This window comes from Actinomycetes bacterium (assembly GCA_036000965.1).
Taxonomy (GTDB): Bacteria; Actinomycetota; CALGFH01; order CALGFH01; family CALGFH01; genus DASYUT01.
Map to the genome: position 1 here is coordinate 1 of DASYUT010000164.1, position 54,744 is coordinate 54,744.

The window sequence follows — 54,744 nt, forward strand, 5'->3', positions numbered from 1 at the left end:
CCACCGCTGCCGGTGGACCAGCGCCATGGCCACGTCCGCGACCGCCTCGGCGGGCGCCGACCGCAGGCGCCTGGACCAGGCGCGCCGGACCGCGCGGACAGGCTGGACCCCCTGGTCGGGCAGCGCGCGGGTCTCGCGGTCGATCTCGGCGGCGAGCGCGATCGGGTCGAGTGGATCGCCCGGCGGGGTCACGGCGCCTTGGGCGGCAGGGACGCGGCGTAGGCGAGGCCGCCGAACATCCGCTTCTCGGCCAGCCCCGGCCGGTCGCCGATCGCGTCCCGGATCCTGGTGGCGAGGCCCTCGTCATACGCCATCGCGCGATCCGCTCAGTTGCCGACCCCACAGGATGGGCAGGCTACCGTGGTCCGGGCAGCTCGAGGAGGTCACCATGCGCCGTGTGCAGGTGTTCGACGTCAACGAGACGCTGCTGGACCTGGCCGGCCTGGACCCCCACTTCGAGCGGGTCTTCGGCGACGCGGGGATGCGGCGGGTGTGGTTCGCGCAGATGATCCAGTCGGCGCTGGTGGCGACCGTCACCGGCGTCTACAGCCAGTTCGGCGCCGTGGCGCTGGCCGCGTTCGCGATGGTCGCCGAGCAGGGGTGCAACTGCGCGAGGAGGACCGCGACGCGATCGCCGCGCAGCTGCGCCGGCTACCGGCGCACCCGGAGGTGCCGGCAGCGCTGGAGCGGCTGCGCGCCAGCGGGTTCCGGCTGGCTGCGCTGACCAACTCGACCGAGCAGGTCGCCCGGGCGCAGCTGCAGCACGCCGGCATCATCGGCTCCTTCGAGCAGGTGCTCTCGGCCGACATGGTGCGCCGCCTCAAGCCCGCGCCGGAGCCGTACCTGCTGGCCGCCGAGCGGCTGGGCGTGCCCGTCGGCGAGGTGCGGCTGATCGCGGCGCACGCGTGGGACGTGGCCGGCGCGGCACGGGCGGGCTGCGCGACCGCGTTCGTGGCCCGCCCGGGCAAGGTGCTCGACCCGCTGGTTCCGGCCCCAGACGTGACCGGCGCCGATCTCGCCGAGGTCGCCGACCGCATCCTCACCGTGGACCGGTGACCCTGCCGCGGACGCGCCGATTGTGTTGCGGTGGCCGGTGTTGTAGCCGGGGCAGAGATACCATGAGGCCAAGCGCGATGGGAAGCCGGGCCATGTGGTCGTGGTCGCCCGGCTCCGGCCGGTTAGGGCACCAGACACTCAAGAGGTGGTCGAGGCACTCTCGGCGGACGGTCCCGACCCACCGTTCGGCGACGACGTTGGCGTTGGGCGCCCGAATCGGCGTGCAGATGATCTCGGCACCAGTCGAGCGCCAGACATCGTCGAACGCCCTGGTGAACTTGGCGTCCCGGTCGCGGATCAGGACTTGAACGCGGCGGCACGGTCACCCAGCTCAACCAGGAGATTGCGGGCCTGCTGGGCCACTACCAAGCCGGCATTGGGGCCTGGAGCGGCCCGCCCAACCCGCCACCGGCCAGGCAGCTCGGCGACCTGCACTGGCGCGGCTCGGGCCGGGGCGCGTTGGGCGGCCTGCCGGTGGTGGCGCACACCCACCAGGACCCATCCGGCCATCGCGTCGTGCTGCTCCAAGCCGACCGGTCCTTCCCCACCGCAGTCGGCGCCCACCACCCAGCCGGCAGCGACACCTGGGTCGCCGAGGTCGACGGGGTGGTGCTGTTCTGCGCCGACCAGCCCGCGCCGTCGCTGGTGGTCGGCCAGGACCGCGCCGAGGTGCTGCTGGCCGCCGCCCGGCTCGGCCTGGACACCAGCGCAAGCCGGCACGGAGGCGCGCGGTGAGCGGCGGCGATGCGCGCCTCCTCCAACGCGCTGTTGAAGGCAACGATCCCGGGCCGCCAGCTCCCCCACCAGCCGGGGCGCCTCCGACAGGCAAGGGTTCCGGGTGCACGCGGAATCGCGACCAGCGAATCCGAACCTTCAATCTCTGTTGTGGTAGGAGAGTTCGGCGTACCAGTCGCCGCGGCCCTGCGGGGTGAGGTCGAGGGTGTTCCAGACCGGGCTGAGCAGGTCGATGCCGCGCTGGTCGATGTCGTCGGCCATGCGTGGGTGGGTGGTGTAGAAGTGCCGCAGGGTGTCGTGGCCGTCGCGGGTGAAGACCGAGATGGTCGAGTCCTGGTTGCCCTGGTCGTCCTCGCTGCCGAGGTCGTACTTGAAGGTGCTGTCCCCGCAGCTGAGCAGCCGCAGGTTGCGCCAGCCTCGGCGGCGGGCGTGCGCGCGCAGGGCCGGCGGGTCGGCGGCGGCGGCGATGGCGAAGTCGACGTTCTGCGCCAGGTGGGGGGCGACGCCGTTGAACCCGTCGATCCACATGGTGCACATCGGGCAGGGGCTGGTCTGCCGCTTGCCGTACATCAGGTGGTAGACGACCAGCGACCGGCGAGGACCGCTGAACAGCTCGCTCAGCCGCACCGGACGGGCCGGCGTGTCGCCGGCATCCAGGTCGGCCGGTCCCTCCTGGAACACGTAGTCGTCGACCGTGGCGCCGTCGGGGAGCCGGCGGCGCAGTTCGGCGACCCGTTCGCGCTGGCGCATCAGCTCGATCTCGGCGAGCCGGAGCTCGTCGCGGCGGGCGAGGTAGTCGGCCGGTTCGTTGGCCAGGTTGGTCTGTCGCATCATGCCTCTCCGGTGGTTGGGCCGCCCGGCGAGCGCGGCGGCGAGTTGGTCGAGCTTGGTGGCCAGCCCCTGGCGAGGCGGGGTGGATGGCGTCTGGCTCCGGCGCTGCCGTCGATTGGCGCCTGCCCTCCTTCCCTTCACTGCGGTGGATATGGGACCCGGCGCGGGCGAGCACGGCAAGCCTTCCCGGTTGAACGGTCAGGCCTTGCGGAACAGGGGGGCGGCCTGGCCGGTCTCGGCGTAGGTCCTGAGCATCAACAGCAGGTGGGCCCAGGTGAACGCCGCCATCGGGAACGGGCCACTGTCGTCGGCCCAGCCCTCGTGCGCGAAATGGAGCTTGGTGCCGCTGTCAGGGTTGGCCGACAGCGTCCACACGATCTGGGTGCCGACCCAGTGCGGCGGGAAGTCGCCGATCGACTCCCAGCGGACCCGCTCCGGGCCCACCTCGGCGACCCGCAGCGCGAACGGCTTCGGTGCGGTCGGGAAGCCGAGCGTCATGGTCGAGCCGACCCCGCCGGCGAAGGCGACGTCGTCGGTCCACCACGACGCGATGCCCTGCTCGGTGCCGAGGGCGGCCACGATCGGGCTGGCGTCGGCTGCGATGTCGACCTCGAAGACGATCCGTGCCATGGAGACTCCTCCCAGTCGTTCAAGTGGTGACTGAAGCGTATCGCGCGTCGTGCCTTACGTTCAAGTCATCGCTAGAATGTCCGCGTGGACATGCTGCAGGTCGTCGTCGAGCCGCGCCGCCGGGAGATCCTGCGGCTGCTGTGGGACCGGGAGCTGAGCGTGGGCGAGGTGGCCTCGCGGTTCCCGGTCAGCTTCGCCGCTGTGTCGCTGCATCTCGGCGTGCTGCGCGAGGCCGGGCTGGTCACCGTCAGACCGGACGGCAAACGCCGGATGTACCGGGCGAACCGGGATGCACTGGCGCGGCTGGCGCCGATGCTCGAGGCGATGTGGCGTCAGGACCTCGACCGGCTGGCCGAGGTGGCCGAGGCCGACCAGACGGGACGCCAGGCGGGCCGGCGGTGAGCCCACCAGTGGTCGTGGAGCGGTGGGTCAAGGCCACCCCACAGACGGTGTTCGGGTTCCTTACCGAGCCTGACAAGTGGGTGCGCTGGCAGGGTACCCAGGCCGAGCTCGACCCCCCGCCCCGGCGGTATCTACCGGGTCCACATCCGAGCGGGGGTCACCGCCAGCGGCCAGTTCGTGGAGGTCGAGCCGTACCGCCGGGTCGTCTTCACCTGGGGCTTTGAGATCCCAGACCACCCGATCCCGCCGGGCTCCACCCTCGTCCAGACTGACCTCATCCCCGACGGCGACGACACGCTGGTCCGGCTCACCCAAGACCACGTGCCGCCGCCCGGCGTCGTCCCCGTCCGCCGCGGCTGGGACGACTACCTCGACCGACTGCAGGTCGCCGCCGCCGGGGGCGACCCCGGCCCCGACCCCGGCGGCGTGCCTCAACCCACCCAGGGCGCATAGTCCCGAACTCACCGCGGCGGGCCGCGGCGTGCATTGACCGCCGACATGCGCCGAGGCTCGACGCCATGTTGCCGATGGAATCCTTCCGTTCGCGCACGCGCGACCCACCCCCATCCCGGTGCAATCAGCAGGGGTCCGCCTGCGTCCGACCGGGCGTGGGAGGCCGACGGCCAGCCGAGCGACAACGGTCAGGGACAAGCGTGCTGCATAACGTGCCGATCCGGTCGAGATTCGCCTTCACGCTGATCGTGCCGCTGCTGGGCTTGGCGGTCTTTGCCGTGACCGGCTGCGCCAGGTCGAACAGCGGGTCAGCGCCTACATCATCGCCACCAGTTCGACCCTGGAGGCCAACGCCAAGCGGCGTGCGCTGTTGTACGGCGTGCTGCTGGCCACCACGGTCGGGCTCGCGATCGGCTTGTCGCTGGTCACGGCCCGCTCGCTCATCGTGCCGCTCGCGGTCTCAAAGACGCCATCGGCGAGGTGGCCCGGCACGAGCTCCTCGGTGTCGTCCGCCGCCTGGCAGCTCGCCCATGCCAACGAGCACATGGTCAATTCTCCGGTCGTGGAGTTGACGAGCGCGAGAATGCTCGGCTTCTTCGTGGTCGGGCAGCTTGCCGCACGGCACGGCATCAAGGTGCGCCACTCCCAGTACGCCGACGTACCGCGCTGGTGCTCCTGCCGGTGGACCTTGTGGTCCGGTCCGACCCGTTGGCCGCCGCCGACGGGCGTCCAAGCCAGGCCGTCCAAGGCCCCGGCCGACCGCGAGGTCCCCGATCGCCAACGTGGAGATGCTCACCGGAACGGCACCGGTCGAGGCCTCACCGGAGGGTGCGACTGCCAGACTCCTCCCGCGTCCACAGCCGCCACGCCACCAGGACCACACTGACCCACAGACCCGGGACGTAGAAGGTCAGGATCAGCCACGAAACATCGGCTGCCTTGTCGAACAGGTCCTCGCGTATGCCCATGAGCGCGGCGTTGCTGAGGTCGATCACCGTTGCCACCACGAACACCCATGCCAGAGGAATCGCAAAGCGCCACCGATAGCGCAGGGCATACAGCGTTGCGAGGGCCAGCACCATTCCGACCAGGTCCCCGTAGACGATCTCGTCGCGGGTGAGGTCCGGGATGGCAAAGCCGAACTCCTGCGCCGAGAACAGCTGCAGGGCGACGTGGCGGAAGGCGTGGATCCACAGCAGGGGGGTGATGGCAGCGCCGAGAGCCACAGCCCGCATCCTGGGCGCCGCATACCAGGCGGCCGCGGTGGCGAAGACGACGAAGCTGAGGACCATCGCGACCAGCGCGGCGGCGGTGAGCGCCATCATTCGTCTCTCAGCCAGTCGAGCGCGTGCTGGCGATGGGTGAACCACGCGGTGGGGAACGTGGCGGGACCATCGCTGACGGGTTGGCCTGGCGGCAGGCGTCTCGGTGGACGGGCTGGCCGCCCACGCCAGCGTCAGCATCCGCACGCTCAACCGTCGCTTCAAGACGGCCACCGGCCAGACGCCCCGCGGCTACCTTCAGAGGATCCGCATCGAGGCGGCCAAGCGACTGCTCGAAACGACCACCGACCCCGTCGACCACCTCAGAGCCCAAGTCGGCTACGGCGACCCGACAGCATTCCGACGCGCGTTCACCCAGGCCACCGGTCTGGGTCCTCGAGCGTACCGACAGAAGTACGGCCCGCGACGACACCATCCGTAGCGGCGGTCCCGGGCAAGGGAGGGGATACCGCCGGCGACCTCCCCGATGGCAAGACCGCGAGGCTCCTCCCCACGTTTTGGGGACGTAGAGCCCTACCAGCGCCTCGGCCCCGAGCAGCCGGCCCGAAGCCTACCCGGTATCGCCAAGGCCGGCGGTCCCCTGGTCACCACTGCGCTCGGCCGGCCGGGGACAGACGCACGGCCGGCGCGATGGTGGGACGATGCGGGGACGATGTTGGAACGCGACCGTGATCCTGGTACCAGCGCACTGGGAGCCGAGCGCCCGCGATGAGCCGCGCGATCCTCCCGCCCGCGACGACCGATCACGATCGTGGCGTGCTCGCGGCCGCCCGCGCCGGAGACCAGCGCGCGTTCGAACGCCTGACGGCTCCGCTCCAGCGGGAGCTGCACGTGCACTGCTACCGGATGCTGGGGACCGTGCAGGACGCCGATGACGCACTCCAGGACACCCTGCTGCGTGCGTGGCGCCACCTCGGACGATTCCAGCCCCGCCAGCCGCTGCGGGCGTGGCTGTATCGCATCGCCACCAACGTCTGTCTCTCGGCACTGGCGCGCAGAACACGGCGCGCCGAGGTTTCCCTCCAAGGGTTCGAAGCGGCCCGTGCGCCCAAGCGCGTCGAGGGTGACGCCGTCCACCTCGACCCGTATCCCGACCGACTGCTCGACCTGAACCACGCCCCGCAGCAGGGACCCGAGGCCGTCGTGGAGCGGCGCGAGACAGTCGAACTGGCGTTCGTCGTCGCCGTCCAGCTGCTGCCGGCCCGGCAGCGCGCCGTGCTGCTGCTGCGCGACGTGTTCGGCTTCCCAGCTGCCGAGGTTGCCGACCTGCTCGGCACCAGCGTCGCCGCCGTCAACAGTGCGCTGCAGCGAGCGCGCTCAACGTGTGAGCGGGAACGCCGAGCCGGGCGGATCACGCGGGTCCACGCCCCCGCCACAGCGACCGTCGAACGCTCGCTTGTGCGGCGCTTCAGCGCGGCCTGGCAGGCCGCGGACGTGTCGGCGCTGGTCCGGCTGCTTGCTGAGGACGCGCTCTTGACGATGCCGCCGACGCCGGTGCGTCTGGTGGGCCGTGAAGCGATCGCGTCGTTCTTGCGCACCGGCCCGGGCGACGGCCACCTGGACCGATTCCGAGCCGTGGAGACCCGCGCGAACCGTCAGCCGGCGATCGCCCTGTACCTCGAAGACCCTGCGACCGGCGTCCACCAGGCGCACGCCGTTCTGGTGCTCTCGATCCGCGGTGCAACGGTCGCTTCGGTGACACGGTTCGGGATTTCCGAGCTATTCTACCGGTTCGGGCTGCCGCAGACCCTCCAGCCTTGACGTCCAGGCCGCAGAACCACCGGCGGGTTCGGCGATGAGTTCCGCTCGTGCGGGCGGTTGTATCGGCGAGGCATGATGGGTCCGGCCGACCCGGCCGGCAGAGCGGAAGGAGCACCCGGTGGCGAGGTACGCGATCGTCGTGATGTCGGAGCACAGCGAGGGAAACCCGGGCGGCCAGGGCCGCATGGTCCACGCGCTCTCCGCGGCCAAGGAGTTCAAGAAGGCGGGCGAGGACGTGACGATCTGGTTCCACGGCATCGGCGTCACGTGGCTGGCGGCCTTCGACTCGCGGTACGACCAGTTCTCGCGGAACTACGGCGGCCTGTTCGACGAGGTCCGCGACACGATCCGCGGCGCGTGCGACTTCTGCACGACGACACGGTTCGGGTCGGCGGAGGCCGCCAAACGTCTAGGCGTACCGGTCGTGGGCGGCGACGGGCAGCACCACACGGTCGCCACGCTGGTTGCCGAGGGCTACCAGGTGTTCACGTTCTGACGCGATCGCCTACGCACAGACGATCAGCCGGCCCCCGGTCGGTCACTGGCAACACACCACAGCAAACACCATAGCCCGGAGCTTCACATCCACGAGCAACGGTCACCTCAGAAGGCAGGACTGTCAGAAGGCCCCTTCAAGGTGCTCCAGGACGGGTGCAGCGCCCCGCGGCCAGGTGATGGTCACCACGTCGAAGCGGACCCGGCTGGGCGGGTGCTCGGTGGCGGCCAGCCAGGCGGCGGCCAGGGCGCGCAGGCGGGCCTGCTTGCGGGGGGTGACGGCGGCGGCCGGGGTGCCGTAGGCGCTGCCTCGGCGGGTCTTGACCTCGCAGAACACGAGCAGGCCGGGGCCGGCGGCGACGACGTCGATCTCGCCGGCCCGGCAGCGCCAGTTGCGGGCGAGGACGGTGAGGCCGGTGCCGGCGAGGTGGTCGCAGGCGAGGGCCTCGCCGCGGCGGCCGAGGTCGGCGCGGGGATCGGGCGGGGGCGGCTGGCTGGGCACGGCCGGACCGTACCGCCGGAGCGGGCCCGCCGGATGGCCGGCGGCCAGGTTGTGGACGGCCGCCAGGTTGTGGACGGCTCGCGGCCAGGTTGCGGATGGCCGGCGGCAGGTTGTGGACGGTCGGCGGTCAGTTGCCGCCGGCGGCCAGGACCCAGGCGACCAGGCCGCCGATGATGACGATGGCGGCGACCAGGATGGCGATGTCGACTGGCTTCTTGTCGCGGTAGCGGCGGGTGGCGTTGAACCCCATGGGCGTCAGGCCTCCGCGGTGGTCACAGTTCTTCCTTGCGGATGAGCTCTTCGATGTTGACGTCCTTGAAGGTGACGACGCGGACCTTGGTGACGAAGCGGGCAGACCGGTACATGTCCCAGACCCAGGCGTCGTGCAGGATGAGGTCGAAGTACACGTCGGTGTCCTCGTTGCGGATCTTCAGGTCGACCTTGTTGGCGAGGTAGAAGCGCCGCTCGGTCTCGACGACGTACTGGAACATGCTGAGCACGTCGCGGTACTCGTGGTAGAGCTGCAGCTCGATATCCGCCTCGTACTTCTCGAGGTCCTCGGCGCTCATCGCCCCTCCTGTGCGGGCTGGTGGTTCGTTTCCTCCGGCGGGTGGGCGACCCAGGGCGCGGCCACGCCCGCGAAGGAGTAGCGATGGTAGGCCGTCGGGCCGAGTGCGCGCAGCGCCGCCCAGTGCTCATCCGTCCCATATCCCTTGTGCCGCTCGAACCCGTAGCCGGGGTAGCGGCGGGCGGCCCGGGTCATGATGCGGTCCCGGGTGACCTTGGCGATGATGGAGGCGGCGGCGACGCAGGCCACGACCTGGTCGCCTTTGCGGACGCCGAGGACGGGGGCTGGCATGCGCGGGATGGGGAAGCCGTCGGCCAAGGCGTAGTCGTAGCCGCCGGGGAGGGTGCGCAGCACCCGGGCGAGCAGCGCGAGGTTGCAGCGGTGGAGGCCGTGGGCGTCGATCCGCTCTGGGCTGACGCGGGCGACGGAGATGGCCAGGGCGGCCTGCTCGATCTGGGCGGCGAGCTCGGTGCGGCGGGCCGGGGTGAGAAGCTTGGAGTCGGCGAGCCCGTGGATGGCGTGGCCGGCGGGCAGGACGACGGCGGCGGCCACGAGCGGCCCGGCGAGGGCGCCCCTGCCCGCCTCGTCCGCCCCGGCGACGCGGCCGAAGCCGGCGTCGCGGAGGCGGTCTTCGAACACTGCGGAGGCAAGCACGTTGAGTAGCCTACTGCGCGAAGGGTGCGATCCGCGCGAGGTCGGCTGATCGGTTGGGATGGGTTGGGGGCATGGGTCCGGCTTTCAGCGGTCGCGGCGAAGCCAGCCGCCACGGTTGAACGGCCAGATGCGCACGAAGGCGCGCCCGACGACGCTGGAACGGTCGATGGGGCCGAAGACGCGGGAGTCCTGGGAGTTGTTGCGGTTGTCGCCCATGACGAACAGCTTGCCCTCGGGGACGGTGCTGGGCGAGCAGTCGGTGGTGGCGTCGCCGAGCAGGTAGGGCTCGTCCGTGGGGGAGCCGTTGCGGTAGAGCCTGCCGCCCGAGCAGGAGAGCTTGTCACCGGGGACGCCCACGACCCGCTTGATGAAGTCGCGGTCGGAGGGTGGGGTGACGCCGACGGCCTGGCCCAGGCCGATGAAGAACCTGGCGACTGGGTTGGGCTGAGGGGTGTCGAGGCTGGGGTCGTTGTGGACGAAGACGACGACGTCGCCGCGCTCGACCTCGCCGAACCGGTAGGTGACCTTCTCGACGAGGACGCGGTCGGAGATGTCGAGGGTGGGTTCCATCGAGCCGGAGGGGATGTAGAAAGCCTGGATGAGGAAGGTCTTGAAGATGACGGCGAGCAGCACGGCGAGGACGATGAGGACGGCGGTCTCACGGACGACCGCGAGCGGGCCGGCCGGCTTGTCACGTGCAGGCGTGCGGGCCTCGGCGGCGTCTGCGCCGCCGGGGCCGTCGGCCTGGTCGCCGGTGTCGCTGGTGACGGGTCGCCTCATGCTCGCGCGGAGCGCTTTTCCTTGATCTTGGCGGCCTTGCCCGTCCGGTCGCGCAGGTAGTAGAGCTTGGCCCGGCGGACGTCGCCCCGGGTGACGAGCTCGACCCTGGCGATGCTGGGCGAGTGGACGGGGAAGGTGCGCTCGACGCCGACCCCGAAGGAGACCTTGCGGACCGTGAACGTCTCGCGCAGGCCACCTCCCTGGCGGCGGAGCACGAAGCCCTGGAAGACCTGGATGCGCTCCCGGGCGCCTTCGACGACCCTGACGTGGACCTTGACGGTGTCGCCGGGACGGAAGTCGGGCAGGTCGCCGCGCAGTTGTGCGCGTTCGACCGCGTCGGTGATCTGCATTGGGTGAAGCTCCCTTTGGGAAAGGCTCGAGACGCGAGGCGTGCCGGCCCAGCGGGTCGGGGTGTGCCCATGGGTGGGCACCACAAGTCGGCTGGCGGCACCTGCGAGGGTAACACGCCCGCGTCGAACCGCTCCACCTGCTCGGCGGGTGTGCTCGGGTCGGCCGGGTTCAGAGGTCGGCCAGGCGGCGGTGCTCCTCGTCGGTGAGGTCGGCGCCGGCCAGGAGGTCGGGGCGGACGAGGCGGGTGCGCTCCACGGCCTGGGCGCGGCGCCAGCGGGCGACGGCGCCGTGGTCGCCGGAGCGGAGGACCTCGGGGACCTCGAGGCCGCGGTAGGAGGCGGGGCGGGTGTACTGGGGGTACTCGAGCAGGCCGAGCCGGTCGCCCGCCGCGTCGGGGGTGTCGCGGGTGCCAGCGGCGCCGGGGGTGGCGGGGGTGGCGGGGACGTCGGGGGTGGCGAACGACTCGTCGCCGGCGGAGGCGGCGTTGCCCATGACACCGGGGACGAGGCGGGCGACGGCGTCAACGACCACCAGAGCGGCGGTCTCGCCGCCGGCGAGGACGTAGTCGCCGATGGAGAGGACCTCGTCGACGCGGGTGCGGACCCGCTCGTCAACCCCCTCGTAGCGGCCGCAGCAGAGGATCACCCGGGGCATGCGGGCCAGGCGGGCGGCGGTGGGCTGGTCGAAGCGGCGTCCGTCGGGAGCGAGCAGGACGACGTGGGCGGGTCCGGGGGCGTCCGGCTCGGTGGTGAGGTCGTCGAGGGCGTCGAACCAGGGGGCTGGGAGCATGACCATGCCGGCGCCGCCACCGAAGGGGGCGTCGTCGACGGTGCGGTGGCGGTCGTGGGTCCAGGCGCGCAGGTCGTGGCAGCGGACGGTGACCAGGCCGCGCTCTCCGGCCTTGCCGAGCAGGCCGGTGGCCAGCGGCGAGTCGAAGAAGCCCGGGAAGATGCTGACGACGTCGAACAGCACGGGGCCGCCTTCAGGAGGGGTCGAGCAGGCCGGGAAGGGCGTCGACGACGACCCGGCCGGCGTCGAGGTCGACGGTGACGAGGGCGGCGACGGCGGGCACGAGCGCGGTCCGGTCGTCGGGGAGCCGGACCGAGAGCAGGTCGTGGGCGGTGCCGGGCAGGACGTCGGCAACGGTCCCGCAGGGCTCGCCGTCGCGGTCGAGCACGGGCAGGCCGATGAGCTGGTGGGCCCAGAACTCGCCGGGCTCGAGGGGGCGGGCCTCCTCCACGGGGATGGAGAGCAGGCCGCCGCGCAGGCTGTCGGCGGCGTCGCGGTCGTCGACCCCGTCGAGGGTGAGCAGCAGGCGGCCGTGGTGGCGGCGGGCGGCGGCCACGACCAGGGGGCGCAGGCCGGTGCCGGTGGCGTGCCCGGTGCCGGTGGCGTGCCCGGTGCCGGGGTCGCCGAGGGCGAGCTCGCTGCCGGGCGCGAACCGCCCGGGCGCGTCGGAGAGGACCTCGACGGTGACCTCCCCGTGCACACCGTGGGGGCGGAGCACCCGGCCGACCACGAGCCGGGCCGGGACCTCGGTCATTCGCCCTCGGCCAGGACCTCGACCTCGACGCGGCTCGCCTGGACCCCGGCACCCAGGGCGCCGGGCAGCGGGGCGACGGCTCTGACCAGGCGTCGCAGGGCCTTGATGGTGCGCCCGCCCCGCCCGATCAGCTTGCCGACGTCGGCGGGGGCGGCGCGCACCTCGTAGGTGACCCCGCGGCTGCCCCGCAACTCCTCGACGGTGACCCGCTCGGGGTCGTCGACGAGGGCGCGGGCGAGATAGGCGACGACGTCGCGCATCGGGCTAGTGGCCCCCCTCCGGACGCCTGCCCGGCCGGCGCCTCGCCGGACCGGTCGACGCCTCGCCGGACCCGGCCGGCGCCTCGCCGGCATGGACGTCGCCGCAGCCTGGACGCCACGGGAGCGCGGCAGCCTGGACGCCACGGGAGCCCGGCGCCGGCCGGGCAGCCCTCGCCTGGGTCGCCCCTGGACGTTCCAGGGTCGGCACGCCCAGGGGCGGCCGGGCAGCCCTCGCCGGGGTCGCCATCAGGAGCGCTTCTTGGGCCCGGCCGTGGCCGCGTACCGCTTGGCCCGCAGCGCCTTGGCGGCTGCCTTCTTCTCGGCGATGCCCTCGACCCCGGCGACGGCGAGGAGGTTGGCGACCGCCTCGGTGGGCTGGGCGCCCTTGGCGATCCAGGCGCGCGCCTTGTCGGTGTCGATCTGGATGCTGGACGGCTCGGTGGCGGGGTTGTAGGTGCCGATGTTCTCGATGAAGCGGCCGTCGCGGGGGCTGCGCGAGTCGGCGACGACGACGCGGTAGGTCGGCGCCTTCTTCATGCCCATGCGCATGAGGCGGATCTTCACGGCCATGCTGGGATGTGCTCCTTCTCGGGGTGGCCCGCCCGTCCCGGTGGGTCTGCCGTTCCCCGTTCGTCTGCCTGGTGGCGTCCGGGACCATCCCACATCCGGCACACGGCGGTCGACGTGGGACGACAGCCGCAGAGTGTAGTGCCAACCGCGCCCGTCGTGCAGGAGCGCGGACATCTCAGCGGCCGAGGCCCATCTTGCGCAGCCGCTTGGGGCTCATGGCGGCGAGCTGCTTCATCATCTTGCGGGCCTCGTCGAACTGCTTGACCAGCGCGTTGACCTGCTGGGTGGTGGTGCCCGAGCCGCGCGCGATGCGGGCCCGCCTGGACCCGTTGAGGATCTTGGGGTTGGCGCGCTCGCGCGGGGTCATGGAGCGGATGATCGCCTCCACCCTGGCCAGGTCGCGGTCGTCGACCTCGACCCCCTTGAGCTGCTGGCTCATGCCGGGCAGCATGCCGAGGACCTGGTTGAGAGGGCCCATGCGCTTGACCTGCTGGAGCTGGTCGAGGAAGTCCTCGAGGGTGAAGCTGGCCTGGCGGAGCTTGCGCTCCATGTCCTCGGCCTGCTGGCGGTCGACCAGCTCCTCGGCCCGCTCGATGAGGGTGAGCACGTCGCCCATGCCGAGGATGCGGCCGGCGAGCCGGTCGGGGTGGAAGGCGTCGAAGTCGCCGAGCTTCTCCCCGGTGGTGGCGAACTTGATGGGACGGCCGGTGACCGTGCGGATGGAGAGCGCGGCGCCGCCACGGGCGTCGCCGTCGAGCTTGGAGAGGACGACGCCGGTGACGTCGACGCCCTCCTGGAACGCGACGGCCGTCTGCACCGCGTCCTGGCCGGTCATCGCGTCGACGACGAGCAGGACCTCGGTGGGCGCGACGGCGTCCTTGATGGCGGCGGCCTGGGCCATCATCTCGGTGTCGATGGAGAGCCGGCCGGCGGTGTCGACGATGACGACGTCGCGGCCGGCCCTTTCGGCCTCGGCGCGGGCGCCCAGGGCGACCGCGACCGGGTCGGCCGATCCTCCGACCCCACCCGCCACCCCGCCGGGCCCGGAGCCGTCCTCGGGCGCGTACACGGGCACCTTGGCCTGCTCGCCGAGCACCCGGAGCTGCTTGACCGCGGCGGGGCGCTGCAGGTCGCAGGCGACCAGCAGTGGCTTGCGGCCCTTGCCCGCGAGCCAGCGGGCGAGCTTGGCCGCCGTTGTGGTCTTGCCCGAGCCCTGGAGCCCGGCGAGCAGCACCACCGTGGGGGGCCTGGGGGCGAAGGTGAGCGGCTCGTTGCGCCCGCCGAGGGTGGTGACGAGCTCCTCGTGGACGATCTTTATGACCTGCTGGGCCGGGGTGAGGCTGCGCGTGACCTCCTCGCCGACGGCCCGGGCGCGCACGCGGCCGATGAAGTCCTTGACGACCTTGAAGTTGACGTCTGCCTCGAGCAGGGCGAGGCGCACCTCACGCAGGGCGGCGTCGACCTGCGCCTCCGAGAGCCGCCCGTGGCCCCGGAGCTTGGAGAAGACGTCCTGCAGGCGGTCGGAGAGGGTGTCGAACACGGGTGTGCATCCTTTTCCATGGAAGGGCTGATCGACGACGTCGACAAGCATAGTGGGCCTTGCGCCGATCATGGTTGCACCATCCCCAAGCGGGGCTGCGGGGGAGGGCGGGCGGCGGGGATGGTGGTAGCGTTTCGCGGGCGCATCCCAGCGGTGGCCGGGACGGGCGGGACCGCAAGGCCTGCCAGGAGACGGGCGGGACCGCAAGGCCCGCCAGGATCGGTCGGGGGACGCGAGTCGGTGGAGGGGCGGATGGCGGACACGCCAGGAAGGGTCTCGGCGTCGGCCAAGCGGGCTGCGGCGCTGGTGGTCGGCCGCTGGGTCGGGATCGGGGTCGTCTCGGCGCTCCTCCTCGTCCAACTCGCCCGCGAGCGGAGCCCGCTGCTGCTGCTGGCGATGCTCAGTGCCGTGCCGGTGCTCGGCGCCAACCTGGTCCAGCAGCGGGCGCTGGCCGCCGGGCGGACCGGGACTGTGCGCCGCCTGGGCTGGGTCCTGCTCGCGCTGGACGGGCTGTTCGTGCTGCTGGCCGTCCTGGGAATGAGCCGGCAGCCGGTCGGCGGCTACTTCATGCTCGGCTGGCTGCCGATCGAGGGGGCGCTTGCCGCGGGCGGGCCCGCGGCGGTGGCGGGTGGCGCGTTCGCGGTAGCTGCGGTGCTGGCCGAGACCGCCATGCGGCGGAGCGGACTGCCCGTGCCGTCGGCCTACGACGGCTCGCTGGTGCGCGTCCTCAACCTGGTCGCGATCACCGCGGTCATGATCGCGGTGGAGCGGGCGCTCGGCCGCGGTGAGCAGGCGATGACCCAGCAAACCACCCAGCTGGCGGCCGCCGTGGAGCGGGAACGGGAGGCGCGCCTGGAGCAGCAGGCGTTTTCCACGATCGTCCTGGCCGGGGTGGCCGACAAGGGCAGCCTCGACGAGGTGCTGCGCTCGATGACCGACGCGATCGCCAGGACCATGGACTACGAGGCGATGGCGGTCTTCCTGCTCGACCGGCCCGGGCTGCTGCGCTGCAGCTCGTCGCTCGGGGACTGGCCGGGGCAGGTTGGCGCGGCGATCGTGGTGACCGGCCCGGGCACCATCGTCGGCCAGGTCGCCCAACTGGGTCGGCCGATCCTGCTCGGCGACCCGGCCGAGCACCCCGACTACTTCGCGGTGGTCCCCGGTCCGCGGTCAGAGATCTGCGTGCCGCTACGCATCGGCGAGCGGGTCATCGGGGTGGTCAACGTCGAGTCGTCCACCCCCCACCGGTACGACCATGCCGACCTCGACCGGCTCCAGCGGCTCGCCGACCAGCTCGCAGTGGTCCTGGAGCGCGCGCGGCTGGCCGACCGGGAGGCGGCCACCCTCGCCCGCCTCCACGAGCTGGACCGGCTGAAGGACGACTTCGTCGCCATGACCTCGCACGAGCTGCGCACGCCGCTGACGGTGATCCACGGCTTCGCCCGCACGCTGCTCCGGCCCGACCTGGAGCTCGACGCGCGTGAGCGGCGCAGGTTCACCGAGGTGATCGACCGGCAGACCGCACGCCTGAGCCGGCTGGTCGAGGACCTGCTGGCCGCGTCCCGGATGGAGGCGGGCAAGCTCGACATCGTCATGGGCGAGCACGACCCGGCCAAGCTCCTGACCGAGTACGCCGAGGAGTGGCCGACCGAGCCCTCCCGGGTGGAGCTGGACCTGACCGACGACCTGCCGATCGTGGTCACCGACCCCGACCGGCTGGCCCAGGTGGTGCGCAACCTGGTCGACAACGGGCTCCGCTACGGCGGCGGCAGCCCGGTCTGGGTGACCGCGCGGCGGGACGGCTCCGACCTGGTGATCGAGGTGTGCGACCAGGGCCCGGGGATCCCGGGGGCGGAGCTGGCCCACGTGTTCGAACGCTTCCGGCAGGTCGGTGCCTCGCCCGGCCACCGCGCCGGCATGGGGCTCGGCCTGTGGATCACCCGCCAGCTCGTGACCGCCCTGGGCGGCTCGATCCAGGTCGAGTCGGCGCCCGACCGAGGCGCCACCTTCGTGGTGCGCCTGCCGGGCCGGCAGCCGGAGCCGGCCCGGTCGCGGCCCAGGCCCGCGCCGGCCCGCCCGGCCCAGCCCGCGCCGCCGGCATCCCGGGCCGGCTGAGGCCCCGAGCTCAGGGCCGGGTGCCGGCCAGGCCGCCGGCGGGGGTGCCAGGCGGGGCGAGCCGGCGCGGGCGGACGGCTTCCAGCCTGAGCGTGAAGCAGGAGCCGGCCGGCACGTTGGGCTCGTACCGGAGGGTGGCGCCGTTGGCCTCGGCCAGGCGCTCGGCGATGAACAGGCCCAGGCCGGTCCCCTTCACGGTGGCCGCCGGACCGGTGGCGACGCGCGCGAAGCGGTCGAACAGCCTCGGGACGAACTCGGGGGGCACCCCCTCGCCGTGGTCGCGCACCCGCAGCTCGACCCAGCCGTCGCCGGTCTCCCTGGCGTCGGCCTGGACCGGGGGCCGCCCGTGCTCGGCCGCGTTGGCGAGGAGGTTGACAAGGATCTGCTGCAGGTGGGCAGGGTCGGCCAGGGCGGCGACCCGGGTGGTGGGACGGGCTGTGGCCCCGGCGAGCTGCGGCACCGCGCGGAGGGCCTGGTCGACCGCCAGGTCGAGCAGGACGGGCACTCGACGGGCCTGCACGGCGCCGGCGTCCAGGCGGTACATGGCCAGGATGTCATCGACCAGCTCGCCGAGGCGGCGCGCCTGCACGTGGATCCGGTCGACCCAGTCGAGCTTGAGCTCGTCGGGGATCGCCTCCCACTCGTCGATCGCCATCTCGGCGTACCCGACGATCGACGTCAGGGGCTGCCCGACGTCACGGGAGAGCACCGCCATGAGGTCGGCGTCGCGCTGGCTGCGCGCGCCCAGCTCCTGGTTGGCGCGCTCGAGCTCGTCGGCGCAGACGGCCGGCGCGGCATCACGGCGCGGGTCGACGGGGCGCGCGGGGGTGCCGGGCACGGCATCACGGTGCGGGTCGACGGGGCGCGCGCTCGCGCGCCGGTGCTTGGACACATCTGTCGTATCGGCGGGACCGGGGTGGGGTTGACCCGGTGGCGCCGCCCACGGCCTGGCCCCCCTCGACCGCGGCCAGGCCGTCGATGGCCCGAGCCTGGGTCAGGGCTCCTCGGCCAGGAGAGCGTCGACGAAGGCCTCGGGGTCGAAGGGTGCCAGGTCGTGGGCGCCCTCACCCAGGCCGACGAGCTTGACCGGGATGCCGAGCTCGCGCTGGACCGCGACGACGATCCCGCCCTTGGCGGTGCCGTCCAGCTTGGTGAGCACGACCCCGGTCACCCCGACGGCCTCGGCGAACTGCCTCGCCTGGGCGAGGCCGTTCTGGCCGGTGGTGGCGTCGAGCACGAGCAGGACCTCGCGGACGTTGCCGCCGTCGCGGTCCAGGACCCGGCGCATCTTCTTGAGCTCCTCCATCAGGTTGGTCTTGGTGTGGAGGCGCCCGGCGGTGTCGACCAGGAGCACGTCGGCCTTCCTGGCCCGGGCCGAGGCCAGGCCGTCGAAGGCGACCGCGGTCGGGTCGGCGCCCTGCTGGTGGCCGACGACCGGGGCGCCGACGCGGTCGCCCCAGAGGGCGAGCTGCTCGGTGGCTGCCGCGCGGAAGGTGTCGGCCGCGGCCAGGACCGGCTGCTTGCCCTCCTCGGACAGGGCCAGGGCGAGCTTGCCGCAGGTGGTGGTCTTGCCGGTGCCGTTCACGCCGACGACCAGCACGATCCCTGGCCGCTCGCTCTCCTCGAGCAGGTCGAGGGCGAGGGTGCGGTCGGCGGTGCCGACCGCGTCGAGCAGCTCGGTCCGGAGCAGGGCACGCAGCTCCGGGCCGGCGGCCCTGGCCGCCTTGGCCCGCGCCCGCAGCCGCTGGACGAGCTCGGCGGTGGTGGCCACGCCTACGTCGGCGCCGATCAGCGCCTCCTCGAGCTCCTCCCAGGCCTCCTCGTCGTCGGCCCCCCGGGCGATCAGGCCCGACAGGCCCCGGGAGAACGCGGTGCGGGACCGGCCCAGCCGCTCGCGGAACCGCCGCCTGGGGGCGATCTCCTCCAGCTCGGGGGCTTCTGGCCGGGTCGCCTGGTCGACCGCAGTAACGGCGGGCCGGTCCTCGGGCAGGATGACGTCGGTGACCGAGCGTGTCGGGGGTGGGGGTGACCCGGCGTCGTCGCCGACGCCCGGCTCGCGGTCGAGTACCCGGGTGCCACCACCGGGATCGTGCCGGCGACGACGCCCTGCGACCAGCGGCACCACGGCGACCAGGGCCACCACGAGGATCACCGCGGCAGCGACGAGCACAGCCTCCACTACCTCACCTCCACCGGGGCGACGGCGTCCCCGGTTCCCACCGTCGGGGTTCCCCCGCCGCCCAGGTTGCCACCATTTCGCCCAGGCTGGGAGGCACCGGTCGGGTCCGGCTCGTCGTCGAGCACGATGGCGTCCGCCTCCGGCTCGGCCACCCGTGGCCCGGCGGGGGGCGGGCGCTGACCGGCCGGGCGGGCAGGGGCCGGTCGGCGGGCCGGGCGGGCAGGGGCCGGACGCGCGCCGGCCGGCCAGCGCGCGTCCTCGCGCGACCCGGCCGGCCAGCGCGTGTCCTCCCGCAGCCGCTGGCTGACCACCTTGCTGACCCCGCCGTCCTGCATCGACACCCCGTAGAGGGCGTCGGCCGCCTCCATCGTGCGTCGCTGGTGCGAGACGACCAGGAGCTGGGCGTGCTCGCGTGTGTCGTCGAGCAGGTCGAGGAAGCGCTGCAGGTTCACGTCGTCGAGCGCCGCCTCGACCTCGTCGAGGACGTAGAAGGGGCTCGGGCGGGCCCGGAAGATCGCGAAGCAGAAGGCGAGCGCGACCAGGCTGCGCTCGCCGCCGGAGAGCAGCGACAGCCGGCGCACCCGCTTGCCCGGCGGCCGCGCCTCGACCTCGACGCCGGAGTTCAGCAGGTCCTCAGGGTCGGTGAGCACGAGCCGACCCTCGCCACCGGGGAACAGCAGGGCGAAGGTGCGCTCGAACTCGCGGGCGACGTCGGCGAACGCCTCGGCGAAGACCTCGCGGACCCGCTCGTCGACTGCCTTGACGACCTTGAGCAGGTCGCGCCGGCTCTCCTTGAGGTCCTGGAGCTGGCCGGACAGGAACGCGTAGCGCTCCTCCATGGCGTTGAACTCCTCGAGGGCGAGCGGGTTGACCCGGCCGAGCAGGGTGAGGCGCCGCTCCAGGGCGGTGGCGACGCGGCGCAGCTCGGCGTCGGGCAGCCGGCGCGGGTCGCCCTCGGGCAGGCTGTCCGAGGCCAGCCCGTGCTCGTCGGGCAGGTACTCCCGCAGGGCGTCCTCTGGGTCGACGGCGTACTCCTCGACCAGCCGCCTGGCCAGATCCTCGGCGCGCAGCCGGGCCTCCACCCGGGCCGAGTCGCCTGCCCGGGTGGCGGCCTGGTGGTCGTCGAGGGCGGCGCGGGCGGAGCGCAGCCGGGCCTGGGCCTCGCCGAGCTCGGCGCGGGCGCGGCGGACCACCTCGACCAGGCGGTCCCGCTCGGCGGTGGCGGCGGCCAGCGACCCCTCGAGCCGGCCCAGCACGGTCCCGGCCAGCCGGGCCGCCTCGGCGGCGCGGCCGGCGCCGGCCAGGCGCTGGGCCTGGGCGCGGGCGCGGCGCTCGGCCGCCTCGGCCTCGGCCGCCGCCTGGGCGCGCAGGGCCCGCTCGCGGTCGGCCAGCAGGCGGCGGCGCTCGCCCACCGCGGCGGCGGCCACCCGGGCAGTGGTGGCGGCCTGCTGGGCCTGCTCGATCGCGTCGGCCAGGGGCTCGCGGGCGGCCGGGTCGGGCGCTGGGGCGCCCTGGCGCTCGGCCTTCAGGGCGGCGAGCCGGGCCTCGGCGCCAGCCAGCCGGCCGGCGGCGCCGCCCGCTCCCGCGGCCAGCTCGCCGAGCCGGGCGGCGACCGCGGCCGCCTCGCGCTCGAGCCGGTGGAGCTCCTTGTCCACCAGGGCGAGGCGCTCGGTGACGCCGGAGACGCGTGCGTCGGAGTCCCGGATGGCCGCGGCCGCCGCGTCGACGTCGGCCTCGAGCGGCTCGAGGGCGCGCTCTGCCGCGCGCAGCCCGGTGGTGAGCGCGGCCAGCGCCGTCTCCGCTTGTCGTTCACGCAAGGCGGCCTCGTCGGCGGCACGGCGGGCGGCCAGGCCGCTCGCCTCCGGGACCTGGCCGCCCTCGACCCGCCCGGGCGCCACCAGCTCCCCCGCCCGGGTGACCACACGGCAGCCGGGGTGGCGCTCGGCCAGCGCCATCGCCTCGCCGAGGTCGGCGGCCACGAGCACGCCGGCGAGCAGCCGCCTGGCCACCTCGCCGGCGGCGCCGCTGGCCCGGACCCGGCCCGACAGCAGCGGGCCGTCGCCCTCGCCGCCGGGCTCGGCACCGGGGTGGAGGAGGATGGCCCGGCCGCTGCCGGAGTCCCGCAGCACGGCGGCGGCCGTGGCCGCCGTGCCGGGCGCCTGGACCAGGATGGCGTCGGCGTCGGGGCCGAGCGCGGCGGCCACCGCCGCCTCGTAGCCGGCGTCCACCGACAGGGACGGTGCGAGAGGGCCGAGGACCCCGGCCGTCCCCGCCCGCTGGAGGGCGCTGAGCGCGTCCCCACCGGCGGCGCGGGCGGTCGCCTCGAACGCCTGGCGGCGGGCGTGCACGGCGCTGCGCTCGCGCTCGAGCCGGCGCTCCTCCGCGGCGAGCCGGGCACGCTCGGCGGCCTGACGGTCGCGCGCCTCCTGGACCTTTGCGAGCACCTCGTCCAGGGCGGTCTCGCCCGCTTCCAGCTCGGCGATCTCGCCCTGCATGGCGGCGAGCTGGCCGGCCACCTCGGCTCGGCGGGCCTCGACGGTCGTGGCCTGGGCACGCAGCCGGGCCGTCTCGGCCTCCATCTGCTCGATCGCGCGCCTGGTGCCCGCGATGTCGCCCGCGAGCTCCACCTCGCGCTGGTGGGCGCGGGCCCGGTCCCGCTCGGCGCCGGTGGCTGCCTCGTCGAAGGCGGCCAGCTCGGCCCGGGCCCGGGCCCGGGCCGACTCGGTCTGCTCGCTGGCGGCCGTGGCCTCGGCGAGCGCCCGCTCGACCCCGGCCAGCTCGACGGCCAACTCGTCCGCCTCGCGCTCGAGGTCGGTGGGCGAGCGGCCCTCGGCGTCCTCGGCCAGGGCCTGGGCGAGGTGCCGGGAGCGCTCCTCGGCCAGGGCCATGGTGCCGCGCAGGCGCTCGCGGACGGTGGCCAGGCGGTGGGCGGTGTCGCGGGCCCGGCCGGCGGCCGGCTCCTCCGCGGCCAGCACGGCCTGGATGCGCTGCTCGTCCCCTTGGGCCGCGCCGTGGGCCGCTTCCAGCGCGGCCAGGCGGGCCGAGAACGCCCGCTCCTCGGCCTCGAGCGCGGCCGAGCGCTCCCGGGCCGCAGCCAGCTCGCGGGTACGCAGGGTCACCCGGACCTCGCGCAGCTCGGCGGCCACCTCGCCGGCCTTGCGGGCGGTCTCGGCCTGCTGCTGCAGCGGCTTGAGCTGGCGTCGCAGCTCGCCGACCAGGTCGGAGAGCCGCAGGAGGTGCTGCTCCATGCCGGCCAGCTTGCGAAGCGCCTTCTCCTTGCGCCGCCGGTGCTTGTAGATGCCGGCGGCCTCCTCGACGGCGGCCCTGCGGTCCTCGGGGCGGCCCTGCAGGACGTCGTCGAGGTGGCCCTGGCCGAGGATGGTGTGCAGCTCGCGGCCGACCCCGGTGTCGGAGAGCAGCTCCTGGAGGTCGAGCAGCCGGCAGGCGGTGCCGTTCAGGGAGTACTCGCTCTCGCCCGACCGGTACAGGTGCCTGGCCATCGTGACCTCGGTGTACTCGATCGGCAGCACGCCGGCGGAGTTGTCGATGGTCAGGGCCACCTCGGCCCGGCCCAGGGCGGGCCGGCGGCCGGTGCCGGCGAAGATCACGTCCTCCATCTTGCCGCCCCGCAGCGACTTGGCCCCCTGCTCGCCGAGGACCCAGGCGATGGCGTCGACGACGTTCGACTTGCCAGAGCCGTTGGGCCCGACGATGACCGTGACTCCAGGCTCGAAGTCCAGCACGGTCTTGTCCGCGAACGACTTGAACCCACGCAGGGTCAGCGACTTCAAGAACACGCGGCTGGCCCGGGACCTTTCGTCGAGATGGTCCTGATCATCCTGCACCCGCCCGGGGACCGGGTGTGGGATGCCGCGGGGCCTCCGAACCGGTACCCCGGTGCGCTTCCTGGACCCGCCGGAAGCGGGCGGGGGAAGTGAGGCGGCAGTCTAGCACGAGCCTCTGACAGCCTTCCGGGCAGGGCACACGAGAAGGGGCCCTCCTGCGAGGGCCCCGAAAAGGGAAAAACCCCGGCTATGCCAGGGCTGCTTCTTTCTGGACCGAGGGACGGAAGTCCTCGCCGTCGCGAAGGGAGATCTCCCGCTCCGCCACGGCGAGAGCCCGCTCAAGCTCGGCTACACGCGCCTTAAGGGCGTTCAACTCCCGCAGGATCATGTATGCGGGCGGCTGACCCACATAGCCCATGAGCGCCTTCGACATCCGGAAAGCTCCTCCCCTCAGCAACGGCCCGCACGGCGGCCGTTGCGCTCATCCGCTCGGTGGCACGACCCAGGGGCCGCCCGTGTGCCGACGCGGAATACTCCGACGGCTGGCTCCTACTGTCTTTTCTCTGGGCGAGGAAGTCCCACGGCTTGTGCGACATCCATCCCGGTGGCGGGAGAACCATCGGGCCCGTCGCACACCGCCTCAGGGCGGCCCCAGAGAGCTGATTTCACAAGGGGACGATAGCACGTTTTGACTGGACCGCCAAGTAGCGCTTGTGAAAAACTAGACGCTGATAGCGGTCGTCTCGCTACGTAAAGTGCGCTATCTTGCCTCGAACCCGTCGAATTCCCCGGTCGCTGCTGCCCGCTCGGCGTGCACGTAGCTGACCGTCGCGAACCGCGGCCCGGTGTGCAGGTAGGCTTCGAGTTGATCGAGACCCTCGGGCGAGCCTTCAGCCTCGACGTGAACCGAACCGTCCGAGGTGTTCCTGGCGAACCCGGTGAGGCCGAGCTGCCACGCCAGGCGCCAGACGCCGTAGCGGAAGCCCACCCCCTGGACGTCGCCCCGGACCACCGCCCGGAGCCGGATGCTGGCTGCCATGCGCCCGAGCATATGCTCCCCGGCAGCTGCTGAGGGGGAGTCGCCGGCGGACTTTGCTACCGGCGGTCCTCGGTCGAGGTGGGGGAGCTCGCTCTGGCGTGGCGTGCCCTGAGCGTCGTCCTGGTTCGATGTGGGGGGAACTCGCTCTGGCGGCGACTGTCGCCCTTGGTCTGCGCGCAGCGGCGTGTCCTGGCCGGCCGTCCTGGTTCGATGTGGGGGGAGCTCGCTCCCCCCACGGCCCCCCAGGAGCGCCTGTGCCATCGTGCTGGGGGAGCCGCGGTCCGGCAAGGTCTACGCTCCCCCCACGGCCCCCCAACAGCGCCTGTGCCATGGTCAGGCGGATCCCGACGCCGACATGGCCCCCAACAGCGCCTGGGGCATGGCCAGGGGGATCCCGCCGGGGTGGCTAGCGCCGGATGGTCACAGGGGTGCCCAAGGGCAGCAGGCGGGCCAGGGTGCTGATCGACCCGTTGTCCAGGCGGACGCAGCCGTTGGAGACGGCCCGGCCCAGGTCCGACGCCCGGGAGGTGCCGTGCAGGGCGATCTGGCCGTTGCCGGTGCCGAACTGGTCGAGCACGTTGGAGTAGCCCGACAGGCCGAGCGCCCAGGCCCCGTAGACCCGGGCGATCTCGGGCGGGCGGAGCTTGATGGTGACGTAGAAGCGCCCGGTCGGGGTGGGCGTGTTCGGCCTGCCGACGCCCACCTGGATGCGGCGCACCAGCATTCCGCCCTGGAACAGGCTGAGCCGGCGCTCCGACAGGTCGATCTCGACGCGGTGGCTGAGCGGCACCAGGCGCACCTGGTCGTCGCGGACCCAGCCGGTCGACTCGTTCGGGCGGCGGGGCATGAAGACCTTGAACCAACGGCGGCCCGCCTCGTCGCGGCGCTGGTGGACCAGGAACGCGGTCGGGACCCCGGCCCGCTGCTTGGCTGGGAACAGCGCGACCACGTCCTGGTTGGCCGGGGCCGACCAGACCGTCACGTCGGTGGTGGCCAGGGCGGCGAAGCCCACCTTGCCGGCCGGCAGGGTCCAGCCGGCGGTGCCAGGTGCATGCGAGCCGCCGGTCCTGGGGCCGACGCCCGACGGCGGGGTGGCCTGGGAGCCGGCGTCCTGCGCAGGGTCCGCCGCCTGCGTGGCCGGCGGGTCCGGGTCGCGTGGGGACGACCCCCCGCAGCCGGCGACCAGGATGGCGACGGCGACGGTGAGCGCGGCGGTGAGCCGGAGCGCGGACCGGCGCGGCACCATGGTGGGGACTCCTCTCAGCTCTGGCACTTCGGGCAGTAGAACGTGCTCACCTGCTCGAGCTGCTCGCACACCAGCGGCGTGCGGCAGCGCTGGCACGGCTGCCCGTCGCGCTGGTATGCGCTCAGCTGGGACTGATATTCCCCCTTGTTGCCATAGAGATCGACGTGAAGGTCGTCGCCGACCGACGTCCCCCGCAGGCGCACCGCCTCCTGGACGACCTCCCGGATCGCCCGGTACAGGCGCCGGACCTCCTGGGCGGTCAGCGTGTCCGAACGCCTGTCCCAGCGGAGCGCGCTCACCCAGAGGATCTCGTCGGCGTAGATGCGCCCGATCCCGGCTACGAACGACTCGTCGGTGAGCAGGGGCCGGAGCCTGGCCCGCCGGGAGAGCAGCCTGGCGTTGAACGCCTGCCAAGTGAAGGCGTCGGTGAGCGGGTCGATGGCTGCCGAGCGGGCCCGCGGGTCGGCGTCCGCGTCGCCGGGCGCGGCCACGAACAGCTCGCCGTCGTCGCCCAGGTGGAGGACGCGCAGGTCGCCACCGGTGGAGAAGGTGATCACGGCGTCGGTGCGCTGCTCGACCGGGGCCGCGGTGCGCTCCTTCAGCAGCTGCCCGCTTGCGCCCAGGCGGATGGCGAGCACGCCGCCGCCGTCGAGGCCGAGCAGCAGGGTGGAGCCGCGCCGGCCGACCTCGGCCACCCTGCGGCCGAGCAGCCGGTCGGCGAACTCGGCGCGGTCCGGGTGGCGGCGGACGGCCCCGGCCACCTTGACGTCGACTCCCTTGACCTTCCTGCCGACGATCACGCGCTCGAGATCGCGGCGAAGGGTCTCAACCTCGGGCAGCTCGGGCAAAGGGCTCCTCCGGTAGTCGCCACGGCCCGAGTAGTCTCCCCCGGGGATGGCAGAAAAGTGTAACCGGTCACCTCACGCGGGACGGTCATCTGGGGAGGTCCGGGGACTCGGGCAGCGGGGCGGGAACCCCGGGTGATCTGCGGGTCAGGGGCTCAGGCAGTGGGGCGGGAGCCCTCGGGTCATCTGCGGAGGTCGGGGGTCTGGCAGCGGGGCGGGAGTGCCAGGGTCATCTGAGGAAGCGGGAGCGGCGGCGGTCGGCGAGGAAGCGGCCGCTGGTCTGGCAGGTCGGGCAGTAGGAGGTCTCCCGCTCCCCCATCCACACCGAGCGGATCGTGTCGCCGCACACGAAGCACGCCGCCCCGGCCCGGCCGTGGACCGCGAACTGGCGGGCCGACGCCTTGGGGATGACCACCTGGCCGCGGACCTGCTCGGCCAGGGCGCCCCTGGCCTCACCGAGCACGCCCACAAGGCTCGCGTGCAAGCGCGAGACCTCGTCGGGGGCGAGCCGGTCGGGCCGGGCGAAGGGCGACAGGCGGGCCCGGTGCAGCACGTCGTCGCTCCAGGCGTTGCCAACCCCGGACATGCCCTTCTGGTCGGTGAGCATCCCCTTGAGGGTGTGGCCGCCGGCGGCCAGGATCGCGCCGAGGACCGCCACGGTGAACCCGGGGTCGAGCGGTTCGGGACCCAGACCAGCCACCCCGGGGACCTTCTCCGGGTCGTCCACCAGCCAGACCGCGGCCCGCCGCTGCGTGCCCCCCTCGGTCACGGCAGCAACCCGGCCGTCGGCGAGCTCGAGGGCCAGCACCCCGCCCCGGCGGGGAGGCGGCTTGGTCCCCAGCGAGATGCGACCGCCGAGGGACAGGTGGACGACCAAATACCAGCCGGACAGCTCGAGCCAGACGTACTTGGCCCTCCTGCCCGCGCCCGTGACCACCCGGCCGACCAGCGCGTCCAGCGGCGGGTCGACGGTCTTCAGGGCGGCGACCGAGTACGGGCGCACCGCAGCCACCGTGGCCCCGGCCAGGTGCGCGGCCAGGTTCTCGGCGAGCACGTCGAGCTCTGGGAGCTCGGGCATCGCGCCCCGCTACCCGTCGGCGGACAGCATGCCCGGGTCGCCCCCGGCCCGGCTGGCCGCCTTGCCACCCTGGCCGTTGGCCGTGGCGTCGGGCTCGGCCCGTGTCTCGGCCGAGGCCCGTGTCTCCTCCTCGGCCTCGGCGGCCGGGACGACCTCTGCCTCGCCGCTGTCGCCGGTGCCGGTGACCATGCGCGAGGAGACCAGCGACTCGAACGCCTCCTGGGCGGCGTGCTGCTCGGCCTCCTTCTTGGAACGGCCCTGGCCGGTGCCGTAGGCGGTGCCGGCGACCGAGACGGTGGCCGTGAACTGCTTCGCGTGGTCGGGGCCCTCCTCCTGGATCGAGTACGAGGGCATGCCACCGAGGCTGGACGCCGCCAGCTCCTGCAGCGAGGTCTTGTAGTCGAGGGCGGCGCCGCGGCCGGCCGCCTCCATGACCCGCCCCTCGAACAGGCGCCGGATCAGGTTGGCGGCGCGGGCCAGGCCCTTGTCCAGGTAGACCGCGCCAAGGATCGCCTCGAGGGTGTCGGCCAGGATCGACGACTTGTCACGGCCGCCCGACAGCTCCTCGCCCCGTCCGAGGCGCACCGCCGCACCAACTCCGAGCCCCCTGGCCACGTCGGCGAGCACGTTCATGTTGACCGTGGCCGCCCGCAGCTTGGCCAGCTGGCCTTCGGGGAGGTTGGGGAAGGCGCGGTAGATGATGTCGGTGACCACGAGGCCGAGCACGGCGTCGCCGAGGAACTCGAGCCGCTCGTTGGTGGGCAGACCGCCGTTCTCGTAGGCGTAGGAGCGGTGCGTGAAAGCCCAGACGTAGAGCTCCTCGTTGCCGAAGCGGACGCCGAGCGCCCTCTCGATCGGCAGCCGCTTATTCAACCTCGACGACCTGGCGCCCACCGTAGTACCCACAGTTCTTGCAGACGGCGTGGGGCAGCTTGGCGTACCGGCACTGGGGGCAGGCGGCGTAGGTCGGCGCGTTGCTCTTCCACTTCGAGCGCCGCGCGCGGGTGGTGGAGCGCGGCGTCTTGCGCTTAGGGACGGGCATCGTCTTCCTCCTCGGTGTGAACGGTGGAGCTGGCCGGCGGGACCGGATCGTCGGGGACCAGCCGGGCGCCCAGCCCGGCCAGGGCGGCCCAGCGGGGGTCGCCCGCGCCGGCCTGGTGGCCGCAGTCGACGACGTTCCGGTCGGCCCCGCAGACCGGGCAGAGCCCGGCGCAGTCGGGGCTGTGGAGCGGGGCGGACGGGAAGGCCAGTACCAAGGCGTCCCTGATCATCGTGTCCATGGGCAGCCGGTCGTCGGGCAGCAGCGCGTAGCCCTCCTCCTCGGCGCTCCTGGAGTCGAGGGCGAACAGCTCCCGCACGCGGACCTGGAGGTCCTGCTCGAACTCGCGCAGGCAGCGGACGCACTGGAGCGTCACCCTGGTGGTCACCTCGCCGCTGACGAGCAGGCCCTCGACGACGCTCTCGACCTCGGCGTCGACGTGGATGGGAGCGTCGTCGGCGACCCGGGCGACCGGCGTGGCCAGCCCGGGCAGGGTGCCGTCCAGGATCACGTGCCGGTGCGCTCCGGGATGCCTGACGAGCGCGCGGACACCTACGACGAACTCGGGTGCTGCGGTTTGCTTGGACATGACGAACAGGTGGATCGTGCGGGGTGGCGGGCGCGCCCGGACCGGGAATGCCGACGAGCGCATCGACCTGCCGGCGGCAGGCCGCCCGGCGAAGGGTAGCAGAGGGCCGGCGCCTGGGCGAGTACGGGCCCCGGGTCAGACCGGGGCCACCGCTCCACCAGGCTGCCGCTCCACCACCTGAGCCCCGGACCCCCGGGGCCAGACCGGGGCCACCGCTCACCACCTGAGCGCTGCACCACCTGAGCCCCGGGCCTCGCGCGCTTCAGGCGAGCGCGCCCCCGGCGGCACGCTCACGCAGCCTGGCCAGCACGAAGTCGGGCACCAGGCCGCTGACGTCGCCCCCGTGGCGGGCGACCTCCTTGACCAGGCTCGAGCTGAGGTAGGAGTACGACGGGTTGGTGGTCATGAACAGCGTCTCGACCCCGGCCAGCCGGTAGTTCATCTGCGCCATCTGCAGCTCGTAGTCGAAGTCGCTGATCGCCCGGAGCCCCTTGACGATCGCGGTGACCGACCGGTCGCGGGCGTAGTCGACGAGCAGGCCGGAGAACGAGTCGACCTCGACCCCCGGGATCGCGGCGGTCGCCTCCTTGAGCATGGCCAGGCGCTCGTCGAGCGAGAACAGCGGCGTCTTGGAGGGGTTGGTGAGCACCGCCACGATGACCCGGTCGAAGCAGGCCGCCGCTCTGGTCACGATGTCGAGGTGACCGTTGGTCACCGGGTCGTAGGTGCCTGGGCAGCATGCGGTCCCCACGGGCGCCTCCTGCGTTCCATGGTCCAGGGTCACGGGCCTCCTCGGTCTCGCCCCGCCGGCCGGCGGCAGGGGGGCCAGGGTATCGGGTCCGGCAGGTCACGGCCCGGCCGCCGGCGGGACGAAGGTGGCCAGGTGCAGCGCGGTGTCGCCGTAGCGGCGCGGCCGCTCCGGCTCGAACCCGGCGGGCCAGGGCGGCGGCTCGGCGCGGGCGGCCGTCTCGAGCACGACCACGGCCCCAGGGGCCAGCGCGCCGACCAGGCCCAGGCGGGCGAGCAGGCCGGCCACCAGACCGACCCCGTGCGCGTAGGGCGGGTCGAGGAAGACCAGGTCGAAGGGTCCGACGCGCTCGCCTCGGAGGTAGGTCTCAGCCCTGGTGCGCCGCACCGAGGCCACCCCGGTCAGCTCCAGGGCGTCCAGGTTGGCGCGGATGACCGCCGCGGCCGGCGCGGCCTGCTCGACCAGGACCGCCGAGCGGGCGCCCCGGGACAGCGCCTCGATGGCGAGCGCGCCGGTGCCGGCGAACAGGTCGAGCACGCGGGCGCCCACGACCCGGTCGCCGAGCACCCCGAACAGCGCCTCCCGGACCCGGTCGCTGGTCGGGCGGGTCGCCGTGCCGGGCACGGCCCGCAGCCGGCGACCCCCGAGCCGGCCCGCCACGACACGCACGGCACCCTCCCTCAGGTCGCCACCTGCGCCCCTGGACAGCTTGGCAGAGCCGGGGTCGGGCAGTCGGCTACCCGAACCCCTACCCGAACCCCGGACTGGTCGGACTCCAGCGCCTCGGCCCGGCCCGGGAGGCGGTGGGCGCGGCGCAGCTCCTCGGGCGGGAAGTCGGGCACCCGGCCGTGGCGGTCGAGGCACCCGGCTGTAGCGGTCGAGCATGGCGGCGTCTCGGCCGGGGCGGGAGACGGCCGGCGGCGGCGCTCGGGGGGGCCGAAGCGCCGCCACCCGCCGGTTGGTGGTTGGAGGCGGGGGTCGAGCCCGGGGGGGCCAAGGCCGTTCCCCCGCCTTCCAACCGGCTCAGCCGGGTCCCCGGGTGGGGAACCGGCCATCGTCGGCATGCGGCGCCGGTTGGGCGGCGTCCCGTGGGTCCGGCCAGGTGCCCGCGAGGCCAGGGATCCCGGCCTCGCGGAGGGCCTGGTCAAACGGCACGCCGCGCTCCCAGAGGCGCTCGAACGCCTGATACAGGACGAACGCCAGCCCGGTATGCCGGATCAGCAGCGACTCGAGCTGGGCGCCAGGGCCCTCGCCGCCGGGGCTGTACAGGTTGAGGACCATCGAGCGGCGGTCGAACAGGGTGAAATGGACCCCGACCTCGTCGACCACCCGGCACTGCTCGCCCCGGCTGGCGTAGAAGCCGACGTACTCCCGGTGCGGGGCGCTCGCGCAGACCGCGCGCTCGTGCACGGTCCGGAAGCGAACGCCGGCGGCGGCGAGGCGCTCGAGCATGGCCGGGCTGTCGACCGCGTCCCAGGGCATCGCGGCCAGGCAGACGACCTCCTCCCCGGCCTCGGCCATCGCCTGCTCGTAGCAGTCGAGGACCTGGTCACGGCGGCGCAGCAGCTCGACCGGCTCGTGCGGCGAGCCTCGGCGGCGACCGCCGGGGAGCTCCTCGAGCGCGTGGAGGATGCCTGACAGGGCCGCGTTCCGCTTGCGTGCCTGCTCGTTGGCGTACGCCTCGAGCCGGCCAATGGCCTCGTTGGGCGGCACCACCCGGAACCGCGCCATCGTGGCGCCGGCGACCTCGGTGCAGAGCCCGGCCCGGACGAGCGAGCGGATCAGCTCGTAGGCCCGGGAGCGCGGCAGCCCGGCCTGCTGGGCGACCTCGGCGACCCGGTAGGCGCGGGGCGCCAGCATGACGACGTAGCAGCGCGCCTCCCCCTGGCCCAAGCCATACCGTACGAGGCGATCGATGAGACCGGTCTCGTCGACTGGCTGGGCGGTCATTCGGAACTCCCCCCCGGGGACAACACGGCGACGGGAACAGTAGGGAGATGGACGGTGTACGTCAAGGCGGGTCATCGCGAATCGAGCACTCAATTGCACCCGCAAATTATCCGCCCGGTTCCTCGGCGGACCGGGCACCCGCCCAGGAGATGTCGAACGCCTCGGTCAGCAGGCTCGAGAGCCCGGGGTGCTCGAGCACGATCCAGGTGCCGGGACCGCTCAGCAAGCCCGACTGGTTCAGGCTGATCACGCTCGTGCGCCGGTCGACGACGCACATGCCGACGGTGACCAGCTCCACGAAGCGGACCTCCTCGCCGCGGCCCTGCCGTTCGGCCAGCCGCGAGCGGAAATCGTCGTCATCGAGGAAGCCGCACTCGTAGAGCGAACGGTAGCGAACGCCTGGGCGCAGCCCCAGCTGGTCGGCGGTTGGCGGGTCGACCCCCTCGGGCGCGAGCCGGCGGGCGCGCACCACCTCCGACCGCGCCCCAGCGGCCAGCGCCTCGCGGCGGGCCGAGGCCGCCTCGGAGTTGCGGACCAGCTCGACGAAGTCGAACGGGTCGTCGCCGTGGGGTGCGGAGTAGTAGCGGGCGAACAGGTCGGCGACCAGCCGGCCGGTGTCCTCCACCAGCGACGCCTGCTCGACCACGATCTGCTGGCGCAGGCGCTGCACGACCAGTTTGGGGTCGGCCGCGCGGAAGCGGGCCACCCGGCCGGCCTCCTCGGTGAACATGCCCTTGTCGACCAGCTGGCGGAGCGCGTCGTACGCCTTGGTCCGGGTCACGCCCGCCTGCTCGGCCAGCTCGGCCGCACGCATGGCGGCCTGGCCGTACGCGGCCAGGTAGAGCCGAGCCTCGTTGCGGGTGAGGCCGAGCTCGGTCAGCGCAGCGACCAGCTCGCCCTCGTCCTCCCATCCCGGTTCGCGAATGGCCATGGCAGGCGGTCGTGCTCTCGAAGGCACCGACGGGGCAGACGAACGATACGTGACTTGCGAAGAAGTTTCACCGTGCCTCGCGGGCCTCAGGTGGTGGTCAGCCCCGGGAGAGCCACTCGGCCCGGTCGGGGCCGAGACGGGTGAGCACCTCCTGGTACAAGGCCCGGTGATCCGGGCTGGCGAGCTCCGGGTCGGCCTCGACCAGCGCGAACGCGTCCCCCCTGGCCTTGCGCACCCAGCCGAAGTCCTCGATCAGGCGGGCCAGCTTGAGGTCGGACAGGCCCGACTGCCTGGCGTCGAACACGGTCCCCTCGCCCCGGATGCGGAGATCCTCGTTGGCCAGCTCGAAGCCGTCGTTGGTGCGCGTGATCGCCTCCATGCGGGCGCGCCCCTCGTCGGTGACCGGGTCGGCGAACAGGATGCACAGGCCGGGCGCCTCGCCCCGGCCGACCCGCCCGCGGAGCTGGTGGAGCTGGGAGAGCCCGAAGCGGTCGGCGTCCTCGATGAGCATGACGGTGGCGTTGGGCACGTCCACGCCGACCTCGATCACGGTGGTGGAGACCAGCACGTCGACCGCGCCGGCGCGGAACGCGTCCATGGTGGCTTCCTTCTCGCGGGCCGGCATGTCGCCGTAGACGAGACCCACCCGCAGCCCGGGGAACACCTCGGCGCGCAGCCGCTCGGCCTCCGCCTTGGCCGCCCGGACCTCGAGCTTGTCGGAGTCGTCCTTGAGCGCGCACACCACGTACGCCTGGTGGCCGCCGGCGACCTCCTCGCGGACCCGCTCGTAGGCCCGGTCGCGCAGGGCCTGGTCGCTCACCAGGTGGGTGGCGACCGGGGTACGGCCCGGTGGCAGCTCGTCGAGGGTGGAGACGTCGAGGTCGCCGTACAGGGTGAGCGCGATCGTGCGCGGGATCGGGGTCGCGGTCATGATCAGCACGTGCGGGCTGTCGCCCTTCTCGCGCAGCCGCACCCGCTGGTGCACGCCGAAGCGGTGCTGCTCGTCGACGACCACCGCGCCGAGCCGGTGGAACTCGACCCCCTCCGAGAGCAGCGCGTGGGTGCCGACCAGGATGTCGACCTCCCCGGCGGCCACCGCCGCGAGCAGCCGCTCGCGGCTCCCGCCGGTGGTCGCCGCGGTCAGCACCTCGACCCGCGGCCCGCCGAACAGCCCGCCCCCCTCCCCCAGCGGCCCGAGCAGCCCACGCAGGTTGATGAAGTGCTGGTCGGCCAGCACCTCGGTGGGCGCCATGAGCGCCCCCTGGAAGCCCGACTGCACCGCGCAGAGCAGGGCCCAGAGGGACAGGAGCGTCTTGCCCGATCCGACGTCCCCCTGGAGGAGGCGGTGCATGGGCACCGGGCGGGCGAGGTCGGCGCCGATCTCGGTCATGGCGCGGGTCTGGGCGCCAGTGGGGGTGAACGGCAGGGTGGCCAGGAGCTGCTTGGTGAGGTGGCCGTCGGGGGCCAGGGCGTGACCGCTCTCGCCGGTGGCCAGAGCACGGCGGCGCAGGGCGAGGCCGACCTGGAGCACCAGCAGCTCGTCGTAGACAAGCCGGTCGCGGGCGCGCCCCTTGGCCGCCATGTCGGGCGGGCGGTGGACCGCCTCCAGCGCCTCGGCCCGGCCCGGGAGGCGGTGGGCGCGGCGCAGCTCCTCGGGCAGGAAGTCGGGCACCCGGCCGTAGCGGTCGAGCAGGGCGGCGATGGCCCGGCGGAGCCGCCCGGAGGAGACGTCCTTGGTCGCCGGGTAGACCGAGATGATCTCGCTGGCGAACCCCTCGGCGTCGTCGCTCTCACGCAGCACCTCGTAGCCGGGGTTGGCCATGCCGAGGCGGCCGGCCTTCCACTCGAGCTTGCCCGAGAACGCGGCCAGGGTGCCGACCGGCAGCTTCTGGGCGTGCCAGGGCTGGTTGAACCAGGTGCAGGTCCACACGCCGCTGCGGTTCTCGTCGGCGACCCGCACCTCGAGGATGCGCAGGTTGCGACGCGGCTGCTTCTTGGCCAGGTTCTTGACCGTGCCGACCACGGTGATCACCGCGCCCTTCTTGGCGTGGGCCAGGTCGGTCAGCTCGCCGCGGGTGAGGTAGCGGCGGGGGTAGTGCTCGAGCAGGTCGCGGACGGTGCGGTAGCCGAACGCCTCCTCGACCGCCCGGGCGAGGGCCTTGGGCACCTCGGGCACGGCGCCCAGCCGGGCGCCGAGCGGGTCGGCCGTCGTGCTGTCCACTACGCGGGCAGTATAGGGGCGTCGCGGGACACCCTCTCGCGGGACACCCTCTGCCGTGCGGGCAGAGGGACATACCTCAGACGGCCTTGCGAACCTTGTTCGCCTTGATGCACGAAGTGCACACGTTCCGCCGCACCGGCGTCCGACCCTCGATCACCCGGATCCGCTGAATGTTCGGGTTCCAGCGCCGAGGGTGGCGTTTGTGGGAGAAGCTGACGCGCATGCCGAACCCCGGGCGCTTGCCACACACGTCACAGACCGCAGCCATGGGTGAACCTTTCACGGTGGAGGGGATCGTCCTTCCTCGAAGGACGCGTCGGCTACGGTAGCACCGCGCTCCACCACCAGGCACATCCGTGCAAGCTAAGGAGCCGATGCAGATGCCGACCTCGCCGCCCGCGGGCTCGGCGTGCTCGCGGTCGCCACCCTGACCCGCCGGTAGCCCCCTCTGCGGGGCAGGGGCGGCGGCAGGCCGGAGTTCCAGCATGACCCCGGCCAGGCAGCTCCCTCAGGCGGCAGAGGACGTCAAGCCCCGACCTCAGCCAGCGCGACCCTCAGCTGCTCGTCGAGCTGGCGTACCGGCCGCGTGTCCTTCCACGGCTCGAGACGGGCGCGCAGGTCCCGGAGCCGCCGCAGCCCGACCGCCGACTGGGTCTGCTCCACGACGGCCAGGGCCAGGCCGGCGAGCCGGCATGCCTCCTCGATCTCACCCTGGTGGACGTGCGCGGACGCGAGGTCGGCCAGGATGATCGAGCGCTTCTTGGTCATGGACGGCCGCAGCGACGCCAGCGCCTCCTTGGAGATCTTCTGCGCCGCCCGGGGCTCGATCCCTATGAGGCTGTTCACCTTCATGCCGTCGAGGCGGGCGCGGTCGAAGAACCCGATCCAGCTCGGGTCGGCCCCGGGTTCCGCCTTCTCGAACGCGGCGTCGGCGCGGGCCAGGGCGGCCCGGGTGGCGCGGGCGTCGCCCATGCCGGCGTGCGCCTCGGCCTCCAGACCGGCGAGCCAGGCGCGGGTCGTCGCCGTGGTGCTCCGCGCGCCGGCGCGCTGCGCGTCGCGCACCAGCGCGAGCGCGGTGCGCTGGTCGCCCACGGCGCTGGGCCGGAAGCTCATCATGCCGAGCACCCAGGCGCAGAGGGCACGGTCGTCGGTCTCCTTGGCCGCGTCCAGGGCCGCGTCGTAGTAGCCGCGGGTCGCGTTCGCGTCGCCCAGCTCGAACGACAGCCAGCCGGCGAGCGCCGCGGTCTCGCCGGCAGAGCGGCTCAGCCGCCGGCGCATCGGGCCGGACGTCGAGCCCTGGAGGTAGTAGACCAGCCGTCCGAGGTGCTGGGTGACGCCGCCGAGCAGCTCGCGGGCGGGGACCTTCTCCTCGCTCCGGTAGAACTCCGCGGTCAGCTCCTCCATGCGCTCGACCATGGCGGGGCCGATCGCGGCCGTCCGCTTCAGCGCGACCGACAGTTGCTCCCAGGGCTGCTGCTCGAACAGGTCGAGCGGCTTCGCCACCGCCGCGGCGCCGGCGACCACGGCGGCCTGGCGGAGGAACGCGCGTCGGGCCACGTCCATGACCGAGCTCCAGAGGTCGTACAGGATGGGGGGGTCGTCCTGCGTCGATGGTAACAACGACTCCCCGGGCACCGGCTCGGGGTCGTCGACGAACCCGAGCTCGTGTGCTTGCTTCCCGTACAGCAGGCAGAGGTATCTCCGGTAGCGCGGCTCCGGCTTGCGCGCCCCCCGCTCCCACCGGCCGACGGTGTTCTCGTCCACGCCGACCTGGGTCTCGCCGTGGCTCGTCATGAGGCGTTGTAGCTGGTCAGCAGCCTCTCGCTGCGACCAGCCGCGCGAGTCGCGCGCTCGTCGCAGCCGCGAGTTGGCGCTCCGCCCCGTGGCCGTCATCGCCCGTTCCCTCCGAGGAACCCGGACGCTTCCTCTCCCGCCGGCGCCTGCTTCTGGCCTGTTGCTGGCCTGCTCATGGCCTCTTCAGACGCTGTGCTCGATGTACCCATGCTACTGCTCTCTTGCTTGAAGTTGCGAGATGGACCATCCGAGGGGTTCGTCACGGCGTCAGTCGGTCGCAACGTGCTTCAACGGAGGGAGCACCTGTGAGAAGACGCTGGAACGAGAACGGTCTGCTCGCCGCCGCGCTCGAGTACGCGGCGCTCGGCATCCCGGTGGTCCCCGGCCACTACCCGGGGGTCACGTCGCGGACCGGCCGCCGGCCGGGCACGGTCTGCTCATGCGCCAGGCTCGGCTGCCTGCACCCCAGCGAGCACCCCTTCGTCGGGCTCGAGCAGGCGACCACCGATCCGGCCCAGCTCGAGCAGTGGTGGCTGGAAGCGCCGCGAGCGAACGTGATCCTGGCCACCGGGGTGGCCTTTGACGTGCTCGACGCCGGCGCGGTCCCCGGCGAGGCGATCACCCGCCGGCTCGACGGGACGGGCTGGGCGGGGCCGCTCGCCCGGACGGGCGGCGGGCGCTGGCACCTCTATCTGCCGCCCTCACTGGCCGGGACCACCCTGCTCCGGCCGACCGAGCGCAACCCCGGCCGCCAGCTCTACCTCCACGGCACTGGCGGGTACGTGACCGCACCGCCGAGCCGCCACGTCACCGGGGTCGCCGGCCGCTGGGTCCGCCCCCCGCGCCTCCCGGTCCCGGAGCTCCCGGTGCCGCTGGGCGCGCTGCTCGGCGACCCTCCCGGCCCGGGCCGCCAGGGGTTCGACCCCATGCTTGGGCACCTGGCCACGGGGCGGGTGGCGGGTTGACCCGCTGCCACCCCATCCCGGCCCCGCCCGACGACGAGCCCACACCATCCATGCAAGGCGGAGCGCCGGCACCGGGGGGACCGTGGCCCGGGACGGCGCTGCCCGCGGGGCCGGAGCCAGAGGCGCCGCAGCGGTAGGGAGCGGCGCCCGCCGCTGCGGCCCCCCCCTTCGGGCTCGTGGGGGTTGCGCGCGCAAGTGTTGCATGATCTCTTCCCGGTTGCGGCAGCGCCCCCAGCGGGTCACGGCCGGGCTCGCGAGGTCGCACCATGTCGGCCGGCGCTCCCGGAGCATCGTCCCGGGCCGCGCCGGGCCGCGCCCGCTCACGATCCCCGGAGACGATGCGACATGACCGAGCAGCCAACCCCGCCCGGGACCCCCGGTGCGGCACCGGCACCAGGACCACCACCGGCCTCCCCGACCGTTGGCGACTGGGTCGACCTGGTCCACCGCCGCTGGCCCACGGCCACCGCCGAGCCCTGGGACAACGTCGGGCTGCAGGTCGGCGATCCGGCCGCGGCGGCCCCCACGGTGCTCGTCACGCTCGACGTGACCGCGGCCGTCCTGGCCGAGGCGGCCGAGGCCGGAGCCGGCCTGGTCGTCGCCCACCACCCGCTGGTGTTCCGGCCGCTCTCGTCGGTCCAGGCTGGCGACCCGGTCAGCAGCCTGGTGCTGCGGGCCGCCCGGCAGGGCGCGGCGGTGCTCGCCGTCCACACCAACTTCGACGTGGCCGCCGCCGGGTCGCCGTCGGACGTGGTCGCCGACCTCCTCGACCTCGCCGACCGGCGACCGCTGCGGCCTGCCCGCGCCGTATCGGACGCCGCCTACAAGTACGTCGTGTTCTGCCCGGTTGAGGCGACCGCCAAGGTACTCGACGCCGCCGCGCGGGCGGGCGCCGGCGTGATCGGCAACTACTCCCACTGCTCGTTCCGCACCCCGGGCACGGGCACGTTCCTGCCCGAGGAGGGCGCCCACCCGGCCGTCGGCGAGGTCGCCACGCTCAACCAGGTCTCCGAGGAGCGCCTCGAGCTGCTCGTGCCGGCCGGCCGGCTGGCGGACGTGCAGGCCGCCGTGGTCGCCGCCCATCCCTACGAGGAGGTGGCCGCCGACACCTACCCGCTGCATACCGGCGCCGGCCTCGGCCTCGGCCGGGTCGGGCGCCTGCGGGCGCCTGCGCCGCTCGCCACCCTGGCCGGGCGGCTGCGGGACAGCCTGCCCGCCCCCGGCCTGCGGATGGCTGGCGACCCCGACCGGCGGGTGGAGCGGGTGGCCGTGCTCGGCGGGTCCGGTGGCGACGAGGTGGCCACCGCCGCCGCGGCCGGCGCCGACTGCTACGTGACCGGCGACTTGAAGCACCACCAGGTGCTGACCGCGCTCGCTGCGGGCATGGCCTGCATCGACGCCACCCACGCGGCCACCGAACAGGCCGCCCTGCCTGGCCTGGCAGACCAGCTCCGGGCCGACGCGGCCACTCGCGGCTGGGCCGTCGAGGTGCGCCTCTCCGCGGTCCCGCCCCACCCGTTCGCGGGCTGACCGCGCTGCGTTCCGAGCCGCTGTGGGGCAAGATGTGGCCCCGGGGACGAGCAGGGTCGGGACGCCGGCCCCGGGCCGGAGGAGGCCGACGCTGTACCAGAGGGACTACATCCTCCGCCAGGTCGAGATGGCCGCGCAGATGCTCGCGCGCATCCTCGGGCTGGCCAAGGGCGGGCGCCGCGACGAGGCGATCGGGCTGTTCGAGCAGGCCTACCAGCCGCTGGTGGGGGTGAGCGGGCGGGTCGTGGCCGCCCTGAGCGAGGAGCAGCTGCTGACCCTGCTCACCTCGGGATCGAGCCCCGACCCCCGCCGGGTCACGGTCGCCGTCGAGCTGCTGGTGACCGAGGCCGACCTGCTGGCCGAGGCGGGCCGGTCGGCCGACGCCACCACCCGGTACCGGCGTGCCCTGGGCCTGGCCGCCTACCTGGCCAGCCACACGGGGAGCCTGCCGGACCCGGCCCTGGCCGCGCGGCTGGTCACCCGGGCCGGGCACCTCGACCTCTCCCCGCGGCAGCGCCTGCACCTGTGCCGCCTGCAGGAGGCGCTGGGACGCTACGCCGACGCCGAGGACTCGCTGTTCGAGGTGATCGACGACGACCCGGACGACACCGCCGCGGTCGACGAGGGGATCACCTTCTACCAGCGCCTGCTGGCCAGGGAGGACGCCGAGCTGGAGGCCGGCGGCCTGCCCCGCGACGAGGTGCGGGCCGCCCTGTCCGAGCTGCTGCGCAGGCAGGTCGGCTAGCAGGGCGCCGGCCAGCGGGCCTGTGAGCACCATTCATGCAGCTCAGAGCCATGCTCGCTCGAGGGTGCGGCCGGCAAGGCCGATCTCTGCCCCAACGGCCACAAGCTTGGAAGGCACATCCGGGTTCTCCCCGCGCGGAGGCGGGTACCGGGGGAGCGAGTGTCACGACGGCAACGAGCGGGAGACTGGGCTATGGCGCTGGTTCGCTGCGACCGCCGCGCCACCGAACGCGACGAGGCCGCGATCGCCCGCTGGCGCGCCGAGGAATGGCCCAGGATCAAGGGGGCGCTCGAGCGCGGCGCGTGGCTCTGCTTCCCGACGAGTCCGGCGTCTCGCTGATCCCACCGGTGCGGCGCACCTGGGCGCCACGCGGGCAGACGCCGATCCTGCGGCACCGGGGCCACTGGAAGCGCGCCTCTTCCGTCCGCGGATCGGGATCCGCGGCGTACCTTCTTCCGCCGATAACGGGAGGATTGGTCAGCGCGGCGCCGGCTGCCAGGCGGGCCGGGAGACGACCGCCTTGCCGGTGGGCAGGCAGGCCGCCCCCGTTCCGTCGGCGCGCGCGACGAAGATGCTCCCGTCGCGGACGAAGGCGAGGCGGTCGCCCGTGGGCGACCAGGACGGGGCGGCGTCCCGCCGGCCGTTGGTGAGCTGGCGGTCGCCGGTCCCGTCGGCGTTCATGACATGGATCGCGCCGTCCTTGACGTAGGCGATGCGACCGCCGTCAGGGGACCAGGCGGGGGCGTACTCGTAGCCTGGGGCGGTGGTCAACCGGTGGAGCCCGGACCCGTCGGCGTCCACGACGGCGACGTCCTCGTTGCTGGCGCCGGCGTCGGCGTAGGTCGCGAACGCCAAGCGGCGGCCGTCCGGGGACCACGAAGGGCCGGAGTCGGCACCGGCGGTGGTGGTGAGCTGCCGGAAGCCCGACCCGTCGGCGTTCAGGACGGCGAGGTCGCTGATGTCACCGCTGTCGCCCGCCGTGACCACGACGAGGCGGTGGCCGTCCGGGGACCAGGCCGGCTCGCCCGCGGGCCTGTCGGGGGCGATGTCCCTGCGGCCCTTGCCGTCGGCCCCGATCACGTTGACTGTCGGAGGCTGCTGGTCGTCGCCGGGCACCGAGCGGGTGTACGCGATGTGGGCGCTGTCGGGCGACCAGGCCGGCTCGGCCTGGCTCGCGTCGTCGCCGCCGACCCGGCGCAGCCCGCTGCCGTCCGCGCCCACCACCCACAGCTGCGTGGTGTCGCCGCCGGCCGCGAACAGCAGGCGCCCGCCGCCTCCCGGCAGCGGCCGGCCACCGCGGCACGGCGGAGACTGGGGTCCGAACGGGTCGCCACCGGGCACGGGCACCGTCGGGTGGTGCTGGAGGGTGCTCCCCGCGACCGCCGGCTGGGCGCCCTTGCGGGTCAGGGTCAGCTCGAGCTCGACCACGCCCCGGTCGGCGATCCGGAAGCCGAGCAGGCTGGGCACCTGCAGGCCGAAGTCGGCCCGGCGGATCTCGAAGCTGCCGGCGACCTGGATCGTTGGGCCGTCCCAGCGGGCCTCGAGCGGGACGGTGACCCGCCGGGTGACGCCGTGGAGGGTGAGGTCGCCGGGGAGCTGGACGTGGACGACCTGGCCGCCGCCGACAGTGCCGAGCGGTACCTGCCCGCCCAGCTTGAAGCGGGCGGTCGGGAAGCGGTTGAGTTCCAGGCCGCGGTCGTGCATGGCGCCGTCGCGGGGTGGCTGGTCGGTGTGGAGCTCGCTCAGGTCGGCGGTGACCTCCGCGGCGGTCACCGTCCCGCGCGCGATCGTGACGGTCCCCGTGACCGCCGTCGAGCGGCCGACCACGTCGCTCGGGGCGGTGACGACCGTGAGCCGCTCGCGGATGCGGTAGCCGACGAACCCGCCCGCGTCGGCGGCGACTACCCACTCGCCGTCGGCGGTGCCCGTCGCCGGTGCCCGGTCGGGGGCCGGCCGCAGCCGCGCCGTGCCGGGCGTGTCCGCGGTCCGCGCCGCCAGCACCAGCCATCCACCGCCGAGGAGCAGCGCGACCGCGACTGCCGCCACAAGGCCGACCTTCAGTAGTCTGGGCATGCGCCCTCCTTCGGGGCCAACCGGGCATCCGCCTGTCTACACCGACGTGCCCCGGGTGGTTCCCGAGCGGGCGGCACGTCCACGCCAGCGCTGCCCCGACCCGAACGACGCTAGCCGAGGACAATGTCGAGGACGGCGCGGAGGCGGCCGCCGCGCTCCACCAGATGGAGCACTGGTCCGCCGCCCGCTCCCGAGAAGGGGTCGTCGGCGAACTCCACCTCGGTCTCCAGGCCCCGGCTGTCCGGCGCGCGAACGACGACATGCAGGTGGGGCGTGCCGGAGTAGTTGCCTGGCTTGACCGACTCGAACTCGTAGCGTCCTTTCGCGTCGGTCGTCATCGTGCCTTGGACGTAGCAGCACTGGATCTCGCTGGTGCCCTGGCCGGGGCCGTAGCTGCCGTCGCCGTTGGTCTGCCAGACCCGGACGGCCGCGCCGGGGACCGGCGCGCAGCCGGACCTCAGGACCCGGCCCGAGATGACCATCGGCCGCCCCCGCCGGCTGGCGGCGAGATTGGCGGGGGTGGGCCGCAGCGTGAGGCCGGGACCGAGGCGCAGCCGCGACGGGCCGTGGGTCGGCCCGTCCCATCCCTGCGGTGCCTGCCCCACCGTCGGCGGGCAGGCCCCCCCGCCCGGCGCGGTGGCAGCCGGGCTGTCGCCGCCGGTGGAGGGCGCGGTGGCCGCCGGCCGGGCCACGGCCGCAGCCGCCGGGCGGCCTGCCGGGCGGTGGGCCGCGACCGCGATCAGAGCCCCTGCCACGACGACGACCGCGGCCACGACGATCCAGCCTCGACGGCCCATGGTGAGCTCCTCCCGACCCGGAACGCTGACGCCCCCACTACACCGGCCGCGAGTGCGGAGTTCCGGGTCGGGAGACCGCTACGCCCGGGGGGGGTACCGCCGGGTGAGATCCGGCCCGTCCGCGGTCAGCGGGAGCAGGTGGACACCCCACTCCCGGCGGCGAGCCCTTCCTCGCGCGGATGCCGACCGACACCGTGGCGGTGATGGTGTCCGTGGTGTAGCGGGGTAGGGACGCAACGGCAGCCGCACTTGCGAAGTGGCGTCGGTGAAGTGCGCTGACCAGCAGCTCGCGGCCAGCGTCGAGCGGCAAGTGCGGCTGTCGTGTTAACCCCTGGCTGGCTGGCCGGCCAGCGCCACGGGCTGGCGGTGGGGTACCTGCCCGGCTACGCCCACGACTTGGACCCGGTGGAGGGGCTGTGGGCCAACCTGAAGGTGGTTGAGCTGGCCAACCTGTGCCGCGACACGATCGCCGAGGTCACCGACGCAGCCCGGCAGGGGATCGTCCGGGTCCGCCGGGAGTCCGCCCCCAGCAGCAACACTTGGCACCTGGCAACAGGCCCAAGGGACACCAGTAGCTCATCGCTCGGCCTCGCGGGGTTGGTTTGGGACAGGTCCCTTGACCTCCTGGTCCAGGGCCGTCCAATCTGGACGACATCCGGTCGGAGGCGCGACCCATGGACATCGATCCAGCTCAGGCACTCAAGAGCGCTCAGGATGTGGCTGGGCCGGCCGACCTGGCCTCGGCGCCGTCGGTGGCCCCGCCGGGGACCCGGCGGGCCCGGCGTCGGCGGCGTCCGACCGGCGAGCCGCCGCCACTGCCACGCCACCTGGAGACCACCGGCGTGGGATGGCTGGTGGCCGCGGTGGCGCTGGTGGCGCTGTCGCTGGTGGTGTTCACCGCCGGCCGCTACGGCCGCGGAGTCTCCTTCACCGTCGTCGACAACTGGGTACTTGAGCGGCTGGCCGCGCTGCACACGCCCGGGCTCACGCGCGTCATGCTCGCAGTGTCGGGGCTGCTGGGCTCCATCTGGACCATCAAGCTGCTCGGCTGGTCGACCGGAATCATCCTGCTTACCTTCAAGCGCTTCCGGCAGCTCGTCGTTGCGCTGGTCTCGGTGAACCTCGTCACCGTCCTCGCCATCGTGTTGTCGACGGCGGTGCGGCGCCCGCGGCCGTTCGGGGTGGCCATCGAGGGGAACTGGGCCAGCTGGGCGATGCCGTCGCGGCCAGTCGCCTACCTCGCCGCGATCCTGATCGCCATGCTCTACAGCCTGGTGCCGGAGGGTCGTTGGGTTCGCGCACCGCGACATCAAGCCGGCCAACCTGCTGGTCCGCGACGGCCGGCTGCTGCTGATCGACGTCGCGTTCGTGGAGGCCCGACCGAGTCCCTGGCGGCAGGCGGTCGACCTGGCCAACATGATGCTCTGCCTGGCGTTGCGCAGCGATCCCGAGCTGGTCTACCAGCGAGCCGGGCGCCAGTTCTCGGTCGAGGAGATCAGCGAGGGGTTCGCGGCCACCCGCGGGCTGGCGATGCCGTCGCAGCTGCGCCACCTGCTGCGCGCCCAGGGCCGGGACCCGCACGCCGAGTTCCTGGACCTGCTGCCCGAGCGGCCGCGTCCCATCTCGATCCAGCGCTGGAGCACGCGGCGCGTCGGGCTGGCGCTGCTCTCGCTCCTGCTGCTGGCCCTCGGCCTTTGGACCGTGAACACCAGCGCGCGGTCCGACCGGATCGTCACCTCCCTGAACGCCAGCAACCTCGACTGCACCACCTGGGAGCCGCTGTGGCTGATGGCCCAAGCGGTACCGTCGGCCTCGCTGGTGCCCTGCGTGCAGCTCCTCCCGGTCGGCTGGACCCTCGCCGACGTCCTGGTCAAGGACGGCCGCGCGCGCATCAGCTTCGACTCCGACCGCGTCGGCAAGGGAGCGGTGGTCGTGCAGCTCGCCGCGTCGTGCGACCTGGCCGGCGCCGTCGAGGTGACCTCGGAACAGCGGACGGCGCGGCGCTACCTGCGGATCGAGCGCGACTCCGCAGCGTTCTCGGCGACCCGTTCCTACGTCTTCCCGGGGGGCTGCATCACCGAACGGTTCGTCGCACCGGAGGCGAGCCGAGCACAGCTGGACAGCCAACTATCGTTCGCGATCGGGTTCACCACCCGCGAGGAGCTAGGGCAGGCGCTCAGCCAGCACTCCGGAGGGCGGCTCCACCTGGACCCCCAAGGTGGCCACCTGGACCCCCAAGGTGGCTAAGCGCCTGCTCAGAAGTCCTGTCGGTAACTTGGCGCGAAGGCCCTGGTCGCTGAACCGGGTTACGGACAGAACCTCTGGTGACCTGCTTACGACTTGGTGCGCGATTGAGATTGGGCGTGCCAGCCTGACCGGTCGGGCTGAATCGTCGATCAGCGGCGGCGGGCCGCCCGGTCGGAGACCAGGCCCGCGATCGCCAGATGGGTCTGGGCGTAGGACTCCCGCCGCCCGGTGTAGCGCTGCAGCGACCGCCACTGCTTGTGCTCGGCGATGGCGTGCTCGATGCAGATCCGCTCGGAGGACTGCTTGGCGCGGGCCTGCGTCCAGGCGGCGGCGTAGGCGAACACATCGGCCAGGGTCTTGAGCCGCAGGCCAAGCCCGCCGGGGACAGCGAAGCCACGCCCGGCCAGCAGCGGCCGAATCTCGTGGATGGCGCGGGTGATGGTGGAGCGGTCCACTTCATACAGCACCGCCAGGGCCTGGTGGGGCAGCTGGAACCGCAGGTGGACCAACGTGACCAGGATCCGGTCGCACAAGCCGAGCTTCAGGTTGGGGCCGGCGCCGGCGGCACGCTGGCGAGCACGGCCACGGCGCTGGCGCAAGGCGCCCTCGTGCGCGGCGGTCCAGGGGCCAGCCAACTCGGCGATCAGGGCGCCGAGGTGTTGCCGGGAGAGCCCGGTGAAGCAAGGATGGGGAAGCAAGGATGGGAGAGGGCCGCACGGGCCCATGCTGGCGTCAACATCCACGCATGATCACCCGTGGGCCTGGCCCATGCTCCCCAGGCTCATGCTCGCCAAGTTATGCCGCGAGCTACCCCGCGCTTGCCCCGGTCTTCAAGGCCGAAGGGTGTCCCAGGCGCTTCGTGGGTTGGCTGAGCACTACGGGATCCAAGCGTCGATGACCTCGACCGGCCGGCTGGACCGCTCGGACGACGCCGAGCGCGTTCGCGCACCGCAACAGCATCACGTAGCTGCGGCGCCTTCGGTACGGCACCCCCAGACGATGTCCTCGGGCGCGCTGAGCCGTGACATGGCACCGCAATCAGTGAAGGGCGGATTGCGGCGAAGCACAGGGCCGTCTCGTTCAGTGAGCACGGGTCATCAGGTACGCGGCAAAGCCGGGGATGAGCCGCCACGGCTGTGGCGTGTCGGTGCCGACGATCCGCTGGATGGTGAAGGCGTGGCCGAAGCGCTGGTCGACCTCGCCCGGCGCGATCGGTTCCAAGCCCATCCAGCGGTCCAGTCGCCGCGGTGGCCACTGGAAGCACCACAACAGGAACCGGGCACCCGGGCCGGCCAGCGGCAGGACGTTGTCGACCCGCCGGCGTGGCCGGCCGGCGCGCCGCGCTCACCGAGCCGTCACCTCACCGGCGGCCCGCAGGCGGCGGAGGTACCGGGTCAGCACGATCAGCAGCGGCACCTGCAGCACCCCGTACAGGGCGTGGACGGCGTAGTGGCGCAGCGACTGCTCGGGCCGGTACGGCCACCACGGCACCGACAGCACGCTGAGCAGCCCACCGCCGATCGCGTGCAGCCATCCCCAGCCCAGCAGCAGCCAGGCCGCGACCCGCCGCCCCGGCGACAGCCAGCCGGCGGCCAGCAGCAGGGACACCGCCGTCGGCACGACGGTCTGCGGACCCAGCCGCGCCTGGCCGGTCAGTTCGGCGAGGTTGTGGATGACCAGGCCCAGCCACGACAGCGCGATGCCGGCGACAACGGTCGGGGCAGCGACCGGATGCTCGGAAGGTCGCCGCAACCTCCTGGTGCCCGTGCTCAGGCCGCTGGCGGCCGGGATGCGGGTGTTGTGGCCCCTTGGTGGTGGGCGACCGTCGTGGCTGGGTCGCGCCAGAAGGCGGTGACCAGCTCGACCACGGCGGGGGCGGCTTGCAGCAATGGTCCGATGTGGCCAGCGCCCGGCAGGATGACCAATCGCGGCGGCGTGCAGGGCGAGCAGCGAACCAGAGGACACGGCGTACACGAAGGCCGACCCGCCGGCGTCGGCGATGAGCGCGGCGAGGTCGTCGACCTCACGCTCGACCGCGTAGGGCTGGGTGTCGGTGCTTGCGCCTCGGCCTCGGCGGTCGTAGGTGACGACGGTGAAGTCGGCTGCCAGCAGCTCCACCGGCGCCCGGAGGGGACGGAAGTCTCGGTAGCTCCCGGCGGCGTCCACCAGGATGAGCGCCGGACCGGCGCCAGATCGCTCGAACCCGATCGAGGTCCCGTCGCTCGATGTGACCCTGTTCACCACGTTCATGTCCGGTTCTCCTTCCGAAGGTTGCCGTAACGGGAGCACGCTGCGGTGCATGACCCACGGCCAGCCGCCATCCCGTCGCCCCGTCGTGAGGTTGTCGCGCGACCCGGGTCGAAATCGACAGGTCGCGCCAGGAAGCCTTCGCGCTTCGGAGCGCCGGCGATGCTGGTGACCGCCTTGCGGTCGGGGCGTCGATCTGGGCCTAGTTTGGCGACCACCTGACGCTCAGGATCCCTTCGGTGCCGAGGAGGCCGCGATGAGGTACCTCTGCCTGGTGTACGGGGATGAGGCCAAGTTGGATGTCATGCCGCAACACGAGCTCGACGCCCTCATCGACGAGGTCCTCGCCAACAACGAGGAGCTGCAAGCGAGCGGCCAGCTCATCCTGGCGGAGGCGCTGGACCACGTCGCAGCGGCGACGACCGTGCGGGTCCGCAACGGCAAGCTCTCGGCGACCGGCGGCCCATTCGCCGAAACGAACGAGCAGCTTGGTGGGTTCGTGCTCATCGAGGCTTGCGACCTGAACGAGGCGATCCGGATCGCCGGGCGGATCCCGAGCGCGCGCATCGGGAGCATCGAGGTGCGCCCCGTGATCGACCTCCGGCGCGAGCGCTCGGCTCGGTGAGCCACGGCGTGGCCACCGAGCTGCGGGAGCGGATCGAGCTCCTCTACCGATCCGAGTCGCGCCGGGTCCTGGCCACCCTGATCCGCCTGCTGGGCGACTTCGACCTCGCCGAAGAGGCGCTGCAAGACGCCTTTACGGCAGCGATGGAGCAATGGCCGCGAGACGGCATGCCTGCCAACCCGCGTGCCTGGCTGGTGTCGGCCGGCCGTTTCAAGGCGATCGACCGGCTCCGGCGACGCGCCAGATTCGACGCAGCACTCGGCGAGCTCGCCGCCCGACTCGATGATCGGGCCGCTGACCCCACCGACCGGGATGACCAGATGCTCGAGGACGACCGGCTGCGGCTGATCTTCACCTGCTGCCATCCGGCCCTGTCGCCCGACGCCCAAGTGGCGATGACGCTGCGTGAGGTGTGCGGCCTCACCACCGAGGAAATCGCCCGCGCCTTCCTCACGGGTCCGCCCACGGCGGCCCAGCGCATCGTGCGCGCCAAGGCGAAGATCCGGGCCGCGCGCATCCCGTACGAGGTGCCGCCGCGCGCCGAGCTGGCGGGACGCCTGGAGACGGTGTTGCACGTCGTCTACCTCGTCTTCACCCAGGGGTACGCGCCCGCATCGGGGGACTCGGTGGTGCGCACCGATCTGGCCGACGAGGCGATCCACCTTGGCCGGCTCCTCGTCGAGCTCCTCCCGGAGCCGGAGGCGCTGGGCCTGCTGGCGCTGATGCTGCTGCAGGACTCCCGCCGCGCTGCGCGCACCTCCGCCGACGGCGAACTGATCCTCCTGCCCGACCAGGACCGCTCGCTGTGGGATCGTGAGCGCATCGCCGAGGGGGCCGTCCTGCTCGAGCGGGCGGTCTCGTCGGGGCGGATCGGTCCCTATGCCCTCCAGGCGGCGATCGCCGCGGCACACGCGGAGGCGCCCACCGCCGAGGCCACCGACTGGCATCGGATCGTCGGGCTGTATGACCTCCTGGCATGGGCGGACCCCTCGCCGGTGGTCAAGCTGAACCGGGCGGTTGCCATGTCGATGCGCGACGGGCCGGCGTCGGGCCTGGCGCTGATCGATGCCATCCTCGCGCGCGGCCAGCTCGACACCTACCACCTGGCGCACGCTGCACGAGCCGACCTCCTCCGACGGCTGGGGCGAACCCCCGACGCACGCGCCGCCTACCAGCGTGCCCTCGAACTGACCCGGCAGGAGCCCGAGCGGCGGTTCATCAAGCGACGGCTGAACGAACTCGCTCGAGGGCCTGGCGATGACGATGCGTCGCGCGCAACACACCGGTGACCTGCCGACCAAGGGTGGCGCGAGCCATCGCGACCGGATACCTCGGGCAGCATGGCGCCGCCCAGCCGACGCCACCCTGCGCCATCACCGGCCGGAGGCCCACGGGGTCAACGAATGTGAAAGCAACCCGCCTCCCTGACCCGTTCCTACCGCCCGGCGGTGCGCAGACCCGCCGCCGGGCACCACCGGGCCGAGTGCCCGGCAGACGGGCTCATCGGGTTCGTCCGGTCCGGCCCGCTGGGATCAATCCTCTGAGCTGGGTCGCCTCCGTTGGGTGGTTGAGCGGTCGCTGGCCTGCTGACTGGGCTGCCGCCGGCTCCAGGTCCGCCAGGAGCGCCGTGATGACCTCCTGCCCACCGGCCGGGTGCCACTCGCGAGCGCCCCGAGCTGTACGGCGTGTGAACGGAGTAAGGCAAGCGCATGCTGTCACGAACCGACCCGAGCCGTGGCCGGAATCAGCGTGAGGAGGTGCGGACCTTGACCCTGCGCGATCACTTCGGACAGGTTGCCCCCGTCTACGAGTCGCTGCGCACGACCGACCAGGCGCCCGTGCGGAGGATCCGCCAGCTCCTGCCCGACCGCCCCGTCACCGGCGTGGACATCGGCTGCGGGACCGGGCGGTACTCCAAGCTCCTGCGCACCCTGCTGCCCGAGGGCTCGTTGCTGATCGCCAGCGACGTCTCCGCCGCCATGCTGGCTGAGCTGCAGGCCGGCAACCGCGGCCCGTGCTGGGTGGCGCCGCTGCTGGCGACCGCGGAGGAGCTGCCGCTTCGCAGCGGCAGCCTCGACCTGGCCACCTCGTTCAACTCGGTCCACCACTTCGACCTGGGCCGCTTCCTGGCTGGCGTCGTCCCCGTGCTGCGGCCAGGCGGCCAGCTCTTCATCTACACCCGCACCCCGGAGCAGAACGCGCGGACGATCTGGGGCCGCTACTTCCCCGGCTTCGCCGAGCACGAGCAGCGCCTGCGTAGCGAGCGGGAGCTCCGGGCCGCCGTCAGCAGCACCAGGGGCCTGGTGCTCACCGGCATGAGGACCTTCCGTCACCCGCGGACGAGCACCCGCGAACGGCTGCGGGCCCAGGCCGAGGGCCGCCACTACTCGACGTTCTCCCTCTACCCGCCGAAGGAGCTGGCCGTGGCGATCGACGCGTTCCTCGCCCGCCTGCCCGGCCCCGACGTCTCCTGGGTGGACGAGCACCTCCTGGTGATCGCCCATCGCAGCCGCGCCGAGCGCGGATACTGATGGGCCCGAGCGTCCGCACAAGATCTGGGTGCTGGATGGCGATCGCCAAGGCGATGCCGGCTCCCAGGCTATAGCCGAAGAGGTCAGCCTCGTCGATCCCTTGCTGCCGCAGCAGGGCGGCGGTGTCGTCGGCCATCTGCTGGATGGTCAACGGGCGGTCGATGTCGGCGGTGTGCCCGTGTGCCTGCTGTTCGACGGCGATGACCTGCCGGGTCTTGGCAAGGTCCGGCAGCAGCTTGCCGAACGAAGTCTCGATGGCCGACAACGAGCCGTGCAGCAGCACCAGCGGCCGGCCGCTGCCGTGGATCTCGTAGTACATCTTGAGTCCGTTCACCGAAGCGTATCCGGGCTGAGGGACAGTGTTGGCCATGTCGGTTCCTTCCGAAGTCTGGGTCGTCTAATGGGCTGCCACGGGCTGCAGTCGCCGGCGGCGGTCGGGGTCTGGGCCACCGCCAACTTCCTGGCCCTGCCGCTCGGGCCGATCCTGGGCGGCTGGCTGCTCACCAACTACTGGTGGGGCTGGGCGTTCCTCATCAACGTGCCCGTGGTCCTGGTCGGGCTGCTCGCCGTCATCGTGCTGCTGCCGGAATCCCGCAGCGCCACCCGCGCCGGGCTGGACCCGGTCGGGGTGCTGTCCTCCAGCGCCGGCCTGACGGTGCTGGTCTACGGCGTGATCGAGGCGGGCCAGCACGGCTGGGGCGACACCATGGCGCTGACCGCCATGATCGCCGGGACGCTGCTCCTGGTCGGGTTCGTGGCCTGGGAGCGCCGGCTCGGCCGGCGTCCGGCCGGGCAGCCGCTGGTCGACCTGGGCCTGTTCCGCTCCACCAGCTTCACCTGGGGCACGATCCTGGCGGCGGTCGGGATCTTCGCGCTGTTCGGCGTGCTGTTCACCGCACCGCAGTACTTCCAGGCCGTCCTGGGGACCGACGCCATGGGCAGCGGCCTGCGGCTGCTCCCGCTGATAGGCGGCGATCCTGGGCAGCGTGCTCAACGCCACCTACAGGGGCAGCTGCACCTGGCCGGCGTGCCAGCGCGAGTCGCCGACGCGGTGCGAGACAGCGTCTTCGCCGGGGTCGCGGCCGCCCAGCAACTCGGCTCGGTGTCGCTGCTGCACTCGGTGCGCACCGCCTTCGTGGACGGCATGGATGTCATGCTGTGGGTGTGCGCCGGCATCGCGGTGGCAGGCATCGTCCTCGCGCTGGTCTTCCTGCCCGGGCGGGCCGCCGCAGCAGCGGCAACGCAGGCCGAGCCAGCAGCATTGGAGGATGAGGCCGTTGTCCGAGGATGATCGACCAGCGGTCGGGTTGCGCGAACGCAAGAAGGCCAAGACCCGGGCCGCGATCCAGCAGCACGCGCTGCGGCTGTTCCGCGAGCAGGGCTACCAGGCCACTACCGTCGAGCAGATCGCCGAGGCAGCCGAGGTCTCACCCAGCACGTTCTTCCGCTACTTCCCGACCAAGGAGGACGTCGTGCTGTACGACGCCCTCGACCCGGCGCTCCTCGAGGCGTTCCGGGCACAGCCGGCCGAGCTGAGCCCGATCCAGGCCCTGCGGGGAGCGATGCAGGCGGTGTTCGCCGAGCTGCCCCCCGAGGAGGTGGGGGTGCAGCGGGAACGCGACGCGCTGATCCGCTCGGTGCCCGAGCTGCGCGCCAGGATGGTGGACGAGTTCGCCCGCAACCTCCAACTGATCGCCGAGGTCGTGGCCGAGCGGGTCGGGCGTGCTGCGGACGAGCCGGCCGTGCGCACCCTGGCCGGCGCGGTGATCGGCGTGGGGATCAGCGCGTGGTACACGGCGGGGGACCATGCGACGACCGAAGACTACCTCGCGCTCATGGACGCCGGCCTGGTCCATCTGGAGGCGGGCCTTCCGCTGTGACCTGACGGGGCGGCCGCGTCGACTCAAGGCGCCCAGGGTGACGGGTTGGCCAGCCGCCCTAGCGGGGGAGGTCGGCGGTGTCCGAGCCGGCAGCCGGCGGGTCAGGCCTCGGGGCGGGGCAGCTCGGGCAGGTTGCCAAGGTCGAGGGCCTTGAGCAGGCTGGCGGGCCGGAAGTCCTCTGCCAGCAGCTCCTCGGGCCGGCGCCAGGCGATCTCCACCAGGTGCCGGTCGCGCGCCGTGTGCCGCTCAGGCTCGACCGTGAGGACGCCGTCGTGGCCGGCGGCCAGCCAGCCCGCGAACACCACCTCGAACCGGTGGCGCTGGGGCAGGTCCTGGAGCCAGACCACGCCGGCCAGGCCGACGGGCAGGCCAGTCTCCTCCTGCAGCTCCCGCCGAGCGGTGTCCTCGAGCCGCTCTCCCGCCTCCGCCTTGCCGCCGGGCAGGCACCAGAACTCGTCCCCGTCGGGGTGGCGGTGGTGCGCGGCCAGCACCTTGCCGTCGTGGACGACGAGGACGCGGGCGACCAGCTGATCGCAGCGCTTGGCCATGGGCTCAGCCCTCGAACGGGTTGGGGCCGTAGGGCCAGGAGGCGGACGTCGGGTGGCTCGGGCCGCCTGGGCGCAGCAGCCCGGCGGCCCGGAACCGCCAGGCGTGGTCGGTCGGGCCGATGCCCTTGCCGAGCGGGAAGCCGCCAGCGATCGCGCCGTTCAGGTAGCGCTTGGCCGCGCTGGTGGCGGTGGCCACGTCCAGGCCCACGGCGAGGTTGGCCGCGATGGCCGACGCGAGCGTGCAGCCCGTGCCGTGGGTGTGGGGCGTGGCCAGGCGCGGCGCCGTGAGCCAGGTCGCCTCCCGGCCGTCCCAGAGCAGGTCGGCCGCCTCGTCCCCGCGGAGGTGGCCGCCCTTGACCAGCACCCAGCGGGGGCCGAGGTCGTGCAGGGCGGCGGCCGCCTCCTGCATGCCCGCCCGGTCCCGGGCCTCGATCCCGGTGAGCAGCCGGGCCTCGCCCAGGTTGGGGGTGATGATGGTCGCCAGCGGGACCAGGCGGTCCCGGATCGCCTCGACCGCCTTGGGGCGGAGCAGCGGGTCGCCGTGCTTGGACACGGCCACCGGGTCCACCACCAGGTTCCCGACCGAGAACCGCTCGCAGGCGTCGGCGACCGCCTCGATGATTGCCGCCGACGCCAGCATGCCGGTCTTGGCCGCGTCCACGCCGATGTCGGTCGCCACCGACTCGATCTGCTCGAACACCGCGCGCGGCTCGAGCTCGTAGAACCCCTGCACCCCGACCGAGTTCTGCACGGTCACGGCGGTGACCGCCGACATGCCGTGCACCCCGTGGGCCAGGAAGGTCTTGAGGTCGGCCTGGATCCCGGCCCCCCCGCCGGAGTCCGAGCCGGCGATCGTGAGCGCCCGCGCCGGCACTGGCAACCCGTACACCTCTTCCGTCGCCGTGGGCCCGGCCGTCCCGGCCCCGCTCGGCGCTCAGGGTACCCCCAGTGGTCGCCTCCGGCGTCCTCAGCGCCTCCCGTGCCGCAGCCGCATGGACCGCTTCAGGACCGGGACCAGCCACTCGGGCCGGTCGAAGCTGAGCATCGCGAACGGCAGCGGGAAGCGCTGGCGGGTGATGGCCTTGGAGCGGGTGAACTCGCGCAGCCCGTCGGGACCGTGGGTGCGCCCGAAGCCGGACTCCCCCACCCAGCCGAAGGGCAGCGAGGGCACGCCGATGAACGAGAGCACGGAGTTCACGCTGGTCGCCCCGGCCCGGACCGACCGGGCGAGGGCCTTGGCCCGCTTGCGGCCGAAGACGCTCGAGGCCAGGCCGTAGGGGTTGGCGTTGGCCTGCTCGACCGCCTCGGCGGCACTGGCGACCCGGGTGACCGGCAGCAGCGGGCCGAACGTCTCCTCGCGCATGAGCAGCGCGTCGTCGGGCACGTCGACCAGCACGACCGGGTCGACGAAGGGCGGGCGCACCGACTCCGGCCCGCCGACCAGCGCCCGGGCGCCGCGGGCGAGCGCGTCGTCGAGGTGGCGCCGGATGGTCTCCACCTGCGCCGGCAGGGTGATCGGGCCGATGTGGGCGTCGGCGTCCGCGCCCGCGCGGACGCGGCGGGCGCGCTCCACGACCTCGGCCACGAAGCGGTCGTAGACGGGCGCGGTCGCGTAGACGCGCTCCACCCCGACGCAGGTCTGGCCCGCGTTGGACAGCCCGCCCCACACGGCCGCGTCGGCGGCGGCGGCCACGTCGGCGTCGTCGTCCACGATCATCACGTCCTTGCCGCCGAGCTCCAGGACCACCGGGGTCAGCCGCTCGGCGCAGACCGCCATCACCTTGCGCCCGGTGCCCGGCGAGCCGGTGAACGCGAGCTTGTCAACGCCCGACCGGCACAGCGCCTCGCCGGTGGGCCCGAAGCCGGTGACGAGCTGGAGCACCGGCTGCTCGGGGACGGCCTCGGCGAACGCGTCCACCAGCCAGCGGCCCACCGCCGGGGTCAGCTCGCTCGGCTTGTACACCACGGCGTTGCCGGCCGCGAGCGCGTACACGACCGACCCCATCGGGGTCAACACCGGGTAGTTCCAGGGCCCGATGACACCGACCACGCCGACCGGCGGGTACTCCACCGAGGCGGCCTGGTTGGCCAGCAGCAGGGTGCCCGGGACCCGCCGGGGCTTGAGCACCTTGGCCGCCTTGCGGGCGGCCCAGTCGAGGTGCTCGACGGTGACCAGGACCTCGACGAAGGCGTCGTCCAGGGGCTTGCCGTTCTCCCGCCGCACCAGCTCGCACAGCTCGTCGGCGCGCCTGGCGAGCTGGCGCTTGAAGGCGAGCAGCCGCTTCTCCCGGCCGTCGAAGCCGAGCCCGGCCCACCAGGCCGCGGCCTGCCGGGCCCGCGCGACCGCGGCCGCGACCGCCTCGGGCCCGTCGACCGCGAAGGTGCCGACCTCCTCGCCCGTGACCGGGTTGGTGGAGGTGAAGCTGGCGGCGGCGGGCGGGGCGGTGTCCTGGGTGACGGCCATCGGCGGCCTCCGGCTCGTGGGCCGGCGCGGCGGCCGGCGCGCGTGGGGTGGGACGGGTCTCCGAACCCACAGCAAACGGTCACATCGGGCCGGCCGCCCGTCAACCACCGGGTACGCCG

Annotated in this window: 60 protein-coding genes and 4 pseudogenes; 19 read left to right on the forward strand and 45 right to left on the reverse strand. The window is 73.4% G+C overall.

Features of this window, described 5'->3' with window-relative positions; translation table 11 throughout:
- Together VG276_14590 and VG276_14595 are read right to left on the reverse strand one after the other, a co-directional pair.
- A partial coding sequence (locus tag VG276_14590) for a hypothetical protein (GenBank protein HEV8650590.1) occupies nt 1-192 on the reverse strand: 192 nt, incomplete at its 3' end.
- A 26-nt stretch (nt 193-218) separates the two neighbouring features.
- Nucleotides 219-314: pseudogene (locus VG276_14595) on the reverse strand (RNA methyltransferase).
- Nucleotides 315-388: 74 nt separating this feature from the next.
- Here VG276_14595 and VG276_14600 point away from each other — a divergent pair.
- Both VG276_14600 and VG276_14605 read left to right on the forward strand, forming a co-directional pair.
- Nucleotides 389-724: a hypothetical protein gene (locus tag VG276_14600; protein HEV8650591.1), complete on the forward strand. Its 336-nt coding sequence runs from the start codon at nt 389-391 to the stop codon at nt 722-724.
- On the forward strand, nt 643-1,056 hold the full coding sequence (locus tag VG276_14605) for an HAD-IA family hydrolase (protein HEV8650592.1): 414 nt from the start codon (nt 643-645) through the stop codon (nt 1,054-1,056). The genes VG276_14600 and VG276_14605 overlap by 82 nt, the downstream gene beginning before the upstream one ends.
- Before the next feature lie 297 nt (nt 1,057-1,353).
- Here the strand turns inward: VG276_14605 and VG276_14610 are convergent, their stop codons facing one another.
- On the reverse strand, nt 1,354-1,566 hold the full coding sequence (locus VG276_14610; protein ID HEV8650593.1) for a hypothetical protein: 213 nt from the start codon (nt 1,564-1,566) through the stop codon (nt 1,354-1,356).
- A 6-nt stretch (nt 1,567-1,572) separates the two neighbouring features.
- Between VG276_14610 and VG276_14615 the strand changes: the two genes are divergently transcribed.
- Nucleotides 1,573-1,791 carry a hypothetical protein gene (locus VG276_14615; GenBank protein HEV8650594.1) on the forward strand — a complete coding sequence of 73 codons (219 nt, stop codon included), beginning with the start codon at nt 1,573-1,575 and terminating at the stop codon, nt 1,789-1,791.
- 138 nt (nt 1,792-1,929) lie between these two features.
- Here VG276_14615 and VG276_14620 read toward each other — a convergent pair whose 3' ends face one another.
- Both VG276_14620 and VG276_14625 read right to left on the reverse strand, forming a co-directional pair.
- Nucleotides 1,930-2,622: a DUF899 family protein gene (locus VG276_14620; GenBank protein HEV8650595.1), complete on the reverse strand. Its 693-nt coding sequence runs from the start codon at nt 2,620-2,622 to the stop codon at nt 1,930-1,932.
- A gap of 198 nt (nt 2,623-2,820) precedes the next feature.
- Nucleotides 2,821-3,252, reverse strand: a complete 432-nt coding sequence (locus tag VG276_14625; GenBank protein HEV8650596.1) for an SRPBCC domain-containing protein — start codon at nt 3,250-3,252, stop codon at nt 2,821-2,823.
- A 90-nt stretch (nt 3,253-3,342) separates the two neighbouring features.
- On the opposite strand from VG276_14625, the gene VG276_14630 reads away from it, so the two are divergent.
- Nucleotides 3,343-3,654, forward strand: a complete 312-nt coding sequence (locus tag VG276_14630; protein HEV8650597.1) for a metalloregulator ArsR/SmtB family transcription factor — start codon at nt 3,343-3,345, stop codon at nt 3,652-3,654.
- Nucleotides 3,655-3,723: 69 nt separating this feature from the next.
- Nucleotides 3,724-4,107, forward strand: coding sequence for an SRPBCC domain-containing protein (locus tag VG276_14635; protein ID HEV8650598.1), 384 nt, complete (start codon nt 3,724-3,726; stop codon nt 4,105-4,107).
- A gap of 315 nt (nt 4,108-4,422) precedes the next feature.
- Here the strand turns inward: VG276_14635 and VG276_14640 are convergent, their stop codons facing one another.
- Together VG276_14640 and VG276_14645 are read right to left on the reverse strand one after the other, a co-directional pair.
- On the reverse strand, nt 4,423-4,854 hold the full coding sequence (locus VG276_14640; GenBank protein HEV8650599.1) for a hypothetical protein: 432 nt from the start codon (nt 4,852-4,854) through the stop codon (nt 4,423-4,425).
- Nucleotides 4,855-4,925: 71 nt separating this feature from the next.
- Entirely contained in the window at nt 4,926-5,432 is a 507-nt protein-coding gene (locus VG276_14645; GenBank protein HEV8650600.1) for a hypothetical protein, read from the reverse strand.
- Between the two features lie 103 nt (nt 5,433-5,535).
- Between VG276_14645 and VG276_14650 the strand changes: the two genes are divergently transcribed.
- The 3 genes from VG276_14650 (at nt 5,536) to VG276_14660 (ending at nt 7,647) form a co-directional block, all read left to right on the forward strand.
- Nucleotides 5,536-5,811: a helix-turn-helix transcriptional regulator gene (locus tag VG276_14650; protein ID HEV8650601.1), complete on the forward strand. Its 276-nt coding sequence runs from the start codon at nt 5,536-5,538 to the stop codon at nt 5,809-5,811.
- Nucleotides 5,812-6,098: 287 nt separating this feature from the next.
- Nucleotides 6,099-7,151 carry an RNA polymerase subunit sigma-70 gene (locus VG276_14655; GenBank protein HEV8650602.1) on the forward strand — a complete coding sequence of 351 codons (1,053 nt, stop codon included), beginning with the start codon at nt 6,099-6,101 and terminating at the stop codon, nt 7,149-7,151.
- Nucleotides 7,152-7,269: 118 nt separating this feature from the next.
- Complete coding sequence (locus VG276_14660; protein ID HEV8650603.1) at nt 7,270-7,647, forward strand: DsrE family protein; 378 nt, start codon at nt 7,270-7,272, stop codon at nt 7,645-7,647.
- A 123-nt stretch (nt 7,648-7,770) separates the two neighbouring features.
- Here the strand turns inward: VG276_14660 and VG276_14665 are convergent, their stop codons facing one another.
- The 11 genes and pseudogenes from VG276_14665 to ffh all read right to left on the reverse strand — a co-directional run bounded on the left by VG276_14665 (nt 7,771) and on the right by ffh (nt 14,414).
- On the reverse strand, nt 7,771-8,148 hold the full coding sequence (locus VG276_14665) for a YraN family protein (protein HEV8650604.1): 378 nt from the start codon (nt 8,146-8,148) through the stop codon (nt 7,771-7,773).
- A gap of 127 nt (nt 8,149-8,275) precedes the next feature.
- Nucleotides 8,276-8,398, reverse strand: a complete 123-nt coding sequence (locus VG276_14670; GenBank protein HEV8650605.1) for a hypothetical protein — start codon at nt 8,396-8,398, stop codon at nt 8,276-8,278.
- A gap of 22 nt (nt 8,399-8,420) precedes the next feature.
- Nucleotides 8,421-8,717: a DUF2469 domain-containing protein gene (locus tag VG276_14675; protein HEV8650606.1), complete on the reverse strand. Its 297-nt coding sequence runs from the start codon at nt 8,715-8,717 to the stop codon at nt 8,421-8,423.
- Nucleotides 8,714-9,355, reverse strand: a complete 642-nt coding sequence (locus tag VG276_14680; protein ID HEV8650607.1) for a ribonuclease HII — start codon at nt 9,353-9,355, stop codon at nt 8,714-8,716. The genes VG276_14675 and VG276_14680 overlap by 4 nt, the downstream gene beginning before the upstream one ends.
- A 99-nt stretch (nt 9,356-9,454) precedes the next feature.
- On the reverse strand, nt 9,455-10,150 hold the full coding sequence (gene lepB, locus VG276_14685; protein HEV8650608.1) for a signal peptidase I: 696 nt from the start codon (nt 10,148-10,150) through the stop codon (nt 9,455-9,457).
- Nucleotides 10,147-10,500 carry a 50S ribosomal protein L19 gene (gene rplS, locus VG276_14690; protein HEV8650609.1) on the reverse strand — a complete coding sequence of 118 codons (354 nt, stop codon included), beginning with the start codon at nt 10,498-10,500 and terminating at the stop codon, nt 10,147-10,149. The genes lepB and rplS overlap by 4 nt, the downstream gene beginning before the upstream one ends.
- Before the next feature lie 169 nt (nt 10,501-10,669).
- Nucleotides 10,670-11,473, reverse strand: a complete 804-nt coding sequence (gene trmD, locus VG276_14695; GenBank protein ID HEV8650610.1) for a tRNA (guanosine(37)-N1)-methyltransferase TrmD — start codon at nt 11,471-11,473, stop codon at nt 10,670-10,672.
- A gap of 10 nt (nt 11,474-11,483) precedes the next feature.
- Nucleotides 11,484-12,044 (reverse strand): ribosome maturation factor RimM, encoded by a 561-nt coding sequence (gene rimM / locus VG276_14700; GenBank protein ID HEV8650611.1) that lies wholly within the window; start codon nt 12,042-12,044, stop codon nt 11,484-11,486.
- Nucleotides 12,041-12,304, reverse strand: coding sequence for a KH domain-containing protein (locus VG276_14705; protein HEV8650612.1), 264 nt, complete (start codon nt 12,302-12,304; stop codon nt 12,041-12,043). Before VG276_14705 ends, rimM begins: the two co-directional genes overlap by 4 nt.
- A 333-nt stretch (nt 12,305-12,637) precedes the next feature.
- Nucleotides 12,638-12,874: pseudogene (rpsP, locus tag VG276_14710) on the reverse strand (30S ribosomal protein S16).
- A 223-nt stretch (nt 12,875-13,097) separates the two neighbouring features.
- A pseudogene (gene ffh / locus VG276_14715) lies at nt 13,098-14,414 on the reverse strand (signal recognition particle protein).
- Between the two features lie 252 nt (nt 14,415-14,666).
- On the opposite strand from ffh, the gene VG276_14720 reads away from it, so the two are divergent.
- Nucleotides 14,667-16,529, forward strand: coding sequence for a GAF domain-containing sensor histidine kinase (locus VG276_14720; protein HEV8650613.1), 1,863 nt, complete (start codon nt 14,667-14,669; stop codon nt 16,527-16,529).
- 10 nt (nt 16,530-16,539) lie between these two features.
- Here VG276_14720 and VG276_14725 read toward each other — a convergent pair whose 3' ends face one another.
- The 18 genes from VG276_14725 to VG276_14810 form a co-directional block, all read right to left on the reverse strand.
- Complete coding sequence (locus tag VG276_14725) at nt 16,540-17,367, reverse strand: HAMP domain-containing sensor histidine kinase (GenBank protein HEV8650614.1); 828 nt, start codon at nt 17,365-17,367, stop codon at nt 16,540-16,542.
- A 156-nt stretch (nt 17,368-17,523) separates the two neighbouring features.
- Entirely contained in the window at nt 17,524-18,708 is a 1,185-nt protein-coding gene (ftsY, locus tag VG276_14730) for a signal recognition particle-docking protein FtsY (GenBank protein ID HEV8650615.1), read from the reverse strand.
- Nucleotides 18,708-22,505, reverse strand: a complete 3,798-nt coding sequence (gene smc, locus VG276_14735) for a chromosome segregation protein SMC (protein ID HEV8650616.1) — start codon at nt 22,503-22,505, stop codon at nt 18,708-18,710. Before smc ends, ftsY begins: the two co-directional genes overlap by 1 nt.
- Nucleotides 22,506-22,740: 235 nt before the next feature.
- On the reverse strand, nt 22,741-22,926 hold the full coding sequence (locus tag VG276_14740; protein ID HEV8650617.1) for a hypothetical protein: 186 nt from the start codon (nt 22,924-22,926) through the stop codon (nt 22,741-22,743).
- Between the two features lie 327 nt (nt 22,927-23,253).
- Nucleotides 23,254-23,532: an acylphosphatase gene (locus VG276_14745; protein ID HEV8650618.1), complete on the reverse strand. Its 279-nt coding sequence runs from the start codon at nt 23,530-23,532 to the stop codon at nt 23,254-23,256.
- A 406-nt stretch (nt 23,533-23,938) separates the two neighbouring features.
- Entirely contained in the window at nt 23,939-24,778 is an 840-nt protein-coding gene (locus VG276_14750; protein ID HEV8650619.1) for a L,D-transpeptidase family protein, read from the reverse strand.
- 14 nt (nt 24,779-24,792) lie between these two features.
- The gene (gene mutM / locus VG276_14755) at nt 24,793-25,626 is read right to left on the reverse strand and encodes a bifunctional DNA-formamidopyrimidine glycosylase/DNA-(apurinic or apyrimidinic site) lyase (GenBank protein HEV8650620.1); all 834 of its coding nucleotides are present in this window, start codon (nt 25,624-25,626) and stop codon (nt 24,793-24,795) included.
- Between the two features lie 226 nt (nt 25,627-25,852).
- Entirely contained in the window at nt 25,853-26,701 is an 849-nt protein-coding gene (locus VG276_14760; GenBank protein ID HEV8650621.1) for a DNA-formamidopyrimidine glycosylase family protein, read from the reverse strand.
- A 9-nt stretch (nt 26,702-26,710) separates the two neighbouring features.
- Nucleotides 26,711-27,556 carry a ribonuclease III gene (gene rnc / locus VG276_14765; GenBank protein HEV8650622.1) on the reverse strand — a complete coding sequence of 282 codons (846 nt, stop codon included), beginning with the start codon at nt 27,554-27,556 and terminating at the stop codon, nt 26,711-26,713.
- A 10-nt stretch (nt 27,557-27,566) separates the two neighbouring features.
- Nucleotides 27,567-27,743 (reverse strand): 50S ribosomal protein L32, encoded by a 177-nt coding sequence (gene rpmF / locus VG276_14770; GenBank protein HEV8650623.1) that lies wholly within the window; start codon nt 27,741-27,743, stop codon nt 27,567-27,569.
- Nucleotides 27,730-28,329 (reverse strand): YceD family protein, encoded by a 600-nt coding sequence (locus tag VG276_14775; protein ID HEV8650624.1) that lies wholly within the window; start codon nt 28,327-28,329, stop codon nt 27,730-27,732. Before VG276_14775 ends, rpmF begins: the two co-directional genes overlap by 14 nt.
- 262 nt (nt 28,330-28,591) lie before the next feature.
- Nucleotides 28,592-29,080, reverse strand: coding sequence for a pantetheine-phosphate adenylyltransferase (gene coaD / locus VG276_14780; protein ID HEV8650625.1), 489 nt, complete (start codon nt 29,078-29,080; stop codon nt 28,592-28,594).
- 96 nt (nt 29,081-29,176) lie between these two features.
- Nucleotides 29,177-29,746 (reverse strand): 16S rRNA (guanine(966)-N(2))-methyltransferase RsmD, encoded by a 570-nt coding sequence (rsmD, locus tag VG276_14785; protein ID HEV8650626.1) that lies wholly within the window; start codon nt 29,744-29,746, stop codon nt 29,177-29,179.
- A 354-nt stretch (nt 29,747-30,100) separates the two neighbouring features.
- On the reverse strand, nt 30,101-31,027 hold the full coding sequence (locus VG276_14790) for a helix-turn-helix domain-containing protein (GenBank protein ID HEV8650627.1): 927 nt from the start codon (nt 31,025-31,027) through the stop codon (nt 30,101-30,103).
- Nucleotides 31,028-31,133: 106 nt separating this feature from the next.
- Complete coding sequence (locus tag VG276_14795; protein HEV8650628.1) at nt 31,134-31,958, reverse strand: helix-turn-helix domain-containing protein; 825 nt, start codon at nt 31,956-31,958, stop codon at nt 31,134-31,136.
- 97 nt (nt 31,959-32,055) lie between these two features.
- On the reverse strand, nt 32,056-34,179 hold the full coding sequence (gene recG, locus VG276_14800; protein ID HEV8650629.1) for an ATP-dependent DNA helicase RecG: 2,124 nt from the start codon (nt 34,177-34,179) through the stop codon (nt 32,056-32,058).
- 76 nt (nt 34,180-34,255) lie between these two features.
- Nucleotides 34,256-34,447 carry a 50S ribosomal protein L28 gene (gene rpmB, locus VG276_14805; GenBank protein ID HEV8650630.1) on the reverse strand — a complete coding sequence of 64 codons (192 nt, stop codon included), beginning with the start codon at nt 34,445-34,447 and terminating at the stop codon, nt 34,256-34,258.
- Between the two features lie 257 nt (nt 34,448-34,704).
- Nucleotides 34,705-36,072: a helix-turn-helix transcriptional regulator gene (locus tag VG276_14810; protein HEV8650631.1), complete on the reverse strand. Its 1,368-nt coding sequence runs from the start codon at nt 36,070-36,072 to the stop codon at nt 34,705-34,707.
- Nucleotides 36,073-36,278: 206 nt separating this feature from the next.
- Here VG276_14810 and VG276_14815 point away from each other — a divergent pair, with 206 nt between their 5' ends.
- The 4 genes from VG276_14815 to VG276_14830 all read left to right on the forward strand — a co-directional run bounded on the left by VG276_14815 (nt 36,279) and on the right by VG276_14830 (nt 39,552).
- Entirely contained in the window at nt 36,279-36,938 is a 660-nt protein-coding gene (locus VG276_14815; protein HEV8650632.1) for a bifunctional DNA primase/polymerase, read from the forward strand.
- A 345-nt stretch (nt 36,939-37,283) separates the two neighbouring features.
- Nucleotides 37,284-38,468 carry a Nif3-like dinuclear metal center hexameric protein gene (locus VG276_14820; GenBank protein HEV8650633.1) on the forward strand — a complete coding sequence of 395 codons (1,185 nt, stop codon included), beginning with the start codon at nt 37,284-37,286 and terminating at the stop codon, nt 38,466-38,468.
- A gap of 22 nt (nt 38,469-38,490) precedes the next feature.
- The gene (locus tag VG276_14825; GenBank protein ID HEV8650634.1) at nt 38,491-39,213 is read left to right on the forward strand and encodes a DUF6483 family protein; all 723 of its coding nucleotides are present in this window, start codon (nt 38,491-38,493) and stop codon (nt 39,211-39,213) included.
- A gap of 192 nt (nt 39,214-39,405) precedes the next feature.
- Complete coding sequence (locus VG276_14830) at nt 39,406-39,552, forward strand: hypothetical protein (GenBank protein ID HEV8650635.1); 147 nt, start codon at nt 39,406-39,408, stop codon at nt 39,550-39,552.
- A 138-nt stretch (nt 39,553-39,690) separates the two neighbouring features.
- Here VG276_14830 and VG276_14835 read toward each other — a convergent pair whose 3' ends face one another.
- Nucleotides 39,691-41,286 (reverse strand): YceI family protein, encoded by a 1,596-nt coding sequence (locus VG276_14835; GenBank protein ID HEV8650636.1) that lies wholly within the window; start codon nt 41,284-41,286, stop codon nt 39,691-39,693.
- A gap of 110 nt (nt 41,287-41,396) precedes the next feature.
- Entirely contained in the window at nt 41,397-42,083 is a 687-nt protein-coding gene (locus VG276_14840; GenBank protein HEV8650637.1) for a hypothetical protein, read from the reverse strand.
- A 1,368-nt stretch (nt 42,084-43,451) separates the two neighbouring features.
- Here VG276_14840 and VG276_14845 point away from each other — a divergent pair.
- Nucleotides 43,452-44,330 (forward strand): hypothetical protein, encoded by an 879-nt coding sequence (locus VG276_14845; protein HEV8650638.1) that lies wholly within the window; start codon nt 43,452-43,454, stop codon nt 44,328-44,330.
- A gap of 149 nt (nt 44,331-44,479) precedes the next feature.
- On the opposite strand, the gene VG276_14850 is transcribed toward VG276_14845, so the two are convergent.
- The 3 genes from VG276_14850 to VG276_14860 all read right to left on the reverse strand — a co-directional run bounded on the left by VG276_14850 (nt 44,480) and on the right by VG276_14860 (nt 46,580).
- Entirely contained in the window at nt 44,480-45,055 is a 576-nt protein-coding gene (locus tag VG276_14850) for a transposase family protein (protein HEV8650639.1), read from the reverse strand.
- A gap of 355 nt (nt 45,056-45,410) precedes the next feature.
- Nucleotides 45,411-45,557 carry a hypothetical protein gene (locus VG276_14855; protein ID HEV8650640.1) on the reverse strand — a complete coding sequence of 49 codons (147 nt, stop codon included), beginning with the start codon at nt 45,555-45,557 and terminating at the stop codon, nt 45,411-45,413.
- A gap of 117 nt (nt 45,558-45,674) precedes the next feature.
- Nucleotides 45,675-46,580, reverse strand: coding sequence for a hypothetical protein (locus VG276_14860; GenBank protein ID HEV8650641.1), 906 nt, complete (start codon nt 46,578-46,580; stop codon nt 45,675-45,677).
- Between the two features lie 253 nt (nt 46,581-46,833).
- Between VG276_14860 and VG276_14865 the strand changes: the two genes are divergently transcribed.
- The 3 genes and pseudogenes from VG276_14865 (at nt 46,834) to VG276_14875 (ending at nt 49,364) form a co-directional block, all read left to right on the forward strand.
- Entirely contained in the window at nt 46,834-47,202 is a 369-nt protein-coding gene (locus VG276_14865) for a YciI family protein (GenBank protein HEV8650642.1), read from the forward strand.
- Nucleotides 47,203-47,210: 8 nt separating this feature from the next.
- The gene (locus VG276_14870; GenBank protein HEV8650643.1) at nt 47,211-48,491 is read left to right on the forward strand and encodes an RNA polymerase sigma factor; all 1,281 of its coding nucleotides are present in this window, start codon (nt 47,211-47,213) and stop codon (nt 48,489-48,491) included.
- 420 nt (nt 48,492-48,911) lie between these two features.
- A pseudogene (locus VG276_14875) lies at nt 48,912-49,364 on the forward strand (class I SAM-dependent methyltransferase).
- Between the two features lie 145 nt (nt 49,365-49,509).
- On the opposite strand, the gene VG276_14880 reads toward VG276_14875, so the two are convergent.
- Nucleotides 49,510-50,103: an alpha/beta hydrolase gene (locus VG276_14880; protein ID HEV8650644.1), complete on the reverse strand. Its 594-nt coding sequence runs from the start codon at nt 50,101-50,103 to the stop codon at nt 49,510-49,512.
- A 30-nt stretch (nt 50,104-50,133) separates the two neighbouring features.
- On the opposite strand from VG276_14880, the gene VG276_14885 reads away from it, so the two are divergent.
- A complete protein-coding gene (locus VG276_14885) occupies nt 50,134-51,024 on the forward strand; it encodes an MFS transporter (protein ID HEV8650645.1) in 891 nt (296 codons plus the stop codon).
- Nucleotides 51,002-51,613 (forward strand): TetR family transcriptional regulator, encoded by a 612-nt coding sequence (locus tag VG276_14890; GenBank protein HEV8650646.1) that lies wholly within the window; start codon nt 51,002-51,004, stop codon nt 51,611-51,613. Before VG276_14885 ends, VG276_14890 begins: the two co-directional genes overlap by 23 nt.
- A gap of 101 nt (nt 51,614-51,714) precedes the next feature.
- Here the strand turns inward: VG276_14890 and VG276_14895 are convergent, their stop codons facing one another.
- The 3 genes from VG276_14895 to VG276_14905 form a co-directional block, all read right to left on the reverse strand.
- Complete coding sequence (locus VG276_14895) at nt 51,715-52,161, reverse strand: NUDIX hydrolase (protein ID HEV8650647.1); 447 nt, start codon at nt 52,159-52,161, stop codon at nt 51,715-51,717.
- A 4-nt stretch (nt 52,162-52,165) separates the two neighbouring features.
- A complete protein-coding gene (thiD, locus tag VG276_14900) occupies nt 52,166-53,041 on the reverse strand; it encodes a bifunctional hydroxymethylpyrimidine kinase/phosphomethylpyrimidine kinase (protein HEV8650648.1) in 876 nt (291 codons plus the stop codon).
- An 87-nt stretch (nt 53,042-53,128) separates the two neighbouring features.
- Nucleotides 53,129-54,625 carry an aldehyde dehydrogenase family protein gene (locus tag VG276_14905; GenBank protein HEV8650649.1) on the reverse strand — a complete coding sequence of 499 codons (1,497 nt, stop codon included), beginning with the start codon at nt 54,623-54,625 and terminating at the stop codon, nt 53,129-53,131.
- Between the last annotated feature and the right edge of the window lie 119 nt (nt 54,626-54,744).

Coding starts and splice junctions, on each gene's coding strand:
- VG276_14600 (HEV8650591.1), top strand. CDS start 389: ATGCGCCGTGTGCAGGTGTTCGACGTCAACGAGACGCTGCTGGACCTG.
- VG276_14610 (HEV8650593.1), bottom strand. CDS start 1,566: ATGGCCGGATGGGTCCTGGTGGGTGTGCGCCACCACCGGCAGGCCGCC.
- VG276_14620 (HEV8650595.1), bottom strand. CDS start 2,622: ATGCGACAGACCAACCTGGCCAACGAACCGGCCGACTACCTCGCCCGC.
- VG276_14625 (HEV8650596.1), bottom strand. CDS start 3,252: ATGGCACGGATCGTCTTCGAGGTCGACATCGCAGCCGACGCCAGCCCG.
- VG276_14630 (HEV8650597.1), top strand. CDS start 3,343: ATGCTGCAGGTCGTCGTCGAGCCGCGCCGCCGGGAGATCCTGCGGCTG.
- VG276_14645 (HEV8650600.1), bottom strand. CDS start 5,432: ATGATGGCGCTCACCGCCGCCGCGCTGGTCGCGATGGTCCTCAGCTTC.
- VG276_14655 (HEV8650602.1), top strand. CDS start 6,099: ATGAGCCGCGCGATCCTCCCGCCCGCGACGACCGATCACGATCGTGGC.
- VG276_14670 (HEV8650605.1), bottom strand. CDS start 8,398: ATGGGGTTCAACGCCACCCGCCGCTACCGCGACAAGAAGCCAGTCGAC.
- VG276_14675 (HEV8650606.1), bottom strand. CDS start 8,717: ATGAGCGCCGAGGACCTCGAGAAGTACGAGGCGGATATCGAGCTGCAG.
- lepB (HEV8650608.1), bottom strand. CDS start 10,150: ATGAGGCGACCCGTCACCAGCGACACCGGCGACCAGGCCGACGGCCCC.
- rplS (HEV8650609.1), bottom strand. CDS start 10,500: ATGCAGATCACCGACGCGGTCGAACGCGCACAACTGCGCGGCGACCTG.
- rimM (HEV8650611.1), bottom strand. CDS start 12,044: ATGACCGAGGTCCCGGCCCGGCTCGTGGTCGGCCGGGTGCTCCGCCCC.
- VG276_14705 (HEV8650612.1), bottom strand. CDS start 12,304: ATGCGCGACGTCGTCGCCTATCTCGCCCGCGCCCTCGTCGACGACCCC.
- VG276_14720 (HEV8650613.1), top strand. CDS start 14,667: ATGGCGGACACGCCAGGAAGGGTCTCGGCGTCGGCCAAGCGGGCTGCG.
- VG276_14740 (HEV8650617.1), bottom strand. CDS start 22,926: ATGTCGAAGGCGCTCATGGGCTATGTGGGTCAGCCGCCCGCATACATG.
- VG276_14745 (HEV8650618.1), bottom strand. CDS start 23,532: ATGGCAGCCAGCATCCGGCTCCGGGCGGTGGTCCGGGGCGACGTCCAG.
- VG276_14750 (HEV8650619.1), bottom strand. CDS start 24,778: ATGGTGCCGCGCCGGTCCGCGCTCCGGCTCACCGCCGCGCTCACCGTC.
- VG276_14760 (HEV8650621.1), bottom strand. CDS start 26,701: ATGCCCGAGCTCCCAGAGCTCGACGTGCTCGCCGAGAACCTGGCCGCG.
- rpmF (HEV8650623.1), bottom strand. CDS start 27,743: ATGCCCGTCCCTAAGCGCAAGACGCCGCGCTCCACCACCCGCGCGCGG.
- VG276_14775 (HEV8650624.1), bottom strand. CDS start 28,329: ATGTCCAAGCAAACCGCAGCACCCGAGTTCGTCGTAGGTGTCCGCGCG.
- VG276_14790 (HEV8650627.1), bottom strand. CDS start 31,027: ATGACCGCCCAGCCAGTCGACGAGACCGGTCTCATCGATCGCCTCGTA.
- VG276_14795 (HEV8650628.1), bottom strand. CDS start 31,958: ATGGCCATTCGCGAACCGGGATGGGAGGACGAGGGCGAGCTGGTCGCT.
- rpmB (HEV8650630.1), bottom strand. CDS start 34,447: ATGGCTGCGGTCTGTGACGTGTGTGGCAAGCGCCCGGGGTTCGGCATG.
- VG276_14810 (HEV8650631.1), bottom strand. CDS start 36,072: ATGACGGCCACGGGGCGGAGCGCCAACTCGCGGCTGCGACGAGCGCGC.
- VG276_14820 (HEV8650633.1), top strand. CDS start 37,284: ATGACCGAGCAGCCAACCCCGCCCGGGACCCCCGGTGCGGCACCGGCA.
- VG276_14830 (HEV8650635.1), top strand. CDS start 39,406: ATGGCGCTGGTTCGCTGCGACCGCCGCGCCACCGAACGCGACGAGGCC.
- VG276_14835 (HEV8650636.1), bottom strand. CDS start 41,286: ATGCCCAGACTACTGAAGGTCGGCCTTGTGGCGGCAGTCGCGGTCGCG.
- VG276_14840 (HEV8650637.1), bottom strand. CDS start 42,083: ATGGGCCGTCGAGGCTGGATCGTCGTGGCCGCGGTCGTCGTCGTGGCA.
- VG276_14850 (HEV8650639.1), bottom strand. CDS start 45,055: ATGGGCCCGTGCGGCCCTCTCCCATCCTTGCTTCCCCATCCTTGCTTC.
- VG276_14855 (HEV8650640.1), bottom strand. CDS start 45,557: ATGGGCTTGGAACCGATCGCGCCGGGCGAGGTCGACCAGCGCTTCGGC.
- VG276_14860 (HEV8650641.1), bottom strand. CDS start 46,580: ATGAACGTGGTGAACAGGGTCACATCGAGCGACGGGACCTCGATCGGG.
- VG276_14865 (HEV8650642.1), top strand. CDS start 46,834: ATGAGGTACCTCTGCCTGGTGTACGGGGATGAGGCCAAGTTGGATGTC.
- VG276_14880 (HEV8650644.1), bottom strand. CDS start 50,103: ATGGCCAACACTGTCCCTCAGCCCGGATACGCTTCGGTGAACGGACTC.
- VG276_14885 (HEV8650645.1), top strand. CDS start 50,134: ATGGGCTGCCACGGGCTGCAGTCGCCGGCGGCGGTCGGGGTCTGGGCC.
- VG276_14890 (HEV8650646.1), top strand. CDS start 51,002: ATGAGGCCGTTGTCCGAGGATGATCGACCAGCGGTCGGGTTGCGCGAA.
- VG276_14895 (HEV8650647.1), bottom strand. CDS start 52,161: ATGGCCAAGCGCTGCGATCAGCTGGTCGCCCGCGTCCTCGTCGTCCAC.
- VG276_14905 (HEV8650649.1), bottom strand. CDS start 54,625: ATGGCCGTCACCCAGGACACCGCCCCGCCCGCCGCCGCCAGCTTCACC.